A 56,522-nucleotide genomic window follows, 5' to 3' on the forward strand; every position below is an offset into this window, starting at 1 on the left:
TCAGCGTCGACCCCAAGCGGGATACACCGGATGTCCTCGAGCCCTACGTCGGCTATTTCAGCGACGGCATCCTGGCCCTTACCGGCACCGAGCCCGAACTACGCAAGGTCGCCGCGCAATACGGCGCCCAGTTCCGCTATGTCGGCACCGGGTCGACCTATACGGTGGATCACACCGTCAACACCTTCATCGTCGACAGATCCGGCCGTCTGGCGCGGGTGATGCCCTATGGCACGCCGCTCCCGGAGCTACTGTCCTACGTCCTCGGGCTGCTGCACTGAGGACCCTGGCCAACGGCGTCCCGGCACGCCGCCGGCCCGGCCAAGGCAGAGAATCCCGATGCCGCCGGCAACGCCGGTGATCCAGTGCCCGCCCCGGCGCCGGCAGTTTTTTTGCGCCGCCTCTTCTCCCGCCCTCGACAGTCCACTAAACTCGCCGTCGCGCGGCCCGGCACCCATCCTGTCCGCCCGCGCGGGTCGCCCGCCTTGCCGCCCGATGTCCTGTGCGGCGCCCGGAAACGGGACAGCCGCGCCCCACTGTTCACCCCGATACCCGCCCAGCGCCCAAGCTGAAAGCATCCATGTCCGACATCGCGATATTCGTCGACGACAGCCACCGCTTCGCCCGCCAACACTATTTCCTGCACCTGATGATGGAGGAATGGCGCCATGCCGGCTGGCGTATCCGCCTGTGCGAGGGGACGCGCCGTCCCCCCGATGCGGACCTGGCGCTACTGCACGTCGACCTGACCCGGTTGCCGGACGACTATCTCGACCTCGCCGGACGCTACCCGTCCGTCGTCAACGGCGCTGCCGTCGACATCTCGAAACGGCGGATCAGCCGATACCTGGTCACCCGGGACGACGCCTACGCGGGACCCGTCATCGTCAAGACCGACGCCAACTGCGGCGGCATCGGCGAGCGGGCGCGGCGTTACCGCGTGCCCCTGCTCGGCCGTCTCCGGCGCAGCCTGGACCGGCGCCGGCACTGGACCCGGGCCGCCTTCCTGACCAGCGGCGATTACCCGATCTACCCCGGCAAGGAGGCCGTGCCGGCCGCGGTCTGGGACAATCCGGCCCTGGTCGTAGAGCGTTTCCTGGCCGAGCGCCGGGGTAGCCAATACTGCCTGCGCCAATGGGTCTTCTTCGGCGAACGCGAACTCAACAAGATTTCCTACAGCGAACATCCCATCATCAAGGCCAACACCGTGATCGGCTCCGAGCTGCTCGGCGAGGTCCCGGAAACGCTACGCGCGATGCGGGCGGAGCTGGCCGTCGACTACGGCAAGTTCGACTACGTCATGCAGGACGGCGAAGCCATCCTGCTGGACGCCAACAGGACCCCGACCTACGGCAACCGTCTCGGCCCCAAGGCCGCCGAGTATGCGGCCCTGCTGGCGTCCGGCTTGACGGCGTTCCAACGATGACGGCGAGCCGCTGGTTCCACGACATCTATGGGCCCGGGCTGGCCTACTCGGGCTATGCCCCGCCCGGCGCCGACCGCTGGCTGCCCAGGGACCGCGCCTTTCTGTTCGCCCTCACCGGCAACCAACTGGTCGTTGCCGGCGACATGCCCATCGTCTGCGCCGCCGGCGCCGCCACCGAAGCCGGTCTCGACCTGTTGCGCGCGAACGGCTTCCGCCTGCCCAGCCGGTTGCTGGCCTTCCGCGACGAGCAGGACTATGGCCGGCGCCTGGCGGAACTGGCCGGTTCGGGCATTCGAATGGTCGTCCAGCACCGCCATCCGGACGCCGTGCTGCCCGAGGCACATTGCTGGCTGGCGCCGGAAACCCTCTCGCGCCTGAACGACAAGGGCCGCCTGGCCGACCTGGTACCGGCCGGGGCCGCGCCACGGCGCACGGTGTTCGCCGCCGCGGCGTTACCGGACGACCTGCCGACGCCCTGCGTCCTCAAGGTCGCCACCCCGGACAGCACCGGCGGCGGCGCCCTCGACATCCATCTCTGCCGAGGTCCCCAGGACGTCGCCGTCGCAGCGGCCAAGCTGGCCGGCTGCGAGCGCCTGGTCGCCGAGGAATGGCTGCCCGCGGCGCGCTTCCTGTGCCTCAATTACGCCATCGATCCACACGGTGAAATCGCTTACCTGGGCGGGACCGAGATCATCAACGGGCCGGCCGGGACTTACCTCGGCAACTGGCTCGGCGCCGCGGTCTCGCTACCGGCCGCCGCCGTCGCCGCCGGGCACGCGGTCGCCGAGCGCGGCGCCGCGGCCGGTTACCGGGGCTGCCTGTGCATCGATGCCGCGGAACTTCCGGACGGCCGCGTCCTGATCTTCGATCTGAATTTCCGCGCCTGCGGCTCGACCGTCCCGCTCCTCGTCATCGAGGCGCTGGCGGCCCGGCACGGCGCCACGCTGGCGAAATTCCGCAGTTGGTCCTGGACTGGGGGTTACGCCGAGCTGCTCCGGGCGGCACGCCGGCTGGAGGGTGAGCTGGTTCCCCTGGTCAGCTTCGACCCGGCCGTCCACGGCGAAGTCGGGCCCGCGCGCGTGAACGGTCTGCTGCTCGGGACATCGCGCGAGGAAATCGCCCGCCGGGAGGCGGACATGGCGCAGTCTGGCTGGATCTGACCCACCGTCGCGGCAAGTCGGTTTGGTGCCGACAGTCTGACTCAAAAACAGATGCGCAGGCACGTATTAGCAACGTTTGTCGCCCCACCACGCCCATGGGATTGGTAGTGGATCAACAAGTAGGACGGCGCCAGCGTCCAGCCAACCACAGCGCCGCTATTTCTGATCGGGCGCCGTCCGCTTGAAATTATTGTCGTCCCGGCAGTACTCCAGCGCATCAAAAAGGATACCGGGTATGCGCATGAGGTGGTCAGGATGGCCTAGTAGGATCGAATCGCTCGGGCCGAACTGAAGGCCTGCTCTACCAATCTCATGTCGGCGCTCGTCGGTCATCGGTACGATGACCTGGATACGTGGGTGTTTCCCTTCTGACCAATAACGCAGTAACCAGCGGTTCACCTTGCCCTGAAAGAGGGCGGCGAAGTAGCTCTCCGTATCCTTTGCTACGACACCAGCGTCTTCTCCGAGAATGTCCGTCAACACCTCAATCAGGCGACGCTCGGCGTACGTGGTGACGATACGCGGATTGGATGGGTCGACTTGGTCGGCCATCGGATCGTCAACGGGCTGTTTGGGTTCCTCTGGCGCGACTGACTTAGGCGCAGAGAGGCTGGAGGCAACGCGCTCGCTCATCGACTGGGCCACAGCTTGCTTAACGATAGGCGTGATTACTTCCATGAAGCGGGCGGTGAGGCTCCGCTGCACGGTCGACTTACCTGCGACATAACGGACAAAGTCTTGATCACATTCCAGCACGCTATGATTTACCACATCCTTGAACGCTGCTAGGTAGATACTTTCCTCAGCCAACGTACGAAGGGCCTCCGGCTGGAATTCGTCATGCCGGAAGCGGTAAAGCCGGCCAATCAGAGATTCATCTAGAGCCGCAAAGTCCACCATGAGGAACGGCTCCGAATCCATCACATTCTTGTTGGTGAGGTCGGTGAAGAACCTCCACACCTGGCCGTTGGTGATGGCACCGATGGTTACCTCCGGTGTCGCATTGAAATAGCGCGCGAGTTGGGGCGAATGGTTGGACAATTTCTCCCCAAAGGTCTTGGCTTCGATAAACATAACTGGTACGCCGTGGCAGAACAACGCGTAGTCCACACGCTCGTTGGCCTTCGCTCCCGGGAAGTCAGCGCCAAACTCCGCCTTCACCTTGGTCGGGTCGAATGGGGAAAAACCCAGGATGTCGAGCAATGGAAGAATCAGAGCTTGTTTTGTGGTTTCCTCGGTTGTGCAGTGGTGTCCCACGGTGATGACGTGCTCAGCGTGCCGACGGACGCGCTCCATGAATTCGTTCATGCGTTATCTCCCTGTCGGTGACCGGCCTCATCACCCCATGGCACGAAGCCCAGATCAACATTCCATAATTTAGCCTACAAAATGACTCATAGCATGTCCTGTGGCCAGCAAGCACTCCGGCGGGGAGGTGAGAACTCGCAAGTGGCCTCGGTTTTCCGCGTAAGCAAATCCCCGCAAGCAGTGCACTGAAGACGCGGCTGAGTTGGGCGGTCGCCGTTGGCGCGAGCCAATTGTGATGCACCGGTATTGGTGGGTGCGCGTTGAGTCCGGGGGTCTTCTGCTGCACTGACCATCGAACAAGATGATCACTGAATCGCCATTCACGGCCGGCCAGACGTAAGAACGGACAATACGGACATCAATCTCTTGGCTTGTCGTCTGTTCACCAGGGGATTTGAAAATTCAAACAACAGCACTGTACTTCATGCAAGCTTCCACCTGGGTGGAACTGAACGAACGTAACTCTTGGTGTTGACCCGGTGGTATCACCGCACGCCGTCAACGCCAGTGAAATCATGGCTACGGAAACAAGCCTTAACATGATTGCCTGCCGACCTGCTCGGTGCGTGTGGCCCGGGTGTCGGCCGGTGTCGTCAGTTGCAGGTACCTACCCCATGATCGCAATGGACCAACCCGGACAACAGAAAAGCTGTAACGACTTGTAGTTACAAGCAATTACGGCCTTCTTTGGATTACTCTGGAGTAGTTACTGGTGCCGACAGTCTGACTCGAACAGACGACCTACCGCTTACAAGGCGGTTGCTCTACCAACTGAGCTATGCCGGCCCGTTTACTTCACCACCCGCAGGCTGGGCTTGCCCTTGGGGCGCGCCGGTCCACCCTCCGGGGCGGACGGCGGCGGCTCCTCCTCGTCGGCGACCGCCTCGAGCGCGCCGGGCTTCGTCGCCTGCTGGCTGAACGCCATGCCGTCGCCGGTTTCCCGGGCATAGATGGCCAGGACATTGGCGACCGGGACCTCGATGACCTGGGCAACGCCGCCGAATCGGGCGGAGAAGCTCAGCCAGTCGTTGTCCATCTGCAGATTGCGCACCGCCGCCGGCCCGATGTTGAGCACGATCTGGCCGTCCTTGACGTAGGCCGCCGGCACCTTGGCGCCGCCTTCGACCTTGACCGTGATATAGGGCGTATAGCCGCTATCCACGCACCACTCGTAGAGGGCGCGCAGGAAGTACGGTTGCTGCGGGATTGCGTCGTTGCTCATGACCACACCGGTACGGATCGCGGCACCAATCGCCGTTACTTGCGCATCGCCTTTTCGACCGGGGTCAGGGCGGCGATGAAGGCCGGCCGGCTGAAGATGCGCTCGGCATACTTCAGGAGCGGAGCGGCCTGCTTGGGCAGCGAGATGCCGAAATAGTCGAGCCGCCAGAGCAGCGGCGCGATGGCCACGTCCAGCATGCTGTAATCCTCGCCCAGCATGTACTTCTGCTTGGCGAAGATCGGCGCGATCTGGGTCAGGTTGTCGCGGATGGTGGCACGCGCCTTTTCCGCCACCTTGGCGCTGCCGTTGACCACGTCGGGCAGATGGCTGAACAGGTCGCGCTCGATGTTGAACAGGAACAGGCGCGTGCGTGCGCGCATGACCGGATCCGCGGGCATCAGTTGCGGGTGCGGGAAGCGCTCGTCGATGTACTCGTTGATGATGTTCGACTCGTACAACGTCAGGTCACGCTCGACCAGGATGGGAACCTGGTTGTAAGGATTCATGACGGCAATCTCTTCGGGCTTTTCCTGCAGGTCGACATCCTTGATCTCGAAGTCCATCCCCTTCTCGAACAGGACAATGCGACAGCGGTGGCTGAACGGACAGGCGGTACCCGAATACAAAATCATCATGTTTTCAAACCCTCACAACCGGCTCCCGCCGGCTCAATGTACGTCTTTCCAGAATTCCTTCTTGAGATAGAAGGCAATCACGAAAAACACTCCAAGAAAGGCCAATACCACCAGGCCGATGTTCATGCGCTGGGTCTGGGCGGGCTCGCCCATCCAGACCAGGTAGTTCACCAGGTCGGCGACCGTGGCGTCGTACTCGGCCGGCGTCAGCTTGCCGGTCTTGACCAACTCCAGGCGTTCGATCACTTGGTGCTGCTTGCCCTCGTGATCGGTCTCGGTCATGTAGACCGGCGCCATTTGGCCTTGCAGCTCCTGCAGGACATGCGGCATGCCGACCTTGTCGAACACCGTGTTGTTCCAGCCGGTCGGCCGGCTGTCGTCGCGGTAGAAGCTGCGCAGGTAGGTGTACAGGTAGTCGGCGCCGCGCGAGCGGGCGATCACGGTCAGGTCCGGCGGCGTGGCCCCGAACCATTCCTTAGCCTCCTTCGGACGCATCGACACCTTCATCAGTTCACCCGGCTTGTCGGCGGCGAACAGCAGGTTGTCCTTGATCTGCTTCTCGGTCAGGCCGATGTCCTGCATGCGGTTGTAACGCATGTAGTTGGCGCTGTGGCAGCTCAGGCAGTAGTTGACGAAGACGCGCGCGCCCCGCTGCAGCGACTCGTGGTCGTGCACGTTGACCGGGGCATGGTCCAGCTTGAGCGCGGTGTTGGCGAAGGCCAGGGTCGGCAGGGCCAGCAACAGGAATAGCAGCTTGTTCATTTGTCGGTCACCCTTTCCGGTTCTTGTTTGGCGGTATCTCCCTTGATGAACATGGCCATCGGGATGAAGGACAGGACGAACACGGCGAACAGGACCTCGGTGACGTAGGGGATCGGCGACGCCAGGGCCATGTTGACGTTGGCGCCGATCGCCGCGATCAGCGCGGCCAGGAAGGCCCACAAGCCGAGCGGACCACCCTGCTTGGCGGGATTGGTGTAGAACGGCATCATCAGGAAGAAGGCGAAGTACACCACCGACAGGGTGCGCGCGATCCAGGTGCCCAGGGTCGTCGACGGCAGGACGCCGAGGATGCCCAGCCAGACGAAGGCGACCACGAAGAAGGCCAGGGCGATCTTGAATTTCGGACCCCGGTAGCGGATCGACTTGACCGGGCTCTTGTCCAGCCAGGGCAGCGCGAAGAAGATGACCACCGCGACGCCCATGCCGACGACGCCCGGGAACTGCGAGCCCAGCATCGGCGGAACCGCGCGCAGGATGGCGTAGTAGGGGGTGAAGTACCAGACCGGCGCGATGTGCGGCGGCGTCTTCAGCGGGTCGGCCGGGATGAAGTTGTTGGCCTCAAGGAAGTAGCCGCCCATCTCGGGAGCGAAGAACAGCACCGAGGCGAAGACCATCAGGAACACCACCACGCCGAGGATGTCCTTCACCGTGTAGTACGGGTGGAAGGGGATGCCGTCGCGCGGGATGTGGGTTTCCGGGTCCTTGTTCTTCTTGATCTCGACGCCGTCGGGGTTGTTGGAACCGACCTCGTGCAGGGCGATCAGGTGCGCCGCCACCAGGCCGACCAGGACCAGCGGCAGGGCGACGATGTGCAGCGCGAAGAAGCGGTTCAGGGTGGCGTCGCCGACCACGAAGTCGCCCCGGATCAGGGTCGACAGGTCGTTGCCGACGAAGGGCACGGCGGCGAACAGGTTGATGATCACCTGGGCGCCCCAGAACGACATCTGACCCCAGGGCAGCAGGTAGCCCATGAAGGCCTCGGCCATCAGCATCAGGTAGATCAGCATGCCGAAGATCCAGACCAGCTCGCGCGGCTGCCGGAAGGAGCCATAGAGCAAGCCGCGGAACATGTGCATGTAGACCACGATGAAGAAGGCGGAGGCGCCGGTCGAGTGGGCGTAGCGGATCAGCCAGCCGTACGGCACGTCGCGCATGATGTACTCGACCGAGGCGAAGGCGAGCTCGCCGTCCGGCTTATAGTTCATGGCCAGGAAGATGCCGGTGACGATCTGGAGCACCAGCACCAGCAGGGCCAGGGAACCAAAGAAGTACCAGAAGTTGAAGTTTTTCGGCGCGTAGTACTCGGACAGGTGCGCCTTGAAGGATGCGGTCAGCGGGAATCGCGCATCCAGCCAGCTAATGACTTTCTCCATTTGTTGTTTCCCCCAGGGTTCAAGCCGCCTTCTGGTCTTCGCCGACCAGAAGTTTGGTTTCGCTTAGATATTTGTGCGGCGGGACGACCAGGTTCGACGGTGCGGGAGAACCGTTGAACACGCGTGCGGCGAGGTCGAAACGCGAGCCGTGGCAGGGGCAGAACCAGCCGCCGGGCCAGTCGGCGCCCAGGTCGGCGGGGCCGACTTCCTTGCGGAAGGTGGGCGAGCAGCCGAGGTGGGTACAGATGCCCACCACCACCATGAAGTTGGGCTTGAGCGAGCGGGTCGGGTTCTTGCAGTACTCGGGCTGCTGGGCGGTATTGTCGGAATTCGGATCGGTCAGGCGATCGTCGTGCTTGCCCAGCATGGCCAGCATCTCGGGCGTGCGGTTCACCACCCAGACCGGCTTGCCGCGCCATTCGGCGGTGAACAGCATGCCGGGCTCGACCTTGGACAGGTCGACCTCGACCGGGGCGCCCGCGGCCAGGGCGCGCGCCGACGGCATCATGCTCATCACGAACGGCGCCACAGCGCCGACCGCCGCTACGCCGCCTACTGCAGAACTCATCGCCACTAAAAAGCGGCGTTTTGAACCATCAACGCTGATCTCGCTCATTATTTGTTCCTAACCTTGTGAGTGGTCGCGAAATTTATGCAAACTCCGCCCCCGGCGCGGCCAGACAGCTTGGGACAAGACACATCGCCGGCGGACAAAAACCTGCATAGTGTACACGAAAGGCGCCTCGAACTTAAGGCACGCCTGACCGGCGCGACGCCGTTTCCGTTACGGTAAAATCGCCGGCACTCCCTTCCGCGCCCTGCGCACCCGTTCCATGCACAAACTCTGGCTGTCCCTGGCCCAGATCATCGCCGGCGCCGCGATCGCCCTGGCCGCGCTGTTCGCCCTCGACAAGATGATTCCCGGCCTGCTGCCCAGCGGCCCGTCCGGCAGCGTCACCATCCGCGAGGTGGCGGACGGCGGCGGCGCGCCGCGGGTGGCCTCGTTCGCCGACGCCGCGCAGAAATCCCTCCCCTCGGTGGTCAACATATTCACCAGCAAGGAGGTGCGCACGCCGACCAATCCGCTCATGAACGACCCGTTCTTCCGGCGTTTCTTCGGCGTGCCGCCGCAGAGCAGCACGCAACGGGTCGCCAACCTCGGCTCGGGCGTCATCGTCAGCGAGGGCGGCTACATCCTGACCAACCACCACGTCGTCGAAGCCGCCGACGAGATCCAGGTCGCCCTGCCCGACGGCCGCAACCTGGACGCGACCCTGGTCGGTTCCGATCCGGAGACCGACATCGCCGTCCTCCGGGTCAACAAGGACGGCCTGCACCCGATCACCTTCGCGAAGCCGGACACCACCCGGGTCGGCGACGTCGTGCTCGCCATCGGCAACCCCTTCGGGGTCGGCCAGACCGTCACCATGGGCATCGTCTCGGCGCTCGGCCGCAGCCACCTGGGCATCAACACCTTCGAGAACTACATCCAGACCGACGCCGCGATCAACCCGGGCAACTCGGGCGGCGCCCTGGTCGACGCCGGCGGCAACCTGGTCGGCCTGAACACCGCGATCTATTCGCGCAGCGGCGGCAACCTGGGCATCGGCTTCGCCATCCCGGTCTCGATCCTGCGCCAGGTCATGGACGACATCGTCCGCAACGGCGCCGTGGTGCGCGGCTGGGTCGGCATCGAGGTGCAGGACATCACGGCCGACGTCGCCGAATCGTTCGGCCTCGCCAGCACGCGCGGCGCCCTCATCGCCGGCGTCCTGCGCGGCGGCCCGGCGGACCGTTCCGGCATCCGCCCGGGCGACGTGTTGCTGGCCGTGGACAACCAGGCGGTCACCGACTCCAGCTCGCTGCTGCAACTGATCTCGGCCCTGAAGCCCGGTGACGCGGCGCGCCTGCGCGTGTTGCGCCAGCGCGCCGAGGTCCAGGTCGACGTCCGGGTCGAGCGGCGGCCGCCGCAGCCGCGCGAAAACTGAGCGCCGCCGGCGCTCAGTTCAGACCTGGTTGCGCCACTCGGTATCCTCGGAGTCGAACAGCCGGTTCGCCTCCAGCGGCCCCCAGGTGCCGGCCGGATAGGTGTGGATGAAGTCGCGCTCCTGGGCCCAGTACTTGAGGATCGGATCGACCACCCGCCAGGCCCATTCCACCTCGTCGAAGCGGATGAACAGGGCGCGGTCGCCCTCGATGACGTCGAGCAGCAGCGCCTCGTAGGCATCCAGGGGATGGTCGTCGACCCCCCGGTAGCTGGCGTTCAGGCGCACCACGTGGGTGTTCATGCCGAGGCCGGGCTGCTTGGCGTGCAGCTCGATGTGCATGCTCTCGTTGGGCTGGATGGAAAGCACGATCCAGTTCGGCTCCAGCGCCTCCAGCGGCGTCTCCCGGAACAGCTGCTGGGGCGGATGGCGCAGCCGGATGGCGATCATCGACATCGATTCCTTCAGGCGCTTGCCGGTACGCAGGTAGAACGGCACCCCACGCCAGCGCCAGTTGTCGATGTAGAACTTCGCCGCGGCATAGGTCTCCGTGACCGAGTTCGGCTCGACGCCGGGCTCGTCCTGGTAGCCCGGCACCTGGACGCCGCCGATCGCCCCGGTCTTGTACTGCGCCCGGTAGGCGTGGGCGTGCACGGAACGCTGGGAGATCGGCCGGATGCAGCGCAGCACCTTGACCTTCTCGTCGCGCATCGCGTCCGCCTCCAGGGCCGCCGGCGGCTCCATGGCGACCAGGGTGAGCAGCTGCATCAGGTGGTTCTGCAGCATGTCGCGCATGGCGCCGGCCTTGTCGTAGTAGTCGGCCCGGTTGCCGATGCCGACGTCCTCGGCCACGGTGATCTGGACGTGGTCGACGTAGTTGCGGTTCCAGAGCGGCTCGACCAGGGTGTTGGCGAACCGGAACACCAGGAGGTTCTGCACCGTCTCCTTGCCCATGTAGTGGTCGATGCGGAATATCTGGCTTTCCTCGAAGTAGCGGTGCAGCAGTTCGTTGAGCACCCGCGCCGACTCGATGTCGCTACCGAACGGTTTCTCCACGACCACCCGGTGCAGGCCGCGCGGCCTGCTCAGGCCGGCCTTGTCGAGGCCCTTGATGACGGCGGGAAAATCGCCCGGCTTGACCGCCAGGTAGAACACCACGTGCGAGCAGACGCCCAGCTTGGGCTTGGCCAGGGTCTCCTTGAGCGCCTCGTAGGCGGCCGGGTCGTCCTGGTCGCCGCGCACGTAGTCGAAGCGGTTGACGAAGCGGGTCAGCAGCTCGCCTTCCGCCTTGACCCGCTGGACCAGCAGTTCGCGCAGGTAGTCGCGCCAACTGGCGTCGTCGTAGTCGCGCCGGCCGAAGGCGATGAAATTGAGCACCTCGGGCAGGCGGCCGGCCAGCTCGAGGCGATACAGGGCGGGCAGCAGCTTGATCGAGGCCAGGTTGCCGGTGGCCCCGAAGATGACGAAATTGCACGGCGGCAGGTCGCCTTCATGGTCGATCATGGCGCCCTCCTCAACCCTTCAGCGCATGGCCGCCGAAGCCCTTGCGCATCATGGCCAGCAGCTTGTTGCCGAAATCGGCCTTGCCCTGGGAATCGAAGCGGTTCATCAGGGCCAGGGTCATCACCGGCGTCGGCACGCCCTGCTCGATGGACTCCAAGGCCGTCCAGCGGCCCTCGCCGGAGTCGGCCACGAACGGCAGGATGGCGTCCAAACCCTGGTCTTCCTTGAGGAAGTCGGCGGTCAGGTCGAGCAGCCAGGAGCGCACGACCGAACTGTGCCGCCACAATTCCGCGATGGCCGCCAGGTCGAGGTCGAATTCGCCCTTGGCCTGCATGAGGGCGAAGCCCTCCGCGAAGGCCTGCATCATGCCGTACTCGATGCCGTTGTGGATCATCTTGACGAAGTGGCCGGAACCGGCCGGACCGGCATGCAGCCAGCCGCGCTCGGGGGCTGGCGCGAGGAGCTTGAGGAAGGGCTCGATGCGCGCCACCGCCTCGGCTTCGCCGCCGGCCATCAGGCAATAGCCGTTGGCCAGGCCCCAGATGCCGCCGGAGACCCCGACGTCGGCGAAGGCCAGCTGCTTGCCGGCCAGGTCGGCGGCGCGGCGCTGGGCCTCCTTGTAGTAACCGTTGGCGCCGTCCACCACCATGTCGCCCGGGGCCAGCTTGCCGGCCAGTTCGGCCAGGGCCGCCTCGGTGGCCGCCCCGGCCGGCAGCATCAGCCAGACCACGCGGGGCGGTTTCAGGGCGGCGATCATGTCGTCGAGGGAACGGCAGGCGACCACGTTGACCTCCTCCGCGGCGATCTGCTCCGTCACCTCGAAGCTGCGGTTGCAGGCCAGCACCCTGGCCCCGCCGCGCGCCAGCCGGCGCGCCATGTTGCCGCCCATCCGGCCGAGTCCGTACAAACCGATTTCCAGCATCACTGCCTCCTTGCATGCAAGCCAATGCATCGACTATCGGACGCCCGGCCGGGAACTGCAACCCTACCGGCGGTGTGCCATGGAAAGTTCACGGACCGGCGTGCCTCAGACCTTGACGTAGACCCAGCCCTGGCTCATCCGGGTGATGATCTCGTTGACCGCCGACGAGGCGACCCCGGCCTCCGGCACCAGGACGACGTCGACGCCGGCCTGGCGCAGGCGCGCCAGGGTCTGGCCGCAGGCCAGGAAGGACAGGTTGGCGTGGCGCTCGGCCAGTTCGGCGATGCGGGCCCGATAGGGCGTCAGGTCACGGCGCAGCAGGTCGAGGCCGTGACTGTTGGCGACGATCTCGATGCGGCCGCGGCCGGCGCGCTGGTCGAGCAGCCGTTCGGCGAGGTCGAGGACGGCGGCCAGCCGGGTCGGGTCGCCCGAATCCAGGTGCAGGACGACGTGGTCGGCATCGACCCGGTCGGTCAGGGCGACCGCCTGGTAGCCTGCCGGCAACCCGGCCAGGGGCGCCGGGCCGGGCGAGACCGACAAGGTCAGGCCGCGCGCGAACCAGCCGGCCGACAGCCCGACCAGCAACAGCAGGCCGGCGACCAGGGCCTGGCGCCAGGCCGGGGGACAGCGCAGGGCCAGGCCGCGGCGGCCGGCCGGCGGCTCGGCATAGGCGCCGCGCACCAATTCCTTCATGACCCGCAGCTCGCACACCGCGGCCTTGAAGTCCGGGTCCACGCCGAGGCGCGCCAGGGCATCCTGGCGTTCGCCGGCGGCCAGCTCGCCGTCCACGAAGGCGTTGAGAAACTCGACGGAAGGGGTGTCCTTCATTTCGACCTCCTGGTCAGCGGTACGACCCGGGCGGACGCCGTTGCCTGCAGAAGGTCCCGGAGTGCCCGGCGCGCCCGCGCCAGCCGGCTCATGACCGTGCCGACCGGGATGGCGAGGATCGTCGCCACCTCGGCGTAACTGCACTCCTCGAGGTCGACCAGGGTGAGCACCTGGCGCTGCCCGACGGGCAGGCGGGCGATGGCGTCGCGCACCCGGTTGCCGGTCTGGCGGCTGGCGTAGAGACGCTCCGGCGTGGCATCGTGGGCGAGCACGGCCTCGTCGATGTCGTCGACGTCGACGCAGTCCTTGCACCGGCGCAGGTGGTCGCGCCAGCAGTTGTTCAGGATGGCGAACAGCCAGCCCTCGAAGGCGGCCTCGTCCTTCAGCTGGCCGGCCCGGTCGATGGCGCGCGCCAGTGCCTCCTGGGTGAGATCGTCGGCCAGGTGGCCGTCGTGGCACCAGGCGTAGGCCAGGCGGTACAAGCGCGGCCGCATCGCCGTGGCGCGGGCACGGAATCCTGGACTGAACAGATAGGCGAGCTTGTTCACTGGGTTGCCTCGGCAAACGCGTGCCGGATCGGCACGCCCACATCCGGATTGACGCACGGGCGGGAAATTTATTCCATGACGAGAAAAATTCACCGGTGCGGGAATAAACGTGCCGCCCGGAACGTCTCCCGCAAAGGCGGCCCGCCGCCGAATAACCCAACGCATCGAGGAGATCGAACATGAAATACCTGCCCGCCCTGTCCCTGGCGCTCTGCCTGTCCGCCGTCACGCTGGTCGCCGCCACGGCCGCCCGTGCGGCCCCGTCCGCCCCGGCCACCGCCGAGGTCCAGGAAAAGGTGGTCTACCACATCAACGACGCCAGCGTCGCGCGCGTGGCCATGCGCAACATCGAGAACCACCTGAACGCCAGCCCGGGGGTCAAGATCGTCGTCGTGGCGCACGGCAAGGGCATCGACTTCCTGCTCAACGACGCCAAGGACGACAAGGGCGCCTATGAACCCCAGGTCGCCGGCCTGCGCGACCGCGGCGTCGACTTCCGGGTCTGCCGCAATACCCTGAACGGCCGCAAGCTGGACGACAGCGCGGTCATCATGGAGGCCAGCGTGGTGCCTTCCGGCGTGGCCGAGCTCGGCCGCCTGCAGGCCAGGGAGGGCTACGCCTACATCAAACCGTAGGCCCGCCGGCCACCTTCGGGGCCGTGCCCAGCGCCAAGGTCCGGCAAAGCTTTTATACTTGTCGGATCGACATGTCCGGGAACCGCCGCCCCGAAGGCCCATCATGAAAAACGTACTGTTCGCCACCTCCGAAGCCCGTCCACTGATCAAGACCGGAGGCCTGGCCGACGTTTCCGGCGCCTTGCCCACCGCCCTGCGCGCCCTGGGTGTCGATTGCCGCCTGCTCCTGCCCGGCTATCGCCAGGTCCTCGCCAGCCTGGGCGACCTGCCCGAAGTGGCCCGCTTCGAAGGCATGGCGGGCTTCGCGGACGCCCGCCTGCTGCTCGGCAGCATGCCGGACTCCGGCACCCCGGTGTACGTGCTCGACTCGCCGACCTACTTCCAGCGCGACGGCGGCCCCTACCAGGACACCAGCGGTACCGACCACGCCGACAATGCCGACCGCTTCGCCCTCCTGTCGCGGGTCGCGGCCCATCTGTGCACCGCCAACTCGCCGCTCGACTGGCGTCCCGAACTGCTCCACTGCAACGACTGGCAGACCGGCCTGGCGCCCGCCTGGCTGCACTTCGCGGGCCGCCCGGTGCCGTCGGTGATGACCATCCACAACCTGGCCTTCCAGGGCATCTTCCCGCCCTCCACGGTGGCCCGCCTGGGTCTGCCGGCGAGCAGCTTCCAGATCGCCGGGATCGAGTACTACGGCAACCTGTCCTTCCTCAAGGCCGGCCTCTTCTACGCCGACCGGCTCACGACGGTGAGCCCCACCTACGCCGAGGAGATCCAGCACGAGCCGCTCGGCATGGGCATGCAGGGCCTGCTGTCCTCGCGCGCCGAGTCGCTCACCGGCATCCTCAACGGCATCGACATGAACGACTGGAACCCCGCCGGCGATCCCCACCTGCCGGCCCATTACACGGTCCGCTCGATGTCCGGCAAGCCGCGTTGCAAGGAGGCCCTGCAGGCGGACCTGAACCTCGAGGTCGCGCCCCAGACGCCCCTGTTCGGCGTGGTCTCCAGGCTGACCCACCAGAAAGGCCTGGACTGGATACTCCAGGTCGCGCCCGGCATCCTGGACCGGGGCGGCCAGCTCGCCGTCCTCGGCACCGGCGACAAGAGCGTCGAGCAGGCCCTGCGCGACCTCGTCGCCGCCTATCCGGGCCGGGTCGCCGCCACCATCGGCTATGACGAGGGCCTGTCGCACCGCATCGAGGCCGGCGCCGATCTGTTCCTGATGCCCTCGCGCTTCGAGCCCTGCGGCCTCAACCAGATGTACAGCCTGCGCTACGGCACCCCGCCGATCGTGCACGCCACGGGCGGCCTGCGCGATACCGTGGTCGACGGCGTCGACGGCTTCGTCTTCACCTACGCCACCGCGCACGGCCTCTGGCTGGCGGTGGAACGGGCACTCACCGCCTACGCGGAACCGACGGTCTGGAAACGCATGCTGCAGGCCGGCATGAAACGCGATTTCAGTTGGGAACGCAGCGCCCGGGCCTACCTCGAACTGTACGAACGGGCCGCCGCCGAGGCCTGAGCGGCCCCGGCGCCGGCGCGCCGGTCAGAGCCAGAGCATCAGGCCGAGTTCGAACGGGTGCGTGAGCAGGCGGTGGTAGGGGTAGACGCGGATGCGGTAGATCAGGCGGCCACAGTATTCCGGCGTCATCTCCAGGGTGAACACGCTTTCGTTGCCCACCTTGCCGGTCGGGCTGAACGACAGCACGCGTAGCTCCTTCTCCTGGCCCTGGCGCGAAGCCCGGCCGATCAGCATCTCGACCTGGACGTCGCTGGGCGCCAACCCGTCGAGGTTCACGGCGACCTGGATCTGGACGTTCTCGCTGTAGGTGACGCGGCGCACCGGGTCGTCCAGGCGGCGCAGGGTGACGCCGCCCCAGGCGGCCTGGATGCGTGCCTTCCATTCCGACAGCTCGCGCCCGGCGGCGAATTCGTCGGCCACGAAACGCGACCACTGCCGGCTGGCCGGACCATAGAACTTGTCGACGTACTCGCGCACCATGCGGATGGAATTGAAGCGCGGCAGCAGCGTGGCGATGGCACGCTTGGCCATGTGCACCCACTCCGGCGAGAAACCGAGTTCGTTGCGCCGGTAATACATCGGGATGACCTGGTCCTGGAGCAGCTCGTAGAGGGTCTGGCTGTCCTCGCGGTTGCGCCGGGCATCGTCGTAGTACTCGGGCGCCGGCTTGATCGCCCAGCCGTTGGTGCCGTCGTAGCCCTCGTCCCACCAGCCGTCGGTGACCGACAGGTTGAGGATGCCGTTGATGGCCCCCTTCATGCCCGAGGTGCCGGACGCCTCCAGCGGGTAGATCGGGTTGTTCAGCCAAACGTCGCAACCCGATACCAGGCGCCGGGCCAGGCCGAGGTCGTAGCCCTCGACCATCAGCAGCTTGCCCTCGAACTCCGGCCAGCGCGAAATCTCGTGGATGCGCTTGATCAACTCCTGGCCCGGCTCGTCGGCGGGGTGCGCCTTGCCGGCGAAGATGAACAGCACCGGGCGGTCGGCGTCCTTCATGATCTGGCGCAGCCAGTCCATGTTCTCGAACAGCAGCGTGGCCCGCTTGTAGGTCGCGAAGCGGCGCGCGAAACCGATCACCAGGACGTTGGGGTCGAGCGGGTTGGCGTACTTGAGCATGCGGTCCAGGTGGGCCTCGGAACCGTGGTTGCGCAGGTGCTGCTGGGTGATGCGGTGGCGGATCGCATGCAGCATCTGGGTCTTCAGGGCCTGGTGCACGGACCAGAAATGGTGGTCCGGGACGTTCTCGACCTGATGCCAGAAATCCAGGTCGGTCAGGCGCCGGCGCCATTCGTAGCCGAGCTTGTTGTCGAACAGGTCCTGCCATTCCTGGGCCAGGAAGGTGGCCACGTGGACGCCGTTGGTGATGTAGTCCATGGGCGACTCGTCCGGCGTCACCTGCGGCCACATGTCGGACAGGATGCGCGAGGAGACGCCGCCGTGGATGCGCGAGACGCCGTTGTGGTGGCGCGAGCCGCTCAGCGCCAGGCGGGTCATGTTGAAGTCCTGGCCGTGGCCGGCGCCGCCCAGCTTGAGAAACTCGGCCCGGCTGATGCCGAGGTCTTCGCAGCAGGCGCCGAAGTACTCCCACACCATCTGCTCGCCGAAGTGGTCGTGCCCGGCCGGCACCGGCGTGTGCGTGGTGAACACGGTACCCGCCGCCACCGCCTCCAGGGCGGCCTGGAAGGACAGGTTGTGGTGCTTGACCTTGCGCCGCACCCGCTCGATGACCAGGAAGGCCGCGTGGCCCTCGTTGATGTGGTAGACGGTCGGGTGGATCTCCAACGCCTTGAGCGCCCGCACGCCGCCGACGCCGAGGACGATCTCCTGCTGGATGCGCGTCTGCTTGTCGCCGCCGTAGAGCTGGTGGGTGATGTAGCGGTCCTCGGGATTGTTTTCCGGCAGGTCGGTGTCGAGCAGCAACTGGCGCACGTGGCCGATCTGGGCCTCCCAGACCTTGACCACCACCTTGCGGCCGGGGAAATCGATCTCGACGTGGACCTCGTGGCCGTCCTTGGTCATGGCCGGGTGGATGGGCAGGTCGTCGAAGTCGGAATCGGTGTAGGTGGCGATCTGGTGGCCGTCGTTGTCGATGCGCTGGTAGAAGTAACCCTGGCGGTAGAGCAGGCCGACCGCGATGAAGGGCAGGCGCAGGTCGGAGGCCGCCTTGCAGTGGTCGCCGGCCAGGATGCCGAGGCCGCCCGAATAGATCGGGAAGCTCTCGTGGAAGCCGAACTCGGCGCAGAAATAGGCGACCAGGTCGCCGTCCTCGAACGGCATGGCGACGTCGCGGTGCAGCGGCTCGCTCATGTAGGTGTCGAAGGACGACAGGACCCGGTTGTAGTTGCCCATGAAGATGTGGTCGGCGGCCGCCTCCACCAGGCGCTCCTCGTCGACCCGCTTGAGGAACGCCTTGGGGCTGTTGCCGACCGCGCCCCAGAGGCCGGGATGCAGGCGCGCGAACAGGGTCCGGCTGGGCCGGTCCCAGCTGTACCACAGGTTTTCGGCCAGTTCCTTCAGGCGTGCCAGGCGTTCCGGTATGCGCGGATTGACCTCGATGGCGTAGGTGGTGCCGGGCTTCATATCGCTTCCTCGTCGTTATTCGTCGGTTACCGCATCAATCCTGGCGGATGAAGTGTTCTCGGTAGTACTTCATCTCGTCGATCGATTCCATGATGTCGGCCAGCGCGGTATGGCTGTTCGCCTTCTTGAAGCCGTCCATGATCTGCGGCTTCCAGCGCCGGGCCAGTTCCTTCAGGGTTGACACGTCGAGGTTGCGGTAATGGAAATAGGCCTCCAGCTTCGGCATCCAGCGGGCCAGGAAACGGCGATCCTGGCAGATCGAGTTGCCGCACATGGGCGAGGTGCGCGCCGGCACGTGGCGCTTGAGAAAATGCAGCATGGCATCCTCGACGTCGGCGTCGCTGAGCAGCGAGGCCTTGACCTTGTCGATGAGCCCGGACTTGCCGTGCGTGCCCTTGTTCCAGTTGTCCATCGCGTCGAGCACGGCGTCCGCCTGGTGGACGACCAGGACCGGCCCTTCCTCGACCAGGTTGAGGTGCTTGTCGGTAACCACCAGGGCCACCTCGATGATCCGGTCGTTGTCGGGGTCCAGACCGGTCATTTCCATGTCGATCCAGATCAGGTGGGTATCGTTTTCAGCCATCGGGGTTCCAGAATTTCGTGTCCGGCGATTGTGGCATAATCGCCCGGACACCGTCACCGCAAGCACTAACGCTTTAATTAATCGACAGTTTCGCGTCCGGCACGTGTGCGCAGCCGCATCCCGGGGCAGGTCCCGCCGGCTGCCGCCACCGCGGACGGCCGGCCCCGAACCCGAACCATGCCCCCCTTCCACAACGTCTTTCTCGCCGCTTTCATCCTGGCCTACGGCCTCAAGCTCTGGCTGGCTCTGCGCCAGATGCGCCACGTCTACGTGCACCGCGACGCGCCGCCGGCCGCCTTCGCCGACCGCATCGGCCCCGAGGCGCACCGCAAGGCCGCCGACTACACCCTGGCCAAGACCCGCCTGTCCATTCCCCACCTGGTCCTGGAGGGCGCCCTGCTGCTCTTCTTCACCCTCGGCGGCGGCCTGCAGTGGCTGCAGGACCGGGTCGCCGGCCTGGTCGAGGCGCCGCTCTGGCAGGGCGCCCTGCTCCTGGTCGGCTTGTCGGTGCTCAGTTCGCTGGCGGAACTGCCCCTGTCCCTGTACCGCCAGTTCGGCATCGAGGCGCGCTTCGGCTTCAACCGCCAGAGCCTGTTGGGCTTTCTCGGCGACCTGGCCAAGCAGGCGGCCATCGGCCTGATCCTGGGCGTGCCCCTGCTGCTCCTCGTGCTCTGGCTCATGGCGGCCATGGGCGACCTGTGGTGGCTTTGGGTGTGGCTGGCCTGGGTGGCCTTCAACCTGCTCGTCCTGGCCGTCTACCCGACCTTCATCGCGCCCTTGTTCAACAAGTTCCAGCCGCTCGAGGATGCCGGCCTGAAGGCACGCATCGACGGCCTCCTGGCGCGTACCGGCTTCCGCAGCCAGGGCGTCTTCGTGATGGACGGTTCCAAGCGCTCAAGCCATGGCAACGCCTATTTCACCGGCCTCGGCAAGTCCAAGCGCATCGTCTTCTTCGACACCCTGCTGGGCCAGCTGGACCCCGCCCAGACGGAAGCCGTCCTGGCCCACGAACTGGGCCATTACAAGCGCCGCCACGTGGTCAAGCGCATCGCCTTCATGTTCCTGGCCAGCCTGGCCCTGCTCCTCCTCCTGGCCCGGCTCAAGCAGGCCGGCTGGTTCTACGCCGGCCTCAGCGTGACCACGCAGACGGACGCCACGGCCCTGGCCCTGTTCTTCCTGGTCCTGCCGGTGTTCCTGTTTCCCGTGACGCCGCTCATGAGCCTGTACTCGCGCAAGCACGAGTTCGAGGCCGACGCCTTCGCGGCCCGCTACAGCCGGGCCAGCGACCTGATCGCCGCACTCGTGGCCCTGTACCGCGACAACGCCGCGACACTGACCCCCGATCCGGTCTATTCTCTGTTCTACGACAGCCACCCCAAGGCCAGCGAGCGGATCGCCCGCCTGCAGGCCCTGGGCACAGCAAACGCGCTGCATACCTGAGAGTAGAGGAGTCATGCCATGAACCGGATCGTCCCCGCCCTGCTGTTTCTGTTGTGGTCCGTGGCCGGCCAGGCCGCGCCGTTCGCGAACGCCGACGCCAAGGCCGGCAAGGCTTTGCACGACAAGCGCTGCGTCGCCTGCCACGCCAGCCGCTTCGGCGGCGACGGCTCGAAGATCTACACCCGTGCCGAGCGCCGGGTGAAGAGCGCCTCGGCACTCGCCCAGCAGATCACCACCTGCAACGCCAACCTGGGCAACGACCTGTTCCCCGAGGACGAGGCCAACATCGGCGCCTACCTGAACAAGACTTGGTACAAGTTCAAGTGAGCCCCGGCGCGGGCGGGACGGCATGACCGGGCGCCTGGCCGGCCGAGTGGTGGCCGTGCACGGCCGCCATTTCCTGGTCGAAACCGGGGCTGGCCGTTACGACTGCGTCACACGCGGCAAGAAAGGCGGCCTGGCCTGCGGCGACCGGGTCGAGATCAAGCCGACCGGCGTCGACGCTGCGGTGATCGAGAAGAACCTCCCGCGCGACAACCTGCTCTATCGTTCCGACCGCTTCCACACCAAGCTCCTGGCGGCCAACGTCGACCAGGTGTTCGTGGTCACCGCCGCGGTGCCCAGTCCCGACCCCGGTCTGCTCGACCGCTGCCTGGTCGCCTGCGAGGCGGCGGGGATCCCGGCCCGCATCGTCGTCAACAAGACCGACCGGCCGGAAACCGCCCCCTGGCTCGAACGCCTGCAGACCTACGCGGCGCTCGGCTACCCGCTCATCCCGCTCGCCGCCAAGACCGACGTCGCCCCGCTGGCCGGCTGGCTGGCCGGTAGGACCTCGATTTTGGTGGGTGCCTCCGGGGTGGGCAAGAGCACCCTGGTCAACGCCCTGGTCCCGGAGGCGGAGATCGCCACCCAGGACATCTCCGAGGCGCTCGACACCGGCAAACACACCACCACCCACACCCGCCTCTACCACCTGCCCGAGGGTGGCGCCCTGATCGACTCCCCGGGCATGCAGGAATTCGCCCTCGGCCACCTCGACCAGGCCGACCTGCAGGCGGCCTTTCCGGAGTTTCGCCCCCTGGCCGGCCAGTGCCGCTTCTACAATTGCCGCCATCTGCGCGAACCCGGCTGCGCCGTGCTGGCCGCCGTCGAAACCGGCGCCGTGGCGCGCGCACGCTGGCGCAGCTACGAAGCCCTGTGCCGGGAACTGGACAAGGCGGCCAAGGACTACCGATGACCCGTACGAGCCCACTCATCCTGCTCGCCGCGGCCGTCCTGGCGGTCCTGACGGTTTCCGGCGTCGCGCCCTACGACCGCATCACCTGGCTGATGGAGGTCATGCCGGCCCTGATCGTCGCACCGGTGCTGTTCGCCACCTACCGGCGCTTCCCGCTCACCAACATGCTCTACGTGCTGATCGCCGTGCACGCCCTGGTGCTGATCTGGGGCGGCGCCTGCACCTATGCCCGGGTACCGCTCGGCTTCTGGCTGCAGGACCTGTTCGACCTGGCGCGCAACCCGTACGACAAGATCGGTCATTTCATGCAGGGTCTCGTGCCGGCGCTGGCGGCGCGGGAGATATTGCTCCGCGGCGGTTATGTGAGCGGGCGCCGCATGGCCGGTTTCCTGGCCGTGTGCGTGGCCATGGCGGTGAGCGCCTGTTACGAACTCGTGGAGTGGTGGGCGGCCCTGGCCATGGGCCAGGGTGCCGATGAATTCCTCGGTACCCAGGGCGACCAGTGGGACACCCAGTCCGACATGTTCCTGGCCCTGATCGGCGCCAGCACCGGGATGCTCCTGCTGGCCCGGCGCCACGACCGCGCCATGGCCGCATTGGGCTGGAAGGAAACCACCTCCTGAGCCAACGGCCCGACTTCCGGGCCGGCGGTCAGGAGGTCGCGTCGGCCGGTTCCTCGGTGTGCGGATCGGCTTCCGCGGCCTGGGCCTCGGGCGCCCGCTCGGGCACCTCCCAGTCGCCCCACTCGTACCAGTCGTCGCCGAACAATTCGGCCGGATGCTCGGTGCGACTGGAACCGTTGCCGCAGATCATGGCGTCGGCGGCGCAGTACTTGTCGCAGCCCCAGCAGATGCGCTCGGGATGCTTGGGGTGGAGGGGAAACTTCTTGGCCATCTTCAGGCTACCTTACACATATCTCCATCGACACCGGGCGCGCCGTCGAGTTCACTTCGGCACCAGGACCCGGATGACGATGCGGCCGTTGCCCTTGGCATCGCGCCCGGCCTCGCCGGCACCGTAGGAAATCACCGACATGCGGCTCAGCGGGATGCCCTTGCGCTCGTGCAGATAGCGCACGACCGCCTCGGCACGCGCCTTGGCCAGTGCGTAGTTGTAATCGTCCGGCCCGATGTTGTCGGCATGGCCCTGGACCTCGAGGTGGTAAGTGGGCCCGACATCGGCCAGGTGCCGCACCAGGTCGTCCAGGCGTTCGATGTCGGCACCGGCCGGCTCGGCCGCGTTGAGCGGATACAGGGCACCGTCGCCGCTCAGGCGGACCACGAACGCCTCCCGGCCGTCCACGCGCAGGTTGTCCTGGCGGGCAAAGGCCAGGGCCTCCTTCATCTGCTCGGACAACGCGGCGACCTGGCGTTCGAGGGCGCCGACGCGGTCGAACAGGGCGGCGTCCTGTCCCGGTGGCTGGCTGGCACAGCCGGCCAGGACGGCGGCGAGCAAGGCCGTCACGAGCGGGAAACGCGCTGTCATATCCACCTCCGGAGCGGCCGCCTGGGATCGGCCGAAGCTATTCATTAATAGTCCAGACCGACGGCGATCGACAGCCTCATTTCAGCACCAGCACCCGGATCAGGATGCGCCGGTTGCGGTGGGCGTCGACCGGGGTGGCGGCGCCGAAGGAGATCACCGACATCTGGCTGAGCGGGATCGCCTTGCGCTCGTGCAGGTAGCGCTTGACCACGTCCGCGCGTGCCTTGCCCAGTTCGTAGTTGTAATCCTCGGTCCCGATGTTGTCGGTATGGCCCTGAATTTCCAAGTGATAATCCTGACCCAGCTGGCCCAGCCGGGCGACCAGGTCATCCAGCTTGCCGACGTCCTGGCGGCCCAGTTCCGGCGAGTTGATCGGATACAAGGTCCTGTCCTCGGTCAGCACCACGGTGAAGGCTTCCTTGCCGTTCAGGCGGATCTGCTCCTGGCGCGCCTGTGCCTCGGCATCGCGTACCGCACCGGCAAGTTCGTCCACGCGGCGTTCGAGCCCGGCAAGCCGCTGGTTCTGCTCCCCGGAGGCACCGCGGGCCGCCTCCAACTGGTCCAGACGCGCCGCCAGGCCGGACCGGCCGGCCGCCGATTGCGCCGTGGCGTTGTCCAGGCGTGCCGACAACTCGGTCAGGCGCCGGGCATTCGCGGCCGCCGCCGCCCCGATCTGGTCGCGGACCTGCCCGCTGGCCTGGTCGCTTGCCGCGCTGCCCGCGCGGAGTTCGGTCAAAGCCGCCTCGGTTTGCACGGCACGCGCATCCAGGCCATGGACCGAGGCCTGGAGACCGGCGAGTTCGCGTTCGAGTGCGGCATAGCGGGCCTGGCTCCGCTCGTCCGACGTCCTGACCGCCTGCTCCAGGCGGTCCAGCCTGCCCTGCAGGGACTGGGACTGCTCGGTCAGCGCACCCTGGCTGGCACAGCCGGCCTGCAACAGGGCGACCAGGGCGACGAGCCCGTTCGTTCGTTGGGACATAGCTTCCTCCTCTGAAAGATCGTGCCGGCCGGCGACTGACGCGGCGTCCGGACAAAATACACGTCTAGGCCGGCGGCAGCGCCGCGAACCCCATGTAGCGCGCCTGGAAGCGGCTCTTGCCGGCCGCAAGAAAGGTCTCGAAACTCCATTCGCCGGGCTGCAACAGGTGTCGATACGGCTCGCCGAACACGTAGCACCATGCCGTGACCGTCGTCCCGGACGCCAGTTCGATCCGCACCTGGCGCCGTTCGTACATCTCGCCCTCGAAGGCATCCAGGCGAACCAGCCCGGCCGCGTCGACGCCCCGGTAAAGCACCCCCTCGACGCAGCCGCCCGGATCGGCAACGATTCCCGGGTAGTCTTCCTCCGCAACCGGATGGCGGCTGTAACCGGCCAGGCTGGCCGCCTCGCCGGTCAAGGCCGCACCGGCGACGTGCGCCATGATGTCCGTGCACATCAGGGAACCGTAGGTGAAACAGCAATCGGTCATGGTATGGCGGCGTGGCCCAGCAGGTTTGTCAGCCTACAGTATGCCTGCCGCGCTGCCGGCTGTGCAGACGGCGACCACGACGGGCGCCGGCCGAAAAACAAAAAAGCCAAGTGCGGCAAACACTTGGCTTTCATATGAGAGTTTTTACTCTAGCTTTGCGGTCCCTGGTAACCGCGTCGAATATGGTCGGGGCGAGAAGATTCGAACTTCCGACCCCCTGCACCCCATGCAGGTGCGCTACCAGGCTGCGCTACGCCCCGACGAGCCGCGCATTATATCGACATGGCGGACAAAAAGGAAAGGATAAAACGCCCCTTCTCGTGGCACACGATCAGGATTTCAGCAATTCGATGAGGGCGCCGATCTCGCGCTTCAGCTCGGCCAAGTCGATGGCCGGCGCCGGTTCGGCGGCAGGCTCCGTGCCGGCCGCCGCATGGGCATCGCCCGCGCCCTCCTGGAGCAGGCGGTTGCGGGCCCCGGTGATGGTGAAGCCCTCTTCGTACAGCAGGGAGCGTATGCGGCGGATCAGCATCACCTCGTGGTGCTGGTAGTAGCGCCGGTTGCCGCGTCGCTTGACCGGCTTGAGCTGGCTGAACTCCTGCTCCCAGTACCTCAGGACATGCGGTTTTACCGCACAGAGCTCGCTCACCTCACCGATCGTGAAGTAACGCTTGGTCGGGATGGGCGGAAGTTCACTATTCGCCGGTTGTTCCGACATGGACCAATTCCACCAAGGCCTTCAGTTTCTGACTGGCGTGGAAGGTGACCACGCGCCGGGCCGAGATCGGCATCTCCTCGCCGGTCTTCGGGTTGCGGCCCGGGCGCTGCGGCTTCTCCCGCAACTGGAAGTTGCCGAAGCCGGACAACTTCACGCTATCGCCACGCTCGAGGGCGAAACGGATCTCCTCGAAAAAGTTCTCCACCATCTCCTTGGCCTCGCGCTTGTTCAGGCCAACCTGGTCGAACAGTAGATCGGCAAGTTCTGCTTTGGTCAGGGTTGTCATGTCGTGATCGAATCCTAGCTGCGTAGCGTGGCGCCGAACCGTTCGGCCAGGTATGCCAATACTTCCGAGACCGTCTTCTCGATCTCGACATCCGTAAGCGTTTTCTCAGTATCTTGCAATAACATTTTGAAAGCAAGGCTCTTTTTTCCGTCCGGAACACCCTTCCCCTGGTATACGTCGAAGAGCGCGATTTCTGTCACCAGGGCCGGCAAGGCCGTCTGCACGGCGGCCAGGATGGCGCCCACGGCGAGGCCCGCGTCGACCACCACGGCGATGTCACGGCGCACGGCGGGGAAGCGGGAGACGGTGCGATAGTTCGGCAACGGGCGGGCCGCCAGGATGTCCCAGTCGAATTCGAACAGGATGGGCGCGCGGCTCAGGTTGAGCTGCTGGACCAGGCGCGGGTGCAGCGCACCCAGCCAGCCGGCCGGCCGGCCGTCCAGCGCCACGCGGGCGGATTGGCCCGGGTGCAAGGCGGGATGCTCGCCCTTGGCGAACTCCCCGGCGGCCGGATTCAGGATCACCTCGAGGTCGCCCTTGACGTCGAAGAAATCGACCGCGCGCGCGGCCTCGCCCCACTGTTCCGGATGTGCCGGACCGTAGGCCAGGCCACCCAGGCGCAGCGGCTGGGCGTCGGCACCGGTGCCCAGGAAGCAGCGGCCGAGCTCGAACAGGCGGATGCGGTCCTGGCCGTGGTTCAGGTTGTGGCGCAGGGTGGCGAGCAGGCCCGGCATCAGGCTGCCGCGCATGACGCCCATCTGGCTGGCGATCGGATTGACCAGCTCGATCTGGGCCTCGCCCGGTGCCACCATGGCCTGCTGTTTGGCATCGATGAAGCTGTAGGTGATGACCTCCTGATAACCTAGGTCCATCAGGCGCTGGCGGATTTCCACGCGGCCGCGCTGGCCTTCCGGCTGAGCCGGCATGCCGGCCACCGCGACCGGGAGGACGGCGGGCAGGTTGTCGTAGCCCTTGATGCGGGCGATCTCCTCGATCAGGTCGACCTCGGTGGCGAGGTCGAAGCGGTAGGACGGCACGCTGACCTGCCAGTCGTGCCCTTCGGCTTCGAGATCGAGACCGAGGCGCACGAAGGTGGCGCACATCTCCGCTTCCGTGACGTCCATGCCGAGCAGCCGGCGCGCCCGCGCCGGGCGGAACTCGATGCTCGGCGCCTGCGCGGGTTCGCCACCGGCGACGGTGACCGGGCCCGCCTGGCCGCCGCAGATGTCGACGATCAGGCGCGTGGCCCGTTCGATGGCGAGGGCCGGCAGGGCCGGATCGACGCCGCGTTCGAAGCGGTGCGAGGAGTCGGTGGCGAGACCGTAGGCGCGGGCGCGCCCGGCCAGGGCATCGGGGGTGAAATGGGCCGCTTCCAGGAAGATGTCGACGGTGGTGTCGGACACCGCGCTGGCGGCGCCCCCCATGATGCCGGCCAGGGCGAGTGCGGCCCGGTCGTCGGCGATCACCAGGGTGCCTTCCTTGATCTCCACGGTCTGCTCGTTGAGCAGGGCCAGCTTCTCACCCGGCTGGGCGGCGCGCACCCGGATGCCACCGGCGACCTTGGCGATGTCGAAGGCGTGCATGGGCTCGCCCAGTTCCAGCATGACGTAGTTGGTCACGTCGACGACCGGGTGGATGGCCCGGACGCCGCCGCGCTGCAGGCGCCGCACCATCCAGTCCGGCGTTTTCGCCGCGGGGTCGATGCCGCGTACCAGGCGGCCGCAGTAGATGGGGCAGCCCGCCGGCGCCTCGATGGCGACCGCGACGGCCGGCACAGCCGCCTCGGCGTCAACGGCGACCGGGCTGCAGTCGACCGGATGGACCGCGCTGCCGGAGATCGCCGCCACCTCGCGGGCGATGCCGCGGATGGACAGGCAGTCGCCCCGATTGGGCGTCATCTTGATGGTGATGAGCTGGTCGTCCAGGTCCAGGTATTGGCGCAGCGGCTGGCCCACCGGCGCGTCGGCCGGCAGTTCCATGATGCCTTCGGCGGCATCGCTGAGCGCCAGCTCCTTCGCCGAGCAGAGCATGCCGAAGGACTCGACGCCGCGCACCTTCGCCTGCTTGATCTTGAAATCGTTGGGCAGCTCCGCGCCCACCGTGGCGCAGACCGTCTTCAGGCCGGCCCGGGCGTTGGGCGCGCCGCACACGACCTGCAGCGGCTGGTCGCCGCCGGCATCGACCGTGCATACCTGCAGGCGGTCGGCGTTGGGGTGCTTGTCGGCGCTGAGTATCTCCGCCACGACCACGTGGCTGAAGGCCGGCGCCACCGCGACCGCGTCCTCGACCTCGAGACCGGCCATGGTCATCAGGTGGCAGAGCTGGCCGGTATCCAGCTTGGGATTGACGAGGCTGCGCAGCCAGGCTTCCGAGAATTGCATGTCAGTTACCTCGAACGTGCTTGGCCGGCGCGCCGTCGCGGGCGCCGGCCGGGAACGTGGTCAGGAAAATTGCTTCAGGAAACGCAGGTCGTTCTCGAAGAACAACCTGAGGTCGTCGACGCCATAGCGCAACATGGCCAGGCGCTCGACCCCGAGACCGAAGGCGAAGCCCTGCCAGGATTCGGCGTCGATGCCGACGTGGCCGAGCACGTTCGGATGCACCATGCCGCAGCCGCCGATCTCCAGCCAGCCGTCGCCCCAGCTCATGTCCATCTCGGCGGACGGCTCGGTGAACGGGAAGAACGAGGGCCGGAAGCGGACCTGGAGGTCGTCGCGCTCGAAGAAACGCTGCAGGAAGTCCTGCACGACGCCCTTGAGGTTGGCGAAGCTGATGTTGTCGTCCACCCACAGGCCTTCGACCTGGTGGAACATGGGCGAGTGGGTGGCGTCGGAGTCGACCCGGTAGACGCGCCCGGGGGAGATGATCTTGATGGGCGGCTTGCGCTGCTCCATGTAACGCACCTGGACCGGCGAGGTGTGGGTGCGCAACAAGGTGCCGTCGCCCAGGTAGAAGGTGTCGTGCATGGCCCGGGCGGGATGGTTGTCCGGGATGTTCAGGGCCGTGAAGTTGTAGAAATCGGTTTCGATTTCCGGGCCGTCGGCGATGGCAAAGCCGATCGAGGCGAACAACTGTTCGATGCGCTTGAGGGTCAGGCTGATCGGGTGTGCCCCACCCTGCCCGCTACCGCGCCCCGGCAGCGTCACGTCGAGCGACTCGGCGGCCAGTTGCCGGTTCAGTTCGTCCGCCTGGATGGCCTCGCGACGCTCCCGGAGGAGCGCCTCGACCGCGTCCTTGACCTGGTTGATGCGGGCGCCCGCCTCTTTGCGCTGGTCGGGCCCGAGTTTGCCGAGGCCCTTCATCTGTTCGGTGATGGCGCCGCTCTTGCCCAGGAACCGGGCCTTGGCCTGTTCCAGGGCCGGCAGCGTGGCCGCGTCGGCGAAATCGCGCCCGGCGGCGTCGAGGATGTCTTCAAGATTCATGCTGAAACCCGATCCATAAATGCAAAGGGAGGCTGTTCGGCCTCCCTTCTCAGGCGATTCACGCCCGCGGCTGGTGCGCTATCAGGCGCCCAGACTGGCCTTGGCCTGTTCCGCCACCTTGGCGAAGGCGGCCTGGTCGAACACGGCCATGTCGGCGAGGACCTTGCGGTCGATGTCGATGGCCGCCTTCTTGAGGCCGTTCATGAACTGGCTGTAGGTCAGGCCCAGACCACGCGCGGCGGCGTTGATACGGGTGATCCACAGCTGACGGAACTGGCGCTTCTTCTGACGGCGGTCACGGTAGGCATACTGACCGGCCTTCATGACCGCTTCGTTGGCGATCCGGAAGACGTTGCTGCGACGGCCACGGAAACCCTTGGCGGCGTCGAGGACCTTCTTGTGGCTGGCGCGAGCGGTTACACCACGTTTGACTCGGGGCATCTTCTATCTCCTTACGCGTAGGGCATCATGGCGCGAATATGACCCATATTCGTCGCGTCGATGGTTTCCATGCCACGCAGGTTGCGCTTGCGCTTGGTGGTCTTCTTGGTGAGGATGTGGCGCAGGTAGGCGTGCGAACGCTTGACGCTGCCGCTGCCACGAACGCGGAAGCGCTTGGCGGCCCCGCTCTTGGTCTTCATCTTGGGCATGAGTTGCTCCGTTTTTCGATGCCTTGAGGTGTCTCCCGACGGGAGCGCTTGTCGACCTTTCAGGCACGTGTTCGGCGTTGATATCAGCGGCAACGCCCGCCGCTTTACTGCGAAACCCGTCCTACTTCTTCTTCTTGGGCGCCAGCACCATGACCATCTGGCGGCCTTCCAGCTTGGGAAACTGCTCGACCACGCCGTGTTCCAGCAGGTCCTGTTCCACACGCCTCAACAATTCGAGACCGAACTCCTGGTGAGCCATCTCGCGACCCCGGAACCGCAGGGTGATCTTGGTCTTGTCGCCTTCGGTCAGGAAGCGGATCAGGCTCTTCAACTTGACCTGGTAGTCCGCCTCGTCGGTACGGGGCCGGAACTTGATCTCCTTGACCTGAATCTGCTTCTGCTTGAGCTTGGCCTCGTGCTGCTTCTTCTGCTCATGGTACTTGAACTTGCCATAGTCCATGATCTTGCAGACCGGGGGCTGAGCCTGGGGAGCGATCTCCACCAGATCCCGCTCGGCGTCTTCCGCCTTGGCCATTGCCTCACGAATGCCGACGACGCCCAACTGCTCGCCGTCCTCCGCTACCAAACGGACCTGCGGCGCGTCGATTTCGCCGTTGATCCTCAGTTCCTTGTCGAGTGCGATGCTCAGACCCCTTTCAAAAACATTAGGGAGCGGATATCCGCTCCCCGTTCAGCCGCTGCTGCCCGGTCAACCGCCAATTTCCCCTTGCATGCGGTCGATGAACTCATCCAGGCTCATCTGCCCGAGGTCTTCACCGCCCCGGGCGCGTACGGCCACCTTGCCCTCCGCGCGTTCCTTGTCGCCGACGATCAGCTGATAAGGCACCCGTTTCATGGAGTGGTCGCGGATTTTATAGGTAATCTTCTCGCTTCTCAAGTCGGATTGCACCCTGAAGCCTTGTTTTTTAAGGGCTTCCGTGACCTGGGCGGCATACTCGGCCTGATTGTCGGTGATACACATCACCACGGCCTGCACCGGAGACAGCCAGAGCGGGAAGTTGCCGGCGTAGTGCTCGATCAGGATGCCGGTGAAACGCTCCAGGGAACCGAACAGGGCACGGTGCAGCATGACCGGGCGCCGGCGGGTGTTGTCCTCGGCGACGTAGGTCAGGTCGAAGCGCTCCGGCAGGCTCATGTCCACCTGCAGGGTGCCGCACTGCCAATCCCGGCCGATGGTGTCGCGCAGGACGAACTCCAACTTGGGGCCGTAGAAGGCCCCTTCGCCAGGGAACAGGGTATAGGGCATGCCCATGTGGTCCAGGGCGGCCGCCAGAGCCCCTTCCAGCTTGTCCCAGGTCTCGTCGGAACCGATCCGGTTGTCCGGCCGGGTGGACAGCTTGATGCGCACGTTATCGAAGCCGAAGTCCTTGTAGATGTCGAGGATCAGGGCGACCACGTCCTTGCACTCCTGCTCCATCTGGTCCTCGGTGCAGAAGATGTGGGCGTCGTCCTGGGTGAAGTGGCGCACCCGCAGCAAACCGTGCAGCGCGCCCGACGGCTCGTAGCGGTGCACCTTGCCGAACTCGGCCATGCGGATGGGCAGGTCGCGGTAGCTCTTGATGCCCTGGGCGAACATGGACATGGCACCCGGGCAGTTCATCGGCTTCAGCGCGAACACCCGGTCGTCCTCGGTCTGGGTGGTGAACATGTGTTCGCGGTAGTTGAACCAGTGGCCGGACTGTTCCCACAGGCTGCGGTCCATCACATCCGGGGTGTTGACCTCTTCGTAGCCGGCCTCGGTCTGGCGCCGGCGCATGTAGGCGATCAGGTCCTGGAACAGGCTCCAGCCCTTGGCGTGCCAGAACACCGAGCCCGGGGCGTTGTCCTGGAAGTGGAACAGGTCCAATTGCTGGCCCAGCTTGCGGTGGTCGCGCTTCTCGGCCTCTTCCAGGCGATGCAGGTAGGCGGCGAGATCGTCCTTGTTCGCCCAGGCGGTGCCGTAGATGCGCTGCAGCATCTCGTTCTTCGAATCGCCGCGCCAGTAGGCGCCGGCCACCTTCATGAGCTTGAAGGCCTTGAGCTTGCCGGTCGAGGGCACGTGCGGGCCGCGGCAGAGGTCGACGAAGTCGCCCTCGCGATACAGAGAGATGGTCTGCCCGGCCGGGATGGCGGCGATCAGTTCGGCCTTGTACTTCTCGCCGATGGACTCGAAGAATTTCACCGCTTCGTCGCGGTCCCATTCCTCGCGGCTGACCGGAATGTCGCGCTTGGCCAGTTCCGCCATGCGCTTCTCGATGGCGGCCAGGTCCTCCGGCGTGAAGGGGCGCTTGAAGGCGAAGTCGTAGTAGAAACCCTCCTCGATCACCGGACCGATGGTCACCTGGGCCTCGGGGAACAGTTCCTTGACGGCATAGGCGAGCAGGTGGGCGGTGGAATGGCGGATCAGGTCGACGCCCTCGGCATCCTTGTCGGTGACGATGGCGAGATCGCTGTCGGTGTCGATGAGGAAGGAAGTATCCACCAGGCGGCCATTCACCTTGCCGGCCAGGGCGGCGCGGGCCAGGCCGGCGCCTATGCTGGCGGCCACCTGGGCCACCGTCACCGGCGCATCGAAACCGCGCTCGGAACCATCAGGAAGTCGCACTACGGGCATATCCACCAACTCCAGAAACGACAAAAGCCAGAACGCGTCGCGTCTGGCTTTTGCAATAGTTGGTAGGCGCGATTGGATTCGAACCAACGACCCCCACCATGTCAAGGTGATGCTCTAACCAACTGAGCTACGCGCCTAAAGAGCTGCGCATTCTATAGATGACGTCCTTCCTGGGCAACCCCTTTTTGCAGGTTTCGAAAGAAAAGATTCAGCGCCGCGAGAACATCCCCGAGCGCGGCCCACGCAACCCGGGCCCGCCGGCCGCGAGTCGCCACCGCAGCCGATTCGCCGGGCGGTCGGCACTGACGTACAGTCGCTATCGAATGCCATGCGGCGCGCGGGACGATTTACCGCTCATCGCGCCCGCCGTCGGCGCCGGCTGCGGGCACGTCGGCTCACGAGCGACCAGGAGGACATGACGATGGTGGAACTCGCATTCGTTGTCAGGCAAGGCCAGGATGCGCTGGCATGCGAGTACCGCGGCATCAATCGTGCCGACACCCGCATCCTGATCTTCGATCGGCTGTACTCGATGGCAAATCGGGAACTGGCAGCCGGCTGGTACTACAGCGCCCTGAACGCTGGCCGGATCGAACTGAGCCAGGCCGTCTTCCCCTTGCCGCACGGCTTGCACCATGAGAACCCGGAAGTGCCCTATGGCCGCGAACTGGGGGCCGGGGAAGCGTTCGAGGGCCGCTTCCAGGTCCCGCTGCCGGTACCCGACCGCACACCGTACCCGACCTTGCTGCACCGCTCCGGTACGGCGCCAGGCGACTTCACCGAGTTGCGCTTCACGCTGGGTTGGGCGCCGCTCCCGGCCGCCCTGCCGTCTGCCATCGCGGCGATCGAGCGGGATGGGGAACGCTTGTGGCTGCTGCCCTACCGGTTGGCGCTCGGCCTTCAGCAATTGGTCAGCGTCGAGCGACACCTGGCCGGCTGCCGTTTCGCCCCGGCCAACGCCGGCCAGAAATAGAAACGGGGGCACGAAGCCCCCGTTTCCGTTCGGCGGACGGCGCTCAGTTGTGCGAGCGTGCCATCAGCTTGAGCATCTTCACGTTGATGGCGATGAAGCGATACACCTGCCAGAGGAAGGAAGTGCGCATGTAACGCGTGAAGCCGGTCGGCGTCGGCGCGTAATAGGCCTGCTGGTACGGCTCCTTGTTGACGGTCTTGGTCATATCTGGTCCTCGGTTAATGTTGAACGGTATCAGTCCGGCAGCAGCCACCAGCCCGGCCGCATCTTGGCCTGGTAGATGAAGGTGTAGTGCAGCAGGGACTTCATCCAGTGGCCGGCGAGGCCGATCTCACCGAAGGTCAGGTCGAGGTCGCGGCCGTATTCCGGGTACTTGTCGTAGTCGGGCACCACCGGGAAGACGGTCATGGTGGCCGCCGTTCCGCGCAGCAGGTGGGAACCGGTCGACGCCACGCAGGCCGCGCCCATGCGCGCCATCGAGGCCGTGTGGGTGGGCTTGGCGGCACCGTTCAGCATGTCGCGGATGCTCTTGGCGACGGCGATCGCCATGGCGGCGGACGGCATTCCGGTGCGCGGGGGCGCCGGGTTGATCGGGGTGCCGTTGGCGCTCTGCATCGGCTTGCTGATCAGGTGCGGCGGCGCGAAGGCGATGCCGACCGCGAACATGTTGCCGTAGGTGGGGTTCTGGTAGGTCTTGGGCCAGTCCTCGGCGCTCCACTCGGCAAACGGCCGCGCGGTGTAGTCACCATCGACCTTCATGAAGCCGTTGGGCAGGAAGACCTGGGCGGTGATGTCCTCGCCCGCCTTGTTGTAGGCCTTCAGGCCGACGCCGGCGAAAGGCGGGATCAGCATGGAGAAGTCGAATTCGAGTTCGTGGAAGCTGCCGTCCAGGGTCTCGTAATGGATCTTGCCCGCCTCGACCTTCTTGACGTGGGCACGGATGATCCATTCGATGCCGCGCTCGACCATCAGGGACTCGGCGAAGGTCTTGCCGTTGGCGATGTAGCCGCCGCGCTTGACGTTGACGCCACCCATGCCGAAATCGCCCAGCTCGTACTCGTTGCTGATCCAGATGATGCGGGCACGGTCGCGCACGCCGGCCTCGCGCAGGATGTGGTCGACGTTGTAGATATATTCGAAGGCGGCGCCCTGGCAGGTGCACATGCCGTGGCCGGTGCCGATCACCAGGGTCTTGTGCTCGCCCTTCTTGACGGCGTCGACGACCGCCTGCAGCTTCTCGTTCGCCTCGATGGCGTGGGACGCGGTGCAGACCGACACGGTATGGCCGTGTTCGGGCCCGAGGCCCTCGGTGGCGCCGAAGTTCAGCTTCGGACCGGTGGCGTTGACCAGGTAATCGTAGGTCAGCTTGGCCTGCTGGCCGGCCTTCTCCGGCAGGGTGTACTCGACGGTGACGTAGGGCGAGGCGGTTTCAGCGTCGCCTTCGGGGTGGATGGACACGCCCTTGGCCTGGTGGAAGTCGACACCGATACGGTTGTAGACCTCGGCGAGCGGGAAGGTGACGTCTTCCTCGGTCATCTGGCCGACACCCACCCAGATGTTGGAGGGAATCCAGTTCCACTTGGCGTTCGGCGACACGACGACGATCTCGTGTTGCTTGCCGACCATCCTGTTCAGGTACCGGGCCACGGTATGGCCTGAGATGCCGGCACCCAGGATCACGATTCGAGACATTTCGGGTTTTCTCCAAGGAAGCGAATGATCCGAATATTATAAATTTATTATTTGTTAATTGACACGCAGAAACGGATAGCGCGCCGCTATTGCCGCCGGCAAGCCGCCGCGCGTAGGCGAAAAAAGCGGGAGGACACGCCTCCCGCCTTGCCGGTCGACGTCCGCGGACGCTCAGGTCGCGCTGGCGTCGATGACGTTCTCGAAGACGATGCGGCCATCCTCCGCGTCGACCCGGATGACGTCCTTGGCGCCGAAGCGGCCGGACAGGATCTCCTTGGCGAGCGGATTCTCGATCTCCTGCTGGATCGCCCGCTTGAGCGGCCGGGCACCGTAGATCGGGTCGAAACCGGCCTTGGCCAGCTCGGCCAGGGCGGCGTCGCTGACCTCCAGCTTCATGTCCATCTGGGCCAGACGCTTTTCCAGGTACTGCAACTGGATGCGCGCGATGTGTCGCGTTACCTCGTCTGTGCCGTCGATGAGTTCGCCCAAGGATCTCTTGTTTGCCTCGGCATTCTCCTCGCCACAGCAGCGTGCCGGAAAGGGAGTATTTTCCCTCGTTCCGCCCGGTCCAACGCCTAGGATAGACTTAGTAAAACACTTACAAGAACGAGGAATAAATGCCGAGCAAGGCAGCCATCATTTCCCTCGCGACCGCGTGGGGTCCGAGGCATGGAGGCGTTAATGCCTTCAACATCGAACTGGTGAAGTCGCTGGGCATACTGCCATGCCGCAACTACGACCTGTTCTGTGTCGTCCTGAACGCCAGCGATGAGGAACGCGAGGATGCCAGCAACTGCGGCGTGGAACTGATCTCGCTCGGCATCGACGGCAAGGCGTTTCCCGATGACACGGCAAGCGGACTGATTGAGCGGCTTGCAGACCACACCCCGGGCGAAGGCTGGATATGGCTCGGCCACGACACCGTCAGTGGCGGATTGTCCTTGCAGTTGCGCGACGGATTTCCAGGCAGCAAGACCGTCCTGATCCACCACATGGCCTTCGGCGCCTACCAGGATTACAAGAAAGGAAGCAGCCTGGAGGCGATCGACAAACGCGAACTGCAACGGGCCATGTTCGCGCAGGCTGATCTGTGCCTGGCGGTCGGCCCCATGCTGTGCGGGCAACTCGAAGACCTGCTCGGCCCGCACAGTCGTCCGGTCGAAATGATCGTGCCTGGCCTGCCGGAGCCGCCCGACATCAGTGACACACCGCCCGACAACTTCACCGCCTTCGTCGCCGGCCGCCTGGGGAATGAAGACGACCGCATCAAGCAAGGTGGACTGGCCGTGCGCGCCTACGGCGCGACACTGGCCAAGGCATTCGGCAAGGAGAAGTTCAAGAACAGCCGCCTGCGCAGGTCGCCAACCCTGCGCATGCGCGGCGTCCCCGGCGAAGCCCAGGCTCCCGTTCGCACACTGCTCGGCCAGGCAAGCGGCCGCGTCGTGAACTGCGACCTGGCCCCCTTCGGCGAAGACCGCGCGGCCTATTTCCGCGATCTCGCCGGCAGCAGCGTGGCCCTGATGCCGTCCTGGCACGAGGGCTTCGGCTTGGTCGCCTGGGAGGCCATCGCCTGCGCCGTACCGGTGGTGATCGGCGAGCAGTCGGGCGTCTACCGCCTGCTCCGCGACCGCCAGGTCAGCCTCGACCAGAGCGTGCGGAGCGTTGCGGTTCAAGGCCACCTGCCGGAGAGCGACGAGGAACCGAACCACAGCGATGCGGACGTGCAGGCCGTGCGCGATGCCCTGTTCGATATCGGCGACCACATCCTGGACCGCAAGCAGGATGCCGTGTCCCTGGCTACGATCCTGCGCCACGACCATGACTACACGTGGCCACGTTGCGCACGCGACCTCCTGTCGGCCCTGAATGGGCATCTCGACCTTGTGCTCTGCGATGCCGACACGCGCGCCGAGCCCGTGCCGCCGCGCCCCGAGCCGCCGGAACCGCCCGCCGACCTGCCCGCCTTCCTGCATCCCCCGCGCCCTCGCCCCTGGCGACCCGAATTGGGACAGGCGCCTTCCGCATTGCTGGTGGCCCGTGACCAGATCGTCCCCTTCGACCCCGAACGGGATGCCGTGGTCGAAGCCTGGCTGGATTGGGCTGCCGCACCCGCGACACCCCGCATCGCCCTGCGCCTGGTCACCGGTCCGGGCGGCATGGGCAAGACCCGCTCGGCCATCGAATGCCTCCGGCGCGCCCGGGCGCGCGGCTGGCAGCCGCTCTGGCTGGGCGGCGACCTGCCGGAAGACTGGCAGGCGCAATGGCGCGCCTGGCTGGGCCGGCCACACGCCTCCGACACGCCTGTCCTGCTGGCGATCGACTACGCCGAAGGACGCCAGGAGGCCATTTTGCGCCTGCTCGACACCACCTTGGCGCTGGCCGCCGATATCGACCGGCTGCCGCCCCTGCGCCTGATCCTGCTCGCCCGCGCCACGGCCTGGTGGCCGGAACTGCCCCACTACGGCAGCCCCGAGGTCGCCGCCCTGCTCACCGGCCCAGCCAACGCCGGCATGGAGGCGATCCCGCCCTGGAACACGGCCACCGAGGCGCGCGAACGCACCTACCTGGCCGCGCTCCGGGCCTATGCCGCCGCCCGGGGTCTCCCTGGCCCGGAACGCCCCTACCAGCCCGACTTCACCGCACCGATGTACGCCCGGCCCCTGCACCTGCACATGGCGGCGCTGGTCACCCTGGCCGGCGAGCGCCCCGAGCACGCCACCGCCCTCCTGAACAGCCAGTTGGGCCGCGAATGGCGCTACTGGAGCCAATCCCGCCTGGCCCCCGAGGCGGGTTACGACGACTGGGCCGACACCCTCGCCTGGCTGGCCCTGGTGCAAGGCGCCACCGTGGCCCAGACCCACGCGGCCACGAGCGGGCTCGGCTTAGCCGCGCCGGACCTGGTCGCGGGACTGGCGCGCGCCTATCCGGCCGAGGCCGAGGCTATCGGACCGTTGCAGCCCGACCCCCTGGCCGAGGCCCTGATCCTGGAACGCCTAGCCGGCCGGCGCGGCCAGGCGCTGGTCGAGAATGCCCTGGCCGAGGACCCTGCCCTCGCCAGCCGGACATTGGAGGTGATCGGCCGCGTCGCCGCGCGCGCCGAGGCCGGATGGCCGCCGGAATCCGAGCCCCTGTGGCACCGCCACCTGGGCCAAGGCCTCGACCCGGCCTGGCCGCGCCACGCCCAGCAGCTGGTGGCCGCCGCCCATAGCGGCAGCCCGGCACTGGGTCGGCTCGTGCTGTCATCCTGGCGGCGACTGTCGCCGGAAATGCAGGCAGGGATCGCCCCCAGACTGCGCCTGCCGGACTATTCCACCCCACTGCTGAACCTCTCGGTAGAAGTGGAACGCGTGCGCCTTGAGGCTACCGACAAACCGGAAAAGCGGGCCGGCATCCTCAACAACCTGGCCAACCGCCTGAGCAACTTGGGCGACGCCGACTCCCGCGCCGAGGCCCTGACATGCGCCCGCGAGGCCGCGGCCGTCTATCGCGATCTCGCCCAGGCCCAGCCCGCCGCCTACCGGCCCGATCTCGCCATGTCGCTCAACAACCTGGCCAACAATCTTTCCGAGCAGGGCGACGCCGACTCCCGCGCCGAGGCCCTGACATGCGCCCGCGAGGCCGCGGCCGTCTACCGCGATCTCGCCCAGGCCCAGCCCGCCGCCTACCGGCCCGATCTCGCCATGTCGCTCAACACCCTGGCCGCCCGTCTTTCCGAGCAGGGCGACGCCGACTCCCGCGCCGAGGCCCTGACATGCGCCCGCGAGGCCGTGGCCATCCGCCGCGAACTCGCCCAGGCCCAGCCCGCCGCCTACCGGCCCGATCTCGCCATGTCGCTCAACAATCTGGCCAACAATCTTTCCGAGCAGGGCGACGCCGACTCCCGCGCCGAGGCCCTGACATGCGCCCGCGAGGCCGCGGCCGTCTACCGCGAACTCGCCCAGGCCCAGCCCGCCGCCTACCGGCCCGATCTCGCCATGTCGCTCAACAACCTGGCCGCCCATCTTTCCGAGCAGGGCGACGCCGACTCCCGCGCCGAGGCCCTGGCATGCGCCCGCGAGGCCGTGGCCATCCGCCGCGAACTCGCCCAGGCCCAGCCCGCCGCCTACCGGCCCGATCTCGCCATGTCGCTCAACAATCTGGCCAACAATCTTTCCGAGCAGGGCGACGCCGACTCCCGCGCCGAGGCCCTGGCATGCGCCCGCGAGGCCGCGGCCGTCTACCGCGAACTCGCCCAGGCCCAGCCCGCCGCCTACCGGCCCGATCTCGCCATGTCGCTCAACAACCTGGCCGCCCATCTTTCCGAGCAGGGCGACGCCGACTCCCGCGCCGAGGCCCTGGCATGCGCCCGCGAGGCCGTGGCCATCCGCCGCGAACTCGCCCAGGCCCAGCCCGCCGCCTACCGGCCCAATCTCGCCATGTCGCTCAACAATCTGGCCAACAATCTTTCCGAGCAGGGCGACGCCGACTCCCGCGCCGAGGCCCTGACATGCGCCCGCGAGGCCGTGGCCATCCGCCGCGAACTCGCCCAGGCCCAGCCCGCCGCCTACCGGCCCGATCTCGCCGCGTCGCTCAACAATCTGGCCAACAATCTTTCCGAGCAGGGCGACGCCGACTCCCGCGCCGAGGCCCTGACATGCGCCCGCGAGGCCGCGGCCGTCTACCGCGAACTCGCCCAGGCCCAGCCCGCCGCCTACCGGCCCGATCTCGCCATGTCGCTCAACAATCTGGCCAACAATCTTTCCGAGCAGGGCGACGCCGACTCCCGCGCCGAGGCCCTGACATGCGCCCGCGAGGCCGCGGCCGTCTACCGCGAACTCGCCCAGGCCCAGCCCGCCGCCTACCGGCCCGATCTCGCCATGTCGCTCAACAATCTGGCCAACAATCTTTCCGAGCAGGGCGACGCCGACTCCCGCGCCGAGGCCCTGACATGCGCCCGCGAGGCCGCGGCCGTCTACCGCGAACTCGCCCAGGCCCAGCCCGCCGCCTACCGGCCCGATCTCGCCATGTCGCTCAACAACCTGGCCGCCCATCTTTCCGAGCAGGGCGACGCCGACTCCCGCGCCGAGGCCCTGGCATGCGCCCGCGAGGCCGTGGCCATCCGCCGCGAACTCGCCCAGGCCCAGCCCGCCGCCTACCGGCCCGATCTCGCCATGTCGCTCAACAATCTGGCCAACAATCTTTCCGAGCAGGGCGACGCCGACTCCCGCGCCGAGGCCCTGGCATGCGCCCGCGAGGCCGCGGCCGTCTACCGCGAACTCGCCCAGGCCCAGCCCGCCGCCTACCGGCCCGATCTCGCCATGTCGCTCAACAACCTGGCCGCCCATCTTTCCGAGCAGGGCGACGCCGACTCCCGCGCCGAGGCCCTGGCATGCGCCCGCGAGGCCGTGGCCATCCGCCGCGAACTCGCCCAGGCCCAGCCCGCCGCCTACCGGCCCAATCTCGCCATGTCGCTCAACAACCTGGCCGCCCATCTTTCCGAGCAGGGCGACGCCGACTCCCGCGCCGAGGCCCTGACATGCGCCCGCGAGGCCGCGGCCGTCTACCGCGAACTCGCCCAGGCCCAGCCCGCCGCCTACCGGCCCAATCTCGCCGCGTCGCTCAACAACCTGGCCGCCCATCTTTCCGAGCAGGGTGACGCCGACTCCCGCGCCGAGGCCCTGGCATGCGCCCGCGAGGCCGTGGCCATCCGCCGCGAACTCGCCCAGGCCCAGCCCGCCGCCTACCGGCCCAGTCTCGCCGCGTCGCTCAACAACCTGGCCGCCCATCTTTCCGAGCAGGGCGACGCCGACTCCCGCGCCGAGGCCCTGACATGCGCCCGCGAGGCCGTGGCGATCTATGCCTGGTGTCACGGCCAAATGCCGGCGGCCTTCGAGCGCAACCTGGGCATTGCGATCGGAACGCTGGGCCGCGCGGCAAGGGCACTAGGGCGCGACCCGGAGAAGGAATTGCGTGAGCTGTTTGGGCAGGAAGGTGATGATGAGGGCTAAAGTCCGCACTCGCCCGTTTGCGTCAAACGTTCGAGCCAGGCGGTACTTCACCCTCTCCCTGCCCCTCCCCCCAAGGGGAGGGGAACGGCGTTCAGGCCTCAATGACGTTCTCGAACACGATGCGCCCCTCCTCCACATCGACCCGGATCACATCCTTGGCGCCGAAGCGGCCGGACAGGATCTCCTTGGCGAGCGGATTCTCGATCTCCTGCTGGATCGCCCGCTTGAGCGGCCGGGCACCGTAGATCGGGTCGAAACCGGCCTTGGCCAGGTCGGCCAGGGCGGCGTCGCTGACCTCCAGCTTCATGTCCATCTGGGCCAGACGCTTTTCCAGGTACTGCAACTGGATGCGGGCAATGCGGGCGATGTGCTGCTCGTCCAGGCTGTGGAACACCACCACCTCGTCGATCCGGTTGATGAACTCGGGCCGGAAATAGTTCTTCACCTCGGCCATCACCGCCAGCTTGACCACCTGGTAGTCGTCGCCGGCCATCTGCTGGATCATCTGGCTGCCCAGGTTGGAGGTCATCACGACGACGGTGTTGCGGAAGTCCACGGTGCGGCCCTGGCCGTCGGTCAGGCGGCCGTCGTCGAGAACCTGCAGGAGGACGTTGAAAACGTCCGGGTGGGCCTTCTCCACCTCGTCCATGAGGATGACGCTGTAGGGCTTGCGGCGCACCGCCTCGGTCAGGTAACCGCCCTCCTCGTAGCCGACATAGCCGGGAGGCGCGCCAATCAGGCGGGCCACGGAGTGCTTCTCCATGAACTCGGACATGTCCAGGCGGATGATGTGTTCCTGGCTGTCGAACAGGAATTCGGCCAGGGCCTTGCACAGCTCGGTCTTGCCGACACCGGTGGGGCCCAGGAACAGGAAGGAGCCGTAGGGCCGGTTGGGATCCGAGAGACCGGCGCGGGAACGCCGGATGGCGTCGGAGACCACGCGCACCGCCTCGTCCTGCCCCACCACCCGGTTGTGGATGCGCTCTTCCATGTGCAGCAGCTTGTCGCGCTCGCCCTGCATCAGCTTGGACACCGGGATGCCGGTGGAGCGCGAGACCACTTCGGCGATCTCCTCGGCGCCGACTTCCTTGCGCAGCAGCTTGAACTCGCGCTTGCCGGCGCCCGCCGCCTCGGCCTGCTTCAGCTGCGCCTCCAGTTGCGGCAGCTTGCCGTACTGGATCTCCGCCACCTTGTCGTAGAGGCCCTTGCGCTGGAGGTCGGCCATCTGGGCACGCAGCTGGTCGATCTCCTCCTTGATGTGCTGGCCGCCCTGGACCACGGCCTTTTCGGCCTTCCAGATCTCTTCCAGATCCGCGTACTCCTTCTCCAGCTTGCGAATCTCGTCCTCGATCAGGGACAGGCGCTTCATGGACGCCTCGTCCTTCTCCCGGCGCACCGCCTCGCGCTCGATCTTGAGCTGGATCAGGCGGCGGTCGAGCTTGTCCATGGACTCCGGCTTGGAGTCGATCTCCATCTTGATCCGGCTCGCGGCCTCGTCGATCAGGTCGATGGCCTTGTCCGGCAGGAAGCGGTCGGTGATGTAGCGATGGCTCAATTCGGCCGCGGCGACGATGGCCGGGTCGGTGATCTCGACGCCGTGGTGCACCTCGTACTTCTCCTGCAGGCCGCGCAGGATGGCGATGGTGTCCTCCACCGAGGGCTCGTCCACCAGGACCTTCTGGAAGCGGCGCTCCAGGGCGGCGTCCTTCTCGATGTACTTCCGGTATTCGTCCAGGGTGGTGGCGCCGATGCAGTGCAGCTCGCCGCGCGCCAGGGCCGGCTTGAGCATGTTGCCGGCGTCCATGGCGCCCTCGGCCTTGCCGGCACCGACCATGGTATGGATCTCGTCGATGAACAGGATGATGCGGCCCTCGTCCTGGGCGACCTCCTTGAGCACCGACTTCAGGCGTTCCTCGAATTCGCCCCGGTACTTGGCCCCGGCCAGCAGGCCGGCCATGTCGAGGACCAGGACGCGCTTGTTCTTCAGGGTTTCCGGCACCTCGCCGTTGACGATGCGCTGGGCCAACCCCTCCACAATCGCCGTCTTACCCACGCCCGGCTCGCCGATCAGGACCGGGTTGTTCTTGGTCCGCCGCTGCAGGACCTGGATGGCGCGGCGGATCTCGTCGTCACGGCCGATCACCGGGTCCAGCTTGCCCTGGCGGGCCCGCTCGGTCAGGTCCAGGGTGTACTTCGACAGCGCCTGGCGCTGGCCTTCGGCCTCCTGGGAATTGACGTTCTCGCTGCCGCGCACGGCGTCGATCGCGGCGGCCACGTTCTGCGCCGTGCCACCGTGTTCCTTGAGCAGCTTGCCGGCCTCGCCCTTGTCCTCCATGCAGGCGAGCAGGAACAGCTCGCTGGCGATATAGGCGTCGCCGCGCTTCTGGGCGGCCTTGTCGGTCAGGTTGAACAGGCGATCGAGATCGCGCGAGATGGAGACCTCGCCGCCGTGGCCTTCCACCTTGGGCAGGCGGTCCAGGGCCTGCTGGATGCCGGTGACCAGGGCCGGCACGCGTACGCCGGCGCGCTGCAGGATGGCCTTGGCCGATCCGTCGTCCTGGTTGATCAGGGCGGCCAGGACGTGCAGCGGCTCGATGTAGGGGTTGTCGTTGCCCACCGCCAGGCTCTGGGCCTCCTGGATGGCGGACTGGAACGGCGTGGTCAGCTTGTCGAAGCGCATGGCTTTCTCCGTTGAATTACTTGTGCCGGAGATGGGGGGATTGCCGGGAATTTCAACTGTAGATCATGGCCGCCGTACCGGGACCGGCACGGCGGCGCGCCAGTCCGGGATAAAATGGCGGCCAAGGAGACGAGACCGATGCAGCCTGACCAAGAAACGATCACCACCAACATCGACGCCGCCCTGGCCGAAGACCTGGAGCGGCGCGGCGATCTGACCGCCAGCCTGATCCCGGAAAACGCCGGCGCCCACGCCCGGGTCATCACCCGCGAGGATGCCGTGCTGTGCGGCCAGCCCTGGTTCAACGCCATATTCCGCCGCCTCGACCCGGACGTGCGCCTGTTCTGGCTGGCCGAGGACGGCGAGCCGGTCAGCGCCGGCCAGACCCTGTGCGAGGTCAAGGGCAATGCCCGCGCCCTGCTCACCGGCGAACGGCCGGCCCTCAACTTCCTGCAGACGCTGTCCGGGGTGGCCACCGAGACGCGCCACTACGTCGCCGCCGTGGCCGGCACCCGCGCCAGGATCTACGACACCCGCAAGACCCTGCCCGGCCTGCGCGCGGCGCTCAAGTACGCGGTCCTGTGCGGCGGCGGCGAGAACCAGCGCATGGGGCTGTTCGACGGCATCCTGATCAAGGAGAATCACATCGCCGCGGCCGGCGGCATCCGGCCGGCGATGGCGCACGCCCGGGCGATCGCCCCGGCCGGGGTGAGCATCCAGATCGAGGTCGAGAACATGGACCAGCTGGCCGAGGCCCTGGACGCCGGGGCGAAATTGATCCTGCTCGACAACTTCGACGCCGACGGCCTGCGCGCGGCGGTCCTGTTCGTCGCCGGACGCGCCGAACTGGAGGCCTCGGGCGGCATCACCCTGGACAACGTGCGCTCGATGGCGGAAACCGGCGTCGACCGCATCTCGATCGGCAGCCTGACCAAGAACGTACGCGCCGTGGACCTGTCCATGCGCTTTATCGAAACCTGAGGAACCCGCCATGGCCAACGACAACATCGTGGAAGTCCGCGACCTGCATTTCGCCTACGAGGGGCGCAAGATCCTCGACGGCGTCGACCTGGACATTCCGCGCGGCAAGGCGGTGGCCATCCTGGGCACGAGCGGCTGCGGCAAGTCCACCCTGATGCGCCTGATCAGCGGCCAGCTGCGCCCCGAGCGCGGCCGGGTCCTGATCGACGGCGAGGATGTCCACGCCCTGGACAACGACGGCCTCTATCGCCTGCGCCGCAAGATGGGCATGATGTTCCAGGTCAGCGGCCTGTTCAGCGACCTCTCCGTGTACGAGAACATCGCCTTCCCGATGCGCGAACACACCGACCTGCCGGAGGCCATGATCCGCGACCTGGTCCTCATGAAGCTGCACGCGGTCGGCCTGCGCGGTGCCCATTCCCTGATGCCGCGCGAGCTGTCCGGCGGCATGGAGCGGCGCATCGCCCTGGCCCGCGCCGTGGCCATCGACCCCAAGCTGGTGATCTACGACGAACCCTTCGCCGGCCTCGACCCGATCTCGCTCAACGTCATCGCCAACCTGATCCGGCGCCAGAACGACGCCCTGGGCACCACGTCCATCGTGGTCACCTACGACGTCTCGGAATCCCTCAAGGTGGTCGACTACGCCTACTTCCTGTCCGACGGCAAGGTCGTCGCCCACGGGCCGACGGCGGAGATGCTGAGTTCCAGCGACCCCTTCGTGCGCCAATACATCCACGCCGAGCCGGACGGCCCGGTGCACTTCCACTACCCGGCCGATCCGCTCGCCGCCGACATGGGCCTGGCGGCCGCCTGAACCGGCGGGCCGCGCGGCCCGTCACCCGGCCGGCGGCAGGGCTATAGTGCAGTCATCAGATTCCCGATCCTTGCCACCATGACGATCCGGTCCTTCGGTTCCATCCTGGCGGGCCTGCTGGCCGTGACCGCATTGCTTCCCGGCGACTCCGCCACCGGGTTCATCCCGCTCGCCGGCGCGGCGGCTCCCCCCATCCTCATCGCCCACGTCGCCCCCACCACCGGGCGTTTCGCCCTGCATGCGGAGGCGGACCGGCGCGGCGCCGAGATGGCGGTCGAGGAGTTCAACGGCAAAGGCGGCGTGCTCGGGCGCGAGATCGTCCTGGTCTCGCGCGACCCGACCCTGGACGCCAAGCGCGCCGCCGAGGTGGCCGAGGAGTTGATCAGCCGCACCCATGTGGGTTTCCTGGTCGGCGCCATCAGTTCGGGGGTCGCCGCCAGCATGTCGGCGGTAGCCCAGCGACACGGCGTGCTGTTCATCAACACCAACTCCTCGGCGCCCACCGAATCGGTCGAGAACGCGCACCGGACCAAGTTCGTGTTCGACGCCAACGGCGCGAACTTCGGCCGTGCCCTGATCCGGTATGCACTGTCCGGGCAGGCCGGCAAGCGCGTCCTCCTGCTCACCGAGGACAACGTCTGGGGCCACAGCAACGCGACCGCCGCGCGCCAGTACGTCGCCGAATACGGCGGCACGGTGGTGGGCGAGGTCATGGCGCCGGAGACGTTGCCGGATCCGGGCCGCACCCTCCGCCAGGTGGCAGCCGTGCCGGCCGACGTGGTCGTCACCAACATCAGCGGCGACAACCAGATCAAGCTGTTCGCCCAGATCGACCCCAAGGTCCTCGACCGCCAGGCCTGGGTCGTCGGCGAGGTGGACTGGGAGGAACTCTATCCGGCGCCGGGCACGCCGCGCCCGCTGTTCGGAACCACCTGGGCGTGGAACCTGGCAACGCCGGGCACGGCCGAGTTCGTCGCCCGCTACCGCAGACGTTACGGCCACACCAAACTCGACTACCCCGGCGACGTCACCCACGCCGCCTACCTGGCCACCAAGGCCCTGCTGGAGGCCATCGCCCGGGCCGGCAGCACCAACAACCACGCGGTCATCGAGCAGCTCGAGGGCTATCGCCGCAGCGCCAGGGACGGCATGCAGGACGACGACGCCTACATGGACCCGGTCAGCCACCACGTCCAGCAAAGCATCTACATCGCGCGCTGGAACCCGCGTGCCCGGCGTCCGGAACTGGGCATGGAGATCCTCGCCCACGTCGCACCCGACCAGGTCCGCTATGAACCGGAACGCGGCACCCGGCTGGAACCGCTGTCCGAGACGCCCCACTACGCGCCATGAAACTCTCCCGCTTCGGCCTCGTCGCCCGCATCGCCCTGTTGGTCGGTTGCGTCGAGGTCGTCGCCTTCAGCCTGATCGGCTGGTTCTATGTCGACCGCTTCAGCGGTGCCTTGGACGAACGCACCCGCTCGCGCCTGCAACTGGTCGGCGACATGATCGCCAGCGACGAACTCGCCGTGCATGCCATCGCCCGCCAGCAACTGATCAGCGAGATGCTCGGCGCCCCCTACCTGGACGGCATGGTGATCGGCGGCAACGGCCGCATCATCGTCGCCACCGACCCCGGCAAACTGGGCCAGCAGGTCCGCGAAACCAAGGGCTTCGATTCCCGATGGCTCGCGGAAACCGGGCCGCACGAGGAATTGTTCGTGGCCGGGCCCGACACCCTGACCGCGATCAGGCACATCGATGCCCCGGACGGCGGGCGGCCCATCTACGTCACGGTGATCACCATCAGCACCGCCGAGCTGAACGACCAGAAGCGCTCCATCCTGCTCTGGGGCGTGCTCGGTTCGGCCTTCTTCGTCCTGCTCAGCTCCACCAGCATCGTGTTCCTGGCCCAGCGCCTCCTCACCCGGCGCGTGGACGTCTCGCTGGGCGTCCTGAAGGAGGTGGAGGAAGGCGACGTCGCGGCCCGCATCCCGGTCACCTATTCCGACGAACTGGGCGAACTCCAGGCCGGCATCAACTCCATGACCGCCAAGCTGGGCGCCCTCCTGGCCGTGCACCAGCGCAACGAGGCGGAGATCGGTGCCGCCAACCGCCTGCTCGACTCCATCGTCGAGAACATCCCCAACATGATCTTCCTCAAGCGCGCCGACGACCTGCGCTTCGTCCTGTTCAACCGGGCCGGCGAGCGACTGCTCGGCCACGCGCGCCAGGAACTGCTGGGCCGGACCGAATACGACCTGTTCCCGGCCGAGCAGGCCGACGCCCTCACCGCCAGGGACCGCGAGGCCCTGGCCACGGCGGGCGTCGTCGACATCCCGGAGGAGGCCGTCGACACCCGCCAGGGCGGCCGGCGCATCCTGCACACCCGCAAGCTGGCCCTGCGCAACGCGCAGGGCGAGGCGGAATTCCTGCTCGGCATGTCGGAGGACATCACCGAAGCGAAGCGCACCGCCGAAGAGCTGCAACGCCACCGCGAGAACCTGGAACAACTGGTCGAGGTGCGCACCGCGGAACTGTCGCATGCCAAGGAGGCGGCCGAGGCGGCCAACGTCGCCAAGAGCGCCTTCCTCGCCAACATGAGCCACGAGATTCGGACTCCGCTGAACGCCATCACCGGCATGGCCCACCTGATCCGGCGCGGCGGCCTGACCGACAAGCAGGACGACCAGCTGGCCAAGCTGGAGGCGGCGGGGGCCCACCTACTCAACATCATCAACGCCATCCTGGAACTGTCCAAGATCGAGGCCGGCAAGTTCCAGCTCGAACACGTGCCGGTCGACGTGAACGACCTGGTCGGCAACGTCGTGACCATGATCCAGGCCGGCGCCCAGGCCAAGCGACTGCGCCTGGCCACCGAGGTGGCGCCGGTGCCGGGCGTGCTGTACGGCGACCCGACCCGCCTGCAGCAGGCCCTGCTCAACTACGCCGGCAACGCCGTCAAGTTCACCGAGGCCGGCAGCGTCACCTTGCGCGTGCACGCCGTCGAGGAGGCACCCGAGGCGGTCCTGCTGCGCTTCGAGGTGACGGATACCGGCATCGGCCTCGCACCCGACACCCTGGCCAAGCTGTTCACCGCCTTCGAACAGGCCGACAACAGCACCACGCGCAAGTACGGCGGCACCGGCCTGGGCCTCGCCGTGACGCGCCGCCTGGCCGAGCTGATGGGTGGCGGTGCCGGGGCGGAAAGCCGCCCCGGCGCCGGCAGCACCTTCTGGTTCACGGCCCGCCTGGAACGGCGCGCCGGCGCCGGCGGCGACGCCCATGCCGTCGCGCAGTCCGACGCCGAGGCGCGCCTGCTCCGCGACCACCGCGGCGCACGCCTCCTCCTGGCCGAGGACGAGCCGATCAACCGCGAGATCACGGTGCTGCTCCTCGACGACGTCGGCCTCAAGGCCGATGCCGCGGCCGACGGCGCCGAGGCGGTGGCGATGGCCGAGGCGAACGACTACGCCCTCATCCTGATGGACGTGCAGATGCCCAGGCTGGACGGCCTCGAGGCCACCCGGCGCATCCGGTGCCTGCCGCGCCATGCCGGCACCCCCATCCTGGCCATGACCGCGAACGCCTTCGCCGAGGACAAGGCGGTCTGCTTCGCGGCCGGCATGAACGACTTCATCGCCAAGCCGGTGGACCCCGACCAACTTTATGCGACGCTGCTCACCTGGCTCGATGCCGGGCGGGCGGGAGCCGCCTCGGCCGGCTGACGCCGGCGGCCGGGCGCAAGCCCGGCGACAACCGATGGCCGCCGCCGGCCGGCGCGGCCCGTATACTTGGCATGCCCGGACGGGCGCATTGCGGCGAACGAAAAGGGGGAACCATGTGGCTGTTGTTCGCGCTGATCGGCCTGCTGCTCGGGGAGACCTCCGGCGGCCTCGCGGGGGCGCTCCTGGGCGGCCTGCTCGGCTACCTGCTCGGCCGCGTCAACCGCCTGGAGGCGCGCCTGCGCAGCCTCGAAGCCGGGCGCGGGGACGTCCCCGCCGTCCGTGCCAGCAGCCCGGCCGTCGAGGCGCCGGCCGCGATTGCCCCGGCCGCGGCCGTCCCGGACCCCGCGCCGGTGCCGGCGACCGTCACGGTTCCCGGCATCGCACCGGCGCCCGACCGGAGCACGCCGCCCTGGCTCGGCGCGCCGCCCCGCCTCGCCATGCCGACCGAACTGCTCGGCCGCCTGCTGTCCGGCAACATCCTCGCCAAGCTGGGCATGGTGCTGCTCTTCTTCGGCATCGCCTCGGCCCTCAAGCTGGCCGCCGACTACGGCATGCTGCCGCCCTACCTGCGCCTGCTCGCGGCCGCGCTGGCCGGTCTGGCCTCGCTCTGGGCCGGTGCCGCGCCCGCCACCGGCCAGGCCTTCCGGCCGGCCTGGCTGTACCGCTTCGCGCCAGAGTCGGAACAGGCGCGCCGGGGCTTCGGCTTCGCCCTCGAGGGCGGCGGCTTCGGCATCCTGTACATCGCCACCTGGTTCGCCCTGGCCCAGTTCGGCTACCTGGGCACCGCGACCGCCTTCCTCATCTTCGCCGGCCTGGGCGCCGCCTGCCTGGCCATGGCGGCACGCCAGGACAGCCAGAGCTTCGCCCTGCTCGGCGTCCTGGGCGGCTTCCTGGCACCCCTGCTGGTCCCCGGCCAGGGCGAGCCCCGCATCCTGTTCGCCTACCTGGCCCTGCTCGACCTCTACATCCTGGCGCTCAGCCTGCACCGGGCCTGGCGTCTGGTCATCGTCACCAGCCTGGCGTTCAGCGTCGGCGTCGGCTACGCCTGGGCCGACCTCAACTATGCCGCGGCCCTGCGCGTGGACGTCGAGTCGTTCGTGCTGGTCCTGTTCCTCCTCTACAGCGCGACGCCATGGCTGGCCGCCCGGCGCGGCCCGCCGCCGCAGTGGGGCTGGCAATCGGGCGTCCTGCTGTTCGGGCCGCCGGCGGCGGCGGCGGCGACGCAATCGGCACTCTATTACGGCGACCTGGATTTCCTGGCCCTGAGCAGCCTGGGGGCCGGACTCTGGTACGCCCTGCTGCAGCGTCTGACCCGGCCGACCGGCGCCATGCTGGTCCGCCAGGCCCAGGCCGGGCTTGCCCTCGCCTTCCTGTCCCTGGCCCCCTGGCTGGCCTTCAGCCAGAACGTCGCCGGCGTGTTCTGGGCCCTGGAAGGGGCCGGCGTGGTCTGGTACGCCAGCCGCTCCGGCACCCGCCTGCCGCTGCTCGCCGGGAGCCTGCTGCAGGCCCTGTCCGGCCTGCTCCTGCTCGACCTCTGGTGGCAGGGCCCGGACGGCCTGCCGTTCCGCGACAGCCTGTTCCACGCCAGCCTGCTCCTGGTCGCCGCCGGTGCCCTGAGCGCCTACGCCGTGCGCGCCCAGGCGTTCCGCCACCGCGCCTTCCTGGTCTGGGCCCTGGTCTGGTGGTTCGGTGCCTTCCTGGCCGAATTCGAGCGCCTGTTCGATCCGGCCCGCACCTGGGTGGCCATGGCGGCACTGGCAACGCTCAGCAGCGCCGGCCTCGAGTGGCTGGGCCGCCGCCACGGCCTCGCCGACCTGCGCCGCGCCGCCCTGCTCCTGCTGCCGGTCCTGGCCCTCGCCCTGGCCAACGCCTACCTGGTCACCGGGCATCCCCTCGCGCACGGCCTCTGGCTGGTCGGGGCTGCGGCCCTCGCCGTGCATTACCGAGGCCTGTACCGGCAGGCGGGCGACGGCCTGACCTGGTGGCTGCGCGAGCGCCACGTCGCGGCCTACTGGCTGGCCGCCTGGGCCCTGGCCTGGGAAGCCGCCTGGCTGGCCGAGCCGGCGTTCGGCGCCTCGACGGCCGAGGCGGCACGCGCCGCGGTCCTGGCCGGCACCCTGCTGCTGGTCTGCCGGGGCGCCACCGTGTGGCCGTTCGCCGGCGCGTTGCGGCCGCTCTACCTGGACACGGCCCTGGCACTACCCGCCCTGCTCGGCTGGCTGTGGCTGTTCGCCATGCCGACCGGGCTGACCGGGGCCTGGGCCCTGCCCTACCTGCCTCTGGTCAACCCGCTCGAGGCGGCCGCCGCGCTGCTGCTCTGGGCCTTGTACGGGCACTGGCTGGCGGCGGCCCGGTTCGGCCCGCGCCTCGCCTACCCGGCCCTGTTCGGGCTGGCCGCGCTGTTCTGGTTCAGCCAGATGCTGGCCCGGACCGTGCACCATTGGGCCGGCGTGCCCTTCCTGGCCGGCCCGCTCTGGCACTCGGCCCTGCTCCAGGCCCTGCTTTCGCTCGGCTGGACCGCCTTCGCCCTGTTCGCCATGGTCGCGGCGTCGCGCCGGCAGATACGGCCGCTCTGGTTCGCCGGCCTCGGCCTCCTGCTCCTGGTCTGTGCCAAGCTCGCCGTGGTCGACCTCGCCAACGTCGCCGGCCTCTTGCGGGTGCTGTCGCTGCTCGGCGTCGGCCTGCTGGTCCTGGGGGCCGGCTACCTGGCCCCGGTCCCGCCCCGGCAGGCGGAGCCGGCCCCGCCCGCGGGCTGAGCCGGCTCAGCCCGGCGGGTCGCCGCGCAACAGGCGGCCGATCGCGTCGGCCGGTTGCGGCCGCCCGAACAGGTAGCCCTGCAGTTCCTCGCACTCGAGCAGGCGCAGGTATTCGAGCTGTTCGGCCGTCTCGACGCCTTCGGCGATCACCTGCAGGTCGAGGCTGCGCGCCATGGCCACCACGGCCGAGGCGATGGCCGAGCTCTGCGGGTTGCTGGTGATGTCGCGCACGAAGGACTGGTCGATCTTGATCCGGTCGAGCGGCAGCTGGTTGATGTAGGACAGGCTGGAATAGCCGGTGCCGAAATCATCCATGGCGATGCTGAAACCCAGCTCGTGCAGCCGGGTGAGGGTATCGCGCGCGCAGTCCGCGCAATCCAGCACCACGCTTTCGGTGATCTCGAGTTCGATGTTCTCGGGCACCGCCCCCATGCCGGTGACGATGCCGGTGATCAACCCGGCCAGGTCGCCGTGCTGGAACTGCACGCTGGACAGGTTGACCGCCATGCGCACCGCCAAGCCCTCGTCGCGCCAGCGCAGCTGCTGGGCGCAGGCCTCGCGCAGCACCCATTCGCCGATCGGCACGATGAGGCCGGTTTCCTCGGCGACCGGGATGAAGCGGCCCGGCGAAACCATGCCCCATTCCGGGTGGTGCCAGCGCAGGAGGGCCTCCACGCCGACGATGGCCAGGCCCGGCAGCGCCACCTGGGGCTGGTAGTAGACCTCCAGCTGGCCCTGGGCGAGGGCCTGGCGCAAGGCGTTTTCCATGAGCAGGCGTTCGTTGACCTGCTGGTTGATCTCGCGGGTGAAGAACTGGTAGTTGTCGCGCCCGTTCTCCTTGGCGTAGTACATGGCCGCATCGGCGTTCTTGGTCAGGGTGACCACGTCGGTGCCGTCGTCCGGGTAGATGGCGATGCCGACGCTCGAGGTGATGCTCAGGTTGAGGCTGTCGCCGATCTGGAACGGCGTCGCGATCAGCGCGTTGATGCGCTCGGCCAGGCGGGCGGCGACCGCGGTGTCCCGGAGGTCGGGGATGAAGACGACGAACTCGTCGCCGCCCCAGCGGGCGACGAAGCCGCCGGCGTCCAGGGTGCCGGCCAGGCGCTTGGCGACCTGGAGCAGGAGCAGGTCGCCGATGTGGTGGCCGAGCGAGTCGTTGACGTTCTTGAAGCGGTCGAGGTCGACGAACAGCACCGCCAGCGCGCCATGTTGCCGGCGCGCGTGGATCAGGGCGGCATTGAGCTGCTCCAGGTAGAGCAGGCGGTTGGGCAGGTCGGTGAGGACGTCGTGGTTGGCCAGGTGCAGGATGCGCTCCTCGGCCCGCTTGCGCTCGGTGATGTCGGTGAAGATGCCGATGTAGTGGCTGACCGCGCCGGCCGCGTCGCACACCCGGCTGATGATCAGCCACTCCGGATACACCTCGCCGTCCTTGCGCCGGTTCCAGACCTCGCCCTGCCAGCGGCCGTGCCGCTGCAGCTCACCCCACATGGCCGCGTAGAAGCCCTTGTCCTGGCGTCCCGAAGCGAGCAGGCGCGGGGTCTTGCCGATCACCTCCTCGAGCCGGTAGCCGGTGATTTCCGAGTAGGCCTGGTTGATCGACAGGATGCGCTCCTCGGCATCGGTGATGATGATCCCCTCGGTACTCGACGAGAACACCTGGGCCGACAGCTGGAGCTGCTGGTTCTTGTCGGCCAACTCGCCCTTCTGCGCCTCCAGGGTGCCGACCATGTCGGCCAGGGAACGCGACAGCACGGCGAGTTCGTCCGCGCCGGGCAGCACGGGAATGCCGCCTTCCCCGCCGCGCTCCCGGATGCGCACCGCCGCCGCGGCGATCCGGCGCATGGGCTCGACCAGGCGGCCGGCCGAGTACCAGAGCACGACCGCGAAGGCGACGGCGAAGACGATGCTGGTCACGATGCCGCGGCGCTGCAGCGTATCGGCGACGGCGAAGGCCTGGCCGGCCGGCTGGCGCACCAGCACCGTCCAGCCGAGGCCGCGGTAGGTGCCGTGCCCGGTGCTCGGGGCATAGCCGGTCAGGTAGGTCTCGCCGTCCGGCCAGGCTTCGGCCAGGAAGCCGCTCCGGCCGGCCCGCGCGGCGCGCAGGCTGGCAAGATCGAAGCGTTCGGCCAGGCGGTGCAGGGCCGGCGTGCCGAGCAGCAGCTGGCCCTGGCGGCCGACGATCAGGACGTCCACCTTGGCATGGCTCTGCAACGGCGCCAGGAGGGCATTCTTGACCTGGTACGACCAGTCCCACGACAGGTGCCCGCACATGACGCCGAGCAGGTGGCCGGAGCGGTCGCGGATCGGCGCCGAGACGTCGAGCAGGCGCAGGGGCAGGAAGTCGTGTTCCGGCTTGGGCAGTATCTTGGCCAACAGGAAGGCGTCGTGCACGTCGCCCACCGCCGGGCCGCGCGCCCCCTCGATGAACCAGGCCCGCTTGGCGACGTTCTTGCCCACCAGCAGGCCGCCGGTGCCGGCCAGGATGTTGCCCTCGGCGTCGGTGAAGCCGATCCAGGCATAGTTGCGGTAGCTGGCCTGCAGGGCATCGAGCATGGCCTGCTTGTCGGCCAGCGGCGTGCCCGGGTCGCTCAGGATCGGCAGGCTGGCCATGATGCCGATCTCGCGCAGGCGGTCGGCGACGCCCTTGTCCATCTCGCCGGCCATCTGGTGGGCGATCTCGGCCAGGAGGAGGCCCTTGTCGGTGCGCACCTGCTCCACGAAGGCATTGCGGTTGAAGTAGGCCGCGCCCTGGAACAGGACCACGACCAAGACGATCACCACCAGTACTAGGCGCAGGCGGAAACTCTTTCTCGGGTCCAACCAGTCCGGCCAAGCCATTGGCCCACCCCTGAGAGCGGCATGAATGCTTCGTTATAGCCGAACCCGCCGCCCGGGCCAGGCGGCTCAGCCGGCGATCAGCGGGTAGGCGTCGTGGCCGCCGCGCAGGAAGACCGCGAACGGCCGCCCGGCACCGCGCCAGGAGCGGGAGACGTCGCCGAGGATGTCGAGCAGCACCGGCCAGGAGTCGGGTGCCGCGGCCGCCGGCAGGTCGGCCGCCTCGATCACCAGGCCGATGGGCCCGGCCAGCCAGGACAGGTCGCCCAGGCTGTCTTCGAGGGCATCCCAATTGGCGCCGAAGTAGTCCGGGCAGGCGAATGCCTCGGCGACCGCCTCGAGCATGGCCGGCTTGCCGGTCAGCCGGCGCCCGGCCAGATGGATCAGGCCGGCCGGCAGCGTGGCTCCCGGCGCCAGCCGGTAGATGCCGTTGTGCTGCGGATGCCCGAGTACGTCGGCGATGGCCAGGCCGCTCATTCCTTGAGCCTCCAGAAGGTTTGGTAATGGTCCTGGGTGTAGTAGAACTCGCCGCCCTGCCCGGCGATGAGCCGGCGCGGGCCGCGGTCGCGCCGGCCCGGGGTCGGCACCGTGTATTCCCGGTAGTACAGGCGTGGCCGGGCGGGCAGGCGGTTTTCCCGGTTCTTGAACTCGATGCCGTCGCGGGCGTAGGGAAAGGGGCCGCCGCGCTTGATCAGGGCCAGGGTCTGCCGGGCCTCGGGCGGCAGGCCCATGACGTGGGCCACCTGGAGGTCGTAGCCCTTGGGCTGGGCCCAGAACGCCTGCGCGCCGCTCCAGGCCAGGAGGCCCAGCAGGACCGCCAGGAACAGGCGCAGGGGGCCGGCCATCAGTCGTTGGCGTGGGCGACGATCACCGCCTTGATCGCCTCGACCTCGGGGTCGAGCACCTCGTAGCGCTGCGGCAGGGATTCCAGTTCGGCCAGGCCGGCCGGGCGCTCCGGCGCGCGGCCCAGGGCCTCGACGATGGCGTCCTCGAACTTGGCCGGCAGGGCCGTCTCCAGGCAGATCATGGGAATGCCCGGCTCGCGGTGGGCCAGGCCGACCTTGAGGCCATCGGCGGTGTGCGGGTCGATCACGGTGCCGTAGCGCTCGGCCGCCATGCGGATGGTGGCGATGCGGTCGGCATGGCTGCTCTTGCCGGACTCGAAGCCGTAGTCGGCCACCCGGTCGAACAGGCCGTGCGCCTTCAGGTCGAAGGCGCTGCCCCGGTCGACCGCGCGCCACAGCTCGCGCACCTTGTCGCCGTCGCCGCCGGCCACGTCGAAGATGAAGCGCTCGAAGTTGGAGGCTTTGGAGATGTCCATGGACGGGCTCGACGTGTGCAGCGTCTCGGCCGAGGTGCGCGGCCGGTAGACGCCGGTGCGGAAGAACTCGTCGAGGACGTCGTTCTCGTTCGTGGCGACCACCAGCTTGGCGATGGGCAGGCCCATCTGGCGGGCGATATGGCCGGCGCAGACGTCGCCGAAGTTGCCCGACGGCACCGAGAAGGAGACCGGCTGGTCGTCCGACCCGGTGACCGCGAAGTAGGCCTTGAAATAGTAGATGCACTGGGCCGCCACGCGCGCCCAGTTGATGGAGTTCACCGCGCCGATGCGGTGGTAGGTCTTGAACTCGAGGTCGTTGGACACGGCCTTGACGATGTCCTGGCAATCGTCGAACACCCCGCGCACGACCAGGTTGTGGATGTTGGCGTCCTGCAGGCTGTACATCTGG

48 protein-coding genes, 3 tRNA genes and 1 pseudogene (1 of these 52 running past the window's edge) are annotated in these 56,522 nt (G+C 67.5%); 17 read left to right on the forward strand and 35 right to left on the reverse strand.

The window, feature by feature from the left end:
* From EZJ19_RS09765 to EZJ19_RS09775, 3 genes are all read left to right on the forward strand, one after another.
* Positions 1 to 281: SCO family protein (locus tag EZJ19_RS09765; protein WP_131447074.1), on the forward strand; the 281-nt coding region annotated here is incomplete at its 5' end.
* Positions 282 to 580: 299 nt separating this feature from the next.
* Positions 581 to 1,426 carry a hypothetical protein gene (locus tag EZJ19_RS09770; RefSeq protein ID WP_131447076.1) on the forward strand — a complete coding sequence of 282 codons (846 nt, stop codon included), beginning with the start codon at positions 581 to 583 and terminating at the stop codon, positions 1,424 to 1,426.
* Positions 1,423 to 2,586 carry a hypothetical protein gene (locus tag EZJ19_RS09775; RefSeq protein WP_131447078.1) on the forward strand — a complete coding sequence of 388 codons (1,164 nt, stop codon included), beginning with the start codon at positions 1,423 to 1,425 and terminating at the stop codon, positions 2,584 to 2,586. Before EZJ19_RS09770 ends, EZJ19_RS09775 begins: the two co-directional genes overlap by 4 nt.
* 156 nt (positions 2,587 to 2,742) lie before the next feature.
* Here the strand turns inward: EZJ19_RS09775 and EZJ19_RS09780 are convergent, their stop codons facing one another.
* From EZJ19_RS09780 to petA, 7 genes are all read right to left on the reverse strand, one after another.
* Complete coding sequence (locus EZJ19_RS09780) at positions 2,743 to 3,894, reverse strand: type I restriction endonuclease (protein WP_131447080.1); 1,152 nt, start codon at positions 3,892 to 3,894, stop codon at positions 2,743 to 2,745.
* Between the two features lie 710 nt (positions 3,895 to 4,604).
* Positions 4,605 to 4,680 (reverse strand) — tRNA-Thr (locus EZJ19_RS09785).
* A gap of 4 nt (positions 4,681 to 4,684) precedes the next feature.
* The gene (locus EZJ19_RS09790) at positions 4,685 to 5,116 is read right to left on the reverse strand and encodes a ClpXP protease specificity-enhancing factor (protein WP_131447082.1); all 432 of its coding nucleotides are present in this window, start codon (positions 5,114 to 5,116) and stop codon (positions 4,685 to 4,687) included.
* Positions 5,117 to 5,151: 35 nt separating this feature from the next.
* Positions 5,152 to 5,751: a glutathione S-transferase N-terminal domain-containing protein gene (locus tag EZJ19_RS09795; protein WP_131447084.1), complete on the reverse strand. Its 600-nt coding sequence runs from the start codon at positions 5,749 to 5,751 to the stop codon at positions 5,152 to 5,154.
* Positions 5,752 to 5,784: 33 nt separating this feature from the next.
* Positions 5,785 to 6,513 carry a cytochrome c1 gene (locus EZJ19_RS09800; protein WP_131447086.1) on the reverse strand — a complete coding sequence of 243 codons (729 nt, stop codon included), beginning with the start codon at positions 6,511 to 6,513 and terminating at the stop codon, positions 5,785 to 5,787.
* Positions 6,510 to 7,907: a cytochrome b gene (locus tag EZJ19_RS09805; RefSeq protein WP_131447088.1), complete on the reverse strand. Its 1,398-nt coding sequence runs from the start codon at positions 7,905 to 7,907 to the stop codon at positions 6,510 to 6,512. Before EZJ19_RS09805 ends, EZJ19_RS09800 begins: the two co-directional genes overlap by 4 nt.
* A 19-nt stretch (positions 7,908 to 7,926) precedes the next feature.
* Positions 7,927 to 8,523 carry a ubiquinol-cytochrome c reductase iron-sulfur subunit gene (petA, locus tag EZJ19_RS09810; protein ID WP_131447090.1) on the reverse strand — a complete coding sequence of 199 codons (597 nt, stop codon included), beginning with the start codon at positions 8,521 to 8,523 and terminating at the stop codon, positions 7,927 to 7,929.
* Between the two features lie 217 nt (positions 8,524 to 8,740).
* On the opposite strand from petA, the gene EZJ19_RS09815 reads away from it, so the two are divergent.
* Complete coding sequence (locus tag EZJ19_RS09815) at positions 8,741 to 9,895, forward strand: Do family serine endopeptidase (protein ID WP_131447092.1); 1,155 nt, start codon at positions 8,741 to 8,743, stop codon at positions 9,893 to 9,895.
* A gap of 18 nt (positions 9,896 to 9,913) precedes the next feature.
* On the opposite strand, the gene zwf is transcribed toward EZJ19_RS09815, so the two are convergent.
* The 4 genes from zwf to EZJ19_RS09835 form a co-directional block, all read right to left on the reverse strand.
* The gene (gene zwf / locus EZJ19_RS09820; protein ID WP_131447094.1) at positions 9,914 to 11,395 is read right to left on the reverse strand and encodes a glucose-6-phosphate dehydrogenase; all 1,482 of its coding nucleotides are present in this window, start codon (positions 11,393 to 11,395) and stop codon (positions 9,914 to 9,916) included.
* Positions 11,396 to 11,405: 10 nt separating this feature from the next.
* Complete coding sequence (gene gnd / locus EZJ19_RS09825) at positions 11,406 to 12,314, reverse strand: phosphogluconate dehydrogenase (NAD(+)-dependent, decarboxylating) (protein ID WP_131447169.1); 909 nt, start codon at positions 12,312 to 12,314, stop codon at positions 11,406 to 11,408.
* A gap of 108 nt (positions 12,315 to 12,422) precedes the next feature.
* Positions 12,423 to 13,145 (reverse strand): hypothetical protein, encoded by a 723-nt coding sequence (locus EZJ19_RS09830; RefSeq protein WP_131447096.1) that lies wholly within the window; start codon positions 13,143 to 13,145, stop codon positions 12,423 to 12,425.
* A complete protein-coding gene (locus EZJ19_RS09835; protein WP_240754736.1) occupies positions 13,142 to 13,693 on the reverse strand; it encodes an RNA polymerase sigma factor in 552 nt (183 codons plus the stop codon). Before EZJ19_RS09835 ends, EZJ19_RS09830 begins: the two co-directional genes overlap by 4 nt.
* 179 nt (positions 13,694 to 13,872) lie before the next feature.
* Here EZJ19_RS09835 and EZJ19_RS09840 point away from each other — a divergent pair, with 179 nt between their 5' ends.
* Together EZJ19_RS09840 and glgA are read left to right on the forward strand one after the other, a co-directional pair.
* Positions 13,873 to 14,328 carry a DsrE family protein gene (locus EZJ19_RS09840; RefSeq protein ID WP_131447098.1) on the forward strand — a complete coding sequence of 152 codons (456 nt, stop codon included), beginning with the start codon at positions 13,873 to 13,875 and terminating at the stop codon, positions 14,326 to 14,328.
* 103 nt (positions 14,329 to 14,431) lie between these two features.
* Positions 14,432 to 15,859, forward strand: a complete 1,428-nt coding sequence (glgA, locus tag EZJ19_RS09845; RefSeq protein WP_131447100.1) for a glycogen synthase GlgA — start codon at positions 14,432 to 14,434, stop codon at positions 15,857 to 15,859.
* A 24-nt stretch (positions 15,860 to 15,883) separates the two neighbouring features.
* On the opposite strand, the gene glgP is transcribed toward glgA, so the two are convergent.
* Positions 15,884 to 18,439 carry an alpha-glucan family phosphorylase gene (gene glgP, locus EZJ19_RS09850; RefSeq protein ID WP_131447102.1) on the reverse strand — a complete coding sequence of 852 codons (2,556 nt, stop codon included), beginning with the start codon at positions 18,437 to 18,439 and terminating at the stop codon, positions 15,884 to 15,886.
* A 34-nt stretch (positions 18,440 to 18,473) separates the two neighbouring features.
* A complete protein-coding gene (orn, locus tag EZJ19_RS09855) occupies positions 18,474 to 19,022 on the reverse strand; it encodes an oligoribonuclease (RefSeq protein ID WP_131447104.1) in 549 nt (182 codons plus the stop codon).
* A 177-nt stretch (positions 19,023 to 19,199) separates the two neighbouring features.
* Here orn and EZJ19_RS09860 point away from each other — a divergent pair, with 177 nt between their 5' ends.
* The 4 genes from EZJ19_RS09860 to EZJ19_RS09875 are packed head-to-tail and all read left to right on the forward strand — an operon-like array spanning position 19,200 to position 22,322.
* Positions 19,200 to 20,462 carry a M48 family metallopeptidase gene (locus EZJ19_RS09860; RefSeq protein WP_131447106.1) on the forward strand — a complete coding sequence of 421 codons (1,263 nt, stop codon included), beginning with the start codon at positions 19,200 to 19,202 and terminating at the stop codon, positions 20,460 to 20,462.
* Between the two features lie 18 nt (positions 20,463 to 20,480).
* A complete protein-coding gene (locus EZJ19_RS09865; protein WP_131447108.1) occupies positions 20,481 to 20,789 on the forward strand; it encodes a c-type cytochrome in 309 nt (102 codons plus the stop codon).
* A 22-nt stretch (positions 20,790 to 20,811) separates the two neighbouring features.
* The gene (gene rsgA / locus EZJ19_RS09870; protein ID WP_131447110.1) at positions 20,812 to 21,699 is read left to right on the forward strand and encodes a ribosome small subunit-dependent GTPase A; all 888 of its coding nucleotides are present in this window, start codon (positions 20,812 to 20,814) and stop codon (positions 21,697 to 21,699) included.
* Positions 21,696 to 22,322: a DUF2238 domain-containing protein gene (locus tag EZJ19_RS09875; RefSeq protein ID WP_131447111.1), complete on the forward strand. Its 627-nt coding sequence runs from the start codon at positions 21,696 to 21,698 to the stop codon at positions 22,320 to 22,322. The genes rsgA and EZJ19_RS09875 overlap by 4 nt, the downstream gene beginning before the upstream one ends.
* Positions 22,323 to 22,350: 28 nt before the next feature.
* Here the strand turns inward: EZJ19_RS09875 and EZJ19_RS09880 are convergent, their stop codons facing one another.
* From EZJ19_RS09880 to EZJ19_RS09945, 14 genes are all read right to left on the reverse strand, one after another.
* Positions 22,351 to 22,593 carry a DUF3079 domain-containing protein gene (locus EZJ19_RS09880; protein ID WP_131447113.1) on the reverse strand — a complete coding sequence of 81 codons (243 nt, stop codon included), beginning with the start codon at positions 22,591 to 22,593 and terminating at the stop codon, positions 22,351 to 22,353.
* Positions 22,594 to 22,644: 51 nt separating this feature from the next.
* A complete protein-coding gene (locus EZJ19_RS09885; RefSeq protein WP_206199392.1) occupies positions 22,645 to 23,184 on the reverse strand; it encodes an OmpA family protein in 540 nt (179 codons plus the stop codon).
* A gap of 76 nt (positions 23,185 to 23,260) precedes the next feature.
* The gene (locus EZJ19_RS09890) at positions 23,261 to 24,163 is read right to left on the reverse strand and encodes an OmpA family protein (RefSeq protein WP_131447117.1); all 903 of its coding nucleotides are present in this window, start codon (positions 24,161 to 24,163) and stop codon (positions 23,261 to 23,263) included.
* A 64-nt stretch (positions 24,164 to 24,227) separates the two neighbouring features.
* Complete coding sequence (locus tag EZJ19_RS09895) at positions 24,228 to 24,653, reverse strand: gamma-glutamylcyclotransferase family protein (RefSeq protein WP_131447119.1); 426 nt, start codon at positions 24,651 to 24,653, stop codon at positions 24,228 to 24,230.
* A 183-nt stretch (positions 24,654 to 24,836) separates the two neighbouring features.
* Positions 24,837 to 24,913, reverse strand: a tRNA-Pro gene (locus EZJ19_RS09900).
* A gap of 71 nt (positions 24,914 to 24,984) precedes the next feature.
* Entirely contained in the window at positions 24,985 to 25,371 is a 387-nt protein-coding gene (locus tag EZJ19_RS09905) for a MerR family transcriptional regulator (protein WP_131447121.1), read from the reverse strand.
* Positions 25,349 to 25,657, reverse strand: coding sequence for an integration host factor subunit alpha (locus EZJ19_RS09910; RefSeq protein WP_131447123.1), 309 nt, complete (start codon positions 25,655 to 25,657; stop codon positions 25,349 to 25,351). The genes EZJ19_RS09905 and EZJ19_RS09910 overlap by 23 nt, the downstream gene beginning before the upstream one ends.
* Positions 25,658 to 25,671: 14 nt before the next feature.
* Positions 25,672 to 28,038: a phenylalanine--tRNA ligase subunit beta gene (pheT, locus tag EZJ19_RS09915; RefSeq protein ID WP_131447125.1), complete on the reverse strand. Its 2,367-nt coding sequence runs from the start codon at positions 28,036 to 28,038 to the stop codon at positions 25,672 to 25,674.
* Positions 28,039 to 28,098: 60 nt separating this feature from the next.
* Positions 28,099 to 29,079: a phenylalanine--tRNA ligase subunit alpha gene (pheS, locus tag EZJ19_RS09920; RefSeq protein ID WP_131447127.1), complete on the reverse strand. Its 981-nt coding sequence runs from the start codon at positions 29,077 to 29,079 to the stop codon at positions 28,099 to 28,101.
* An 81-nt stretch (positions 29,080 to 29,160) separates the two neighbouring features.
* Entirely contained in the window at positions 29,161 to 29,520 is a 360-nt protein-coding gene (rplT, locus tag EZJ19_RS09925; protein ID WP_131447129.1) for a 50S ribosomal protein L20, read from the reverse strand.
* Positions 29,521 to 29,531: 11 nt separating this feature from the next.
* Positions 29,532 to 29,729 carry a 50S ribosomal protein L35 gene (gene rpmI / locus EZJ19_RS09930; protein ID WP_131447131.1) on the reverse strand — a complete coding sequence of 66 codons (198 nt, stop codon included), beginning with the start codon at positions 29,727 to 29,729 and terminating at the stop codon, positions 29,532 to 29,534.
* A gap of 121 nt (positions 29,730 to 29,850) precedes the next feature.
* Entirely contained in the window at positions 29,851 to 30,378 is a 528-nt protein-coding gene (gene infC, locus EZJ19_RS09935) for a translation initiation factor IF-3 (RefSeq protein WP_131447133.1), read from the reverse strand.
* Between the two features lie 60 nt (positions 30,379 to 30,438).
* Entirely contained in the window at positions 30,439 to 32,343 is a 1,905-nt protein-coding gene (gene thrS, locus EZJ19_RS09940; RefSeq protein WP_131447135.1) for a threonine--tRNA ligase, read from the reverse strand.
* Positions 32,344 to 32,403: 60 nt separating this feature from the next.
* Positions 32,404 to 32,480, reverse strand: a tRNA-Val gene (locus tag EZJ19_RS09945).
* A gap of 278 nt (positions 32,481 to 32,758) precedes the next feature.
* Between EZJ19_RS09945 and EZJ19_RS09950 the strand changes: the two genes are divergently transcribed.
* Positions 32,759 to 33,316 (forward strand): hypothetical protein, encoded by a 558-nt coding sequence (locus tag EZJ19_RS09950; RefSeq protein WP_131447137.1) that lies wholly within the window; start codon positions 32,759 to 32,761, stop codon positions 33,314 to 33,316.
* A 43-nt stretch (positions 33,317 to 33,359) separates the two neighbouring features.
* Here the strand turns inward: EZJ19_RS09950 and EZJ19_RS15875 are convergent, their stop codons facing one another.
* The 3 genes and pseudogenes from EZJ19_RS15875 to EZJ19_RS09960 all read right to left on the reverse strand — a co-directional run.
* Positions 33,360 to 33,521 carry a hypothetical protein gene (locus EZJ19_RS15875; RefSeq protein WP_165873541.1) on the reverse strand — a complete coding sequence of 54 codons (162 nt, stop codon included), beginning with the start codon at positions 33,519 to 33,521 and terminating at the stop codon, positions 33,360 to 33,362.
* 29 nt (positions 33,522 to 33,550) lie between these two features.
* The gene (locus EZJ19_RS09955) at positions 33,551 to 35,008 is read right to left on the reverse strand and encodes an NAD(P)/FAD-dependent oxidoreductase (protein WP_131447139.1); all 1,458 of its coding nucleotides are present in this window, start codon (positions 35,006 to 35,008) and stop codon (positions 33,551 to 33,553) included.
* 171 nt (positions 35,009 to 35,179) lie between these two features.
* A pseudogene (locus EZJ19_RS09960) lies at positions 35,180 to 35,473 on the reverse strand (type VI secretion system ATPase TssH); the annotation flags it as partial.
* Positions 35,474 to 35,625: 152 nt separating this feature from the next.
* Between EZJ19_RS09960 and EZJ19_RS16625 the strand changes: the two are divergent.
* On the forward strand, positions 35,626 to 40,995 hold the full coding sequence (locus tag EZJ19_RS16625; RefSeq protein WP_131447141.1) for a tetratricopeptide repeat protein: 5,370 nt from the start codon (positions 35,626 to 35,628) through the stop codon (positions 40,993 to 40,995).
* 91 nt (positions 40,996 to 41,086) lie between these two features.
* On the opposite strand, the gene clpB is transcribed toward EZJ19_RS16625, so the two are convergent.
* Entirely contained in the window at positions 41,087 to 43,675 is a 2,589-nt protein-coding gene (gene clpB / locus EZJ19_RS09970) for an ATP-dependent chaperone ClpB (protein WP_131447143.1), read from the reverse strand.
* A gap of 138 nt (positions 43,676 to 43,813) precedes the next feature.
* On the opposite strand from clpB, the gene nadC reads away from it, so the two are divergent.
* From nadC to EZJ19_RS09995, 5 genes are all read left to right on the forward strand, one after another.
* Entirely contained in the window at positions 43,814 to 44,656 is an 843-nt protein-coding gene (gene nadC / locus EZJ19_RS09975; RefSeq protein WP_131447145.1) for a carboxylating nicotinate-nucleotide diphosphorylase, read from the forward strand.
* Between the two features lie 10 nt (positions 44,657 to 44,666).
* Entirely contained in the window at positions 44,667 to 45,473 is an 807-nt protein-coding gene (locus EZJ19_RS09980) for an ABC transporter ATP-binding protein (RefSeq protein WP_131447147.1), read from the forward strand.
* Positions 45,474 to 45,551: 78 nt separating this feature from the next.
* Positions 45,552 to 46,826 (forward strand): ABC transporter substrate-binding protein, encoded by a 1,275-nt coding sequence (locus tag EZJ19_RS09985; protein ID WP_131447149.1) that lies wholly within the window; start codon positions 45,552 to 45,554, stop codon positions 46,824 to 46,826.
* Positions 46,823 to 49,201, forward strand: coding sequence for an ATP-binding protein (locus tag EZJ19_RS09990; protein WP_131447151.1), 2,379 nt, complete (start codon positions 46,823 to 46,825; stop codon positions 49,199 to 49,201). Before EZJ19_RS09985 ends, EZJ19_RS09990 begins: the two co-directional genes overlap by 4 nt.
* 113 nt (positions 49,202 to 49,314) lie before the next feature.
* Complete coding sequence (locus EZJ19_RS09995) at positions 49,315 to 51,957, forward strand: DUF2339 domain-containing protein (protein WP_131447153.1); 2,643 nt, start codon at positions 49,315 to 49,317, stop codon at positions 51,955 to 51,957.
* A 6-nt stretch (positions 51,958 to 51,963) separates the two neighbouring features.
* Here the strand turns inward: EZJ19_RS09995 and EZJ19_RS10000 are convergent, their stop codons facing one another.
* The 4 genes from EZJ19_RS10000 to thrC all read right to left on the reverse strand — a co-directional run.
* Positions 51,964 to 54,795: a bifunctional diguanylate cyclase/phosphodiesterase gene (locus EZJ19_RS10000; RefSeq protein ID WP_131447155.1), complete on the reverse strand. Its 2,832-nt coding sequence runs from the start codon at positions 54,793 to 54,795 to the stop codon at positions 51,964 to 51,966.
* A gap of 66 nt (positions 54,796 to 54,861) precedes the next feature.
* A complete protein-coding gene (locus EZJ19_RS10005; RefSeq protein ID WP_131447157.1) occupies positions 54,862 to 55,269 on the reverse strand; it encodes a barstar family protein in 408 nt (135 codons plus the stop codon).
* A complete protein-coding gene (locus tag EZJ19_RS10010; protein ID WP_131447159.1) occupies positions 55,266 to 55,637 on the reverse strand; it encodes a guanyl-specific ribonuclease in 372 nt (123 codons plus the stop codon). The genes EZJ19_RS10005 and EZJ19_RS10010 overlap by 4 nt, the downstream gene beginning before the upstream one ends.
* Positions 55,637 to 56,522 carry the 3' portion of a threonine synthase gene (thrC, locus tag EZJ19_RS10015; RefSeq protein ID WP_131447161.1) on the reverse strand. Its footprint extends 548 nt past the window's final position, so the window shows 886 of its 1,434 coding nt (coding positions 549–1,434); its start codon lies beyond the right edge, outside the window; its stop codon occupies positions 55,637 to 55,639. The genes EZJ19_RS10010 and thrC overlap by 1 nt, the downstream gene beginning before the upstream one ends.

Origin of the sequence: Parasulfuritortus cantonensis (genome assembly GCF_004337445.1) — a bacterium.
Classification (GTDB): domain Bacteria; phylum Pseudomonadota; class Gammaproteobacteria; order Burkholderiales; family Thiobacillaceae; genus Parasulfuritortus; species Parasulfuritortus cantonensis.

Excerpts from the sequence above, each read along its gene's own strand:
- EZJ19_RS09770 (WP_131447076.1), top strand. The coding sequence starts at position 581 with ATGTCCGACATCGCGATATTCGTCGACGACAGCCACCGCTTCGCCCGC.
- EZJ19_RS09775 (WP_131447078.1), top strand. The coding sequence starts at position 1,423 with ATGACGGCGAGCCGCTGGTTCCACGACATCTATGGGCCCGGGCTGGCC.
- EZJ19_RS09780 (WP_131447080.1), bottom strand. The coding sequence starts at position 3,894 with ATGAACGAATTCATGGAGCGCGTCCGTCGGCACGCTGAGCACGTCATC.
- EZJ19_RS09790 (WP_131447082.1), bottom strand. The coding sequence starts at position 5,116 with ATGAGCAACGACGCAATCCCGCAGCAACCGTACTTCCTGCGCGCCCTC.
- EZJ19_RS09795 (WP_131447084.1), bottom strand. The coding sequence starts at position 5,751 with ATGATGATTTTGTATTCGGGTACCGCCTGTCCGTTCAGCCACCGCTGT.
- EZJ19_RS09800 (WP_131447086.1), bottom strand. The coding sequence starts at position 6,513 with ATGAACAAGCTGCTATTCCTGTTGCTGGCCCTGCCGACCCTGGCCTTC.
- EZJ19_RS09805 (WP_131447088.1), bottom strand. The coding sequence starts at position 7,907 with ATGGAGAAAGTCATTAGCTGGCTGGATGCGCGATTCCCGCTGACCGCA.
- petA (WP_131447090.1), bottom strand. The coding sequence starts at position 8,523 with ATGAGCGAGATCAGCGTTGATGGTTCAAAACGCCGCTTTTTAGTGGCG.
- EZJ19_RS09815 (WP_131447092.1), top strand. The coding sequence starts at position 8,741 with ATGCACAAACTCTGGCTGTCCCTGGCCCAGATCATCGCCGGCGCCGCG.
- zwf (WP_131447094.1), bottom strand. The coding sequence starts at position 11,395 with ATGATCGACCATGAAGGCGACCTGCCGCCGTGCAATTTCGTCATCTTC.
- EZJ19_RS09830 (WP_131447096.1), bottom strand. The coding sequence starts at position 13,145 with ATGAAGGACACCCCTTCCGTCGAGTTTCTCAACGCCTTCGTGGACGGC.
- EZJ19_RS09840 (WP_131447098.1), top strand. The coding sequence starts at position 13,873 with ATGAAATACCTGCCCGCCCTGTCCCTGGCGCTCTGCCTGTCCGCCGTC.
- glgA (WP_131447100.1), top strand. The coding sequence starts at position 14,432 with ATGAAAAACGTACTGTTCGCCACCTCCGAAGCCCGTCCACTGATCAAG.
- glgP (WP_131447102.1), bottom strand. The coding sequence starts at position 18,439 with ATGAAGCCCGGCACCACCTACGCCATCGAGGTCAATCCGCGCATACCG.
- orn (WP_131447104.1), bottom strand. The coding sequence starts at position 19,022 with ATGGCTGAAAACGATACCCACCTGATCTGGATCGACATGGAAATGACC.
- EZJ19_RS09860 (WP_131447106.1), top strand. The coding sequence starts at position 19,200 with ATGCCCCCCTTCCACAACGTCTTTCTCGCCGCTTTCATCCTGGCCTAC.
- EZJ19_RS09865 (WP_131447108.1), top strand. The coding sequence starts at position 20,481 with ATGAACCGGATCGTCCCCGCCCTGCTGTTTCTGTTGTGGTCCGTGGCC.
- rsgA (WP_131447110.1), top strand. The coding sequence starts at position 20,812 with ATGACCGGGCGCCTGGCCGGCCGAGTGGTGGCCGTGCACGGCCGCCAT.
- EZJ19_RS09875 (WP_131447111.1), top strand. The coding sequence starts at position 21,696 with ATGACCCGTACGAGCCCACTCATCCTGCTCGCCGCGGCCGTCCTGGCG.
- EZJ19_RS09880 (WP_131447113.1), bottom strand. The coding sequence starts at position 22,593 with ATGGCCAAGAAGTTTCCCCTCCACCCCAAGCATCCCGAGCGCATCTGC.
- EZJ19_RS09885 (WP_206199392.1), bottom strand. The coding sequence starts at position 23,184 with ATGACAGCGCGTTTCCCGCTCGTGACGGCCTTGCTCGCCGCCGTCCTG.
- EZJ19_RS09890 (WP_131447117.1), bottom strand. The coding sequence starts at position 24,163 with ATGTCCCAACGAACGAACGGGCTCGTCGCCCTGGTCGCCCTGTTGCAG.
- EZJ19_RS09895 (WP_131447119.1), bottom strand. The coding sequence starts at position 24,653 with ATGACCGATTGCTGTTTCACCTACGGTTCCCTGATGTGCACGGACATC.
- EZJ19_RS09905 (WP_131447121.1), bottom strand. The coding sequence starts at position 25,371 with ATGTCGGAACAACCGGCGAATAGTGAACTTCCGCCCATCCCGACCAAG.
- EZJ19_RS09910 (WP_131447123.1), bottom strand. The coding sequence starts at position 25,657 with ATGACAACCCTGACCAAAGCAGAACTTGCCGATCTACTGTTCGACCAG.
- pheT (WP_131447125.1), bottom strand. The coding sequence starts at position 28,038 with ATGCAATTCTCGGAAGCCTGGCTGCGCAGCCTCGTCAATCCCAAGCTG.
- pheS (WP_131447127.1), bottom strand. The coding sequence starts at position 29,079 with ATGAATCTTGAAGACATCCTCGACGCCGCCGGGCGCGATTTCGCCGAC.
- rplT (WP_131447129.1), bottom strand. The coding sequence starts at position 29,520 with ATGCCCCGAGTCAAACGTGGTGTAACCGCTCGCGCCAGCCACAAGAAG.
- rpmI (WP_131447131.1), bottom strand. The coding sequence starts at position 29,729 with ATGCCCAAGATGAAGACCAAGAGCGGGGCCGCCAAGCGCTTCCGCGTT.
- thrS (WP_131447135.1), bottom strand. The coding sequence starts at position 32,343 with ATGCCCGTAGTGCGACTTCCTGATGGTTCCGAGCGCGGTTTCGATGCG.
- EZJ19_RS09950 (WP_131447137.1), top strand. The coding sequence starts at position 32,759 with ATGACGATGGTGGAACTCGCATTCGTTGTCAGGCAAGGCCAGGATGCG.
- EZJ19_RS15875 (WP_165873541.1), bottom strand. The coding sequence starts at position 33,521 with ATGACCAAGACCGTCAACAAGGAGCCGTACCAGCAGGCCTATTACGCG.
- EZJ19_RS09955 (WP_131447139.1), bottom strand. The coding sequence starts at position 35,008 with ATGTCTCGAATCGTGATCCTGGGTGCCGGCATCTCAGGCCATACCGTG.
- EZJ19_RS16625 (WP_131447141.1), top strand. The coding sequence starts at position 35,626 with ATGCCGAGCAAGGCAGCCATCATTTCCCTCGCGACCGCGTGGGGTCCG.
- clpB (WP_131447143.1), bottom strand. The coding sequence starts at position 43,675 with ATGCGCTTCGACAAGCTGACCACGCCGTTCCAGTCCGCCATCCAGGAG.
- nadC (WP_131447145.1), top strand. The coding sequence starts at position 43,814 with ATGCAGCCTGACCAAGAAACGATCACCACCAACATCGACGCCGCCCTG.
- EZJ19_RS09980 (WP_131447147.1), top strand. The coding sequence starts at position 44,667 with ATGGCCAACGACAACATCGTGGAAGTCCGCGACCTGCATTTCGCCTAC.
- EZJ19_RS09985 (WP_131447149.1), top strand. The coding sequence starts at position 45,552 with ATGACGATCCGGTCCTTCGGTTCCATCCTGGCGGGCCTGCTGGCCGTG.
- EZJ19_RS09990 (WP_131447151.1), top strand. The coding sequence starts at position 46,823 with ATGAAACTCTCCCGCTTCGGCCTCGTCGCCCGCATCGCCCTGTTGGTC.
- EZJ19_RS09995 (WP_131447153.1), top strand. The coding sequence starts at position 49,315 with ATGTGGCTGTTGTTCGCGCTGATCGGCCTGCTGCTCGGGGAGACCTCC.
- EZJ19_RS10000 (WP_131447155.1), bottom strand. The coding sequence starts at position 54,795 with ATGGCTTGGCCGGACTGGTTGGACCCGAGAAAGAGTTTCCGCCTGCGC.
- EZJ19_RS10005 (WP_131447157.1), bottom strand. The coding sequence starts at position 55,269 with ATGAGCGGCCTGGCCATCGCCGACGTACTCGGGCATCCGCAGCACAAC.
- EZJ19_RS10010 (WP_131447159.1), bottom strand. The coding sequence starts at position 55,637 with ATGGCCGGCCCCCTGCGCCTGTTCCTGGCGGTCCTGCTGGGCCTCCTG.